The 54799-nt window shown below is 68.5% G+C and carries 58 protein-coding genes (1 of these 58 cut by a window edge); 28 read left to right on the top strand and 30 right to left on the bottom strand.

Annotated elements, in window-relative coordinates; genetic code table 11:
* Positions 1-21, top strand: partial view of an ATP-dependent DNA helicase RecG gene (recG, locus tag VF329_09290; protein ID HEX7081195.1) — the end only. Its footprint begins 2061 nt before the window's first position; 21 of the gene's 2082 nt are visible here — the last part of the coding sequence; its start codon lies off the left edge, out of view; it ends in the stop codon at positions 19-21.
* A 215-nt stretch (positions 22-236) separates the two neighbouring features.
* Positions 237-1085: a 4-hydroxybenzoate octaprenyltransferase gene (gene ubiA, locus VF329_09285; protein ID HEX7081194.1), complete on the top strand. Its 849-nt coding sequence runs from the start codon at positions 237-239 to the stop codon at positions 1083-1085.
* Here the strand turns inward: ubiA and VF329_09280 are convergent.
* Positions 1046-1843 (bottom strand): ComF family protein, encoded by a 798-nt coding sequence (locus VF329_09280; protein ID HEX7081193.1) that lies wholly within the window; start codon positions 1841-1843, stop codon positions 1046-1048. The two genes, ubiA and VF329_09280, sit on opposite strands and share 40 nt — an antisense overlap.
* 69 nt (positions 1844-1912) lie before the next feature.
* Here VF329_09280 and bioB point away from each other — a divergent pair, with 69 nt between their 5' ends.
* The 7 genes from bioB (at position 1913) to VF329_09245 (ending at position 8118) form a co-directional block, all read left to right on the top strand.
* Complete coding sequence (gene bioB, locus VF329_09275) at positions 1913-2923, top strand: biotin synthase BioB (protein HEX7081192.1); 1011 nt, start codon at positions 1913-1915, stop codon at positions 2921-2923.
* A gap of 96 nt (positions 2924-3019) precedes the next feature.
* Positions 3020-3910 carry a methyltransferase domain-containing protein gene (locus tag VF329_09270; GenBank protein HEX7081191.1) on the top strand — a complete coding sequence of 297 codons (891 nt, stop codon included), beginning with the start codon at positions 3020-3022 and terminating at the stop codon, positions 3908-3910.
* A gap of 153 nt (positions 3911-4063) precedes the next feature.
* Positions 4064-4879 carry a cytochrome c oxidase subunit II gene (gene coxB / locus VF329_09265; GenBank protein ID HEX7081190.1) on the top strand — a complete coding sequence of 272 codons (816 nt, stop codon included), beginning with the start codon at positions 4064-4066 and terminating at the stop codon, positions 4877-4879.
* Between the two features lie 58 nt (positions 4880-4937).
* Positions 4938-6521, top strand: a complete 1584-nt coding sequence (gene ctaD / locus VF329_09260) for a cytochrome c oxidase subunit I (GenBank protein HEX7081189.1) — start codon at positions 4938-4940, stop codon at positions 6519-6521.
* Entirely contained in the window at positions 6518-6688 is a 171-nt protein-coding gene (locus VF329_09255; GenBank protein ID HEX7081188.1) for a hypothetical protein, read from the top strand. Before ctaD ends, VF329_09255 begins: the two co-directional genes overlap by 4 nt.
* A 10-nt stretch (positions 6689-6698) precedes the next feature.
* Positions 6699-7214, top strand: coding sequence for a cytochrome c oxidase assembly protein (locus tag VF329_09250; protein HEX7081187.1), 516 nt, complete (start codon positions 6699-6701; stop codon positions 7212-7214).
* A gap of 28 nt (positions 7215-7242) precedes the next feature.
* Entirely contained in the window at positions 7243-8118 is an 876-nt protein-coding gene (locus VF329_09245; protein ID HEX7081186.1) for a cytochrome c oxidase subunit 3, read from the top strand.
* Between the two features lie 207 nt (positions 8119-8325).
* On the opposite strand, the gene VF329_09240 is transcribed toward VF329_09245, so the two are convergent.
* Complete coding sequence (locus tag VF329_09240; protein ID HEX7081185.1) at positions 8326-8550, bottom strand: twin transmembrane helix small protein; 225 nt, start codon at positions 8548-8550, stop codon at positions 8326-8328.
* 46 nt (positions 8551-8596) lie between these two features.
* On the opposite strand from VF329_09240, the gene VF329_09235 reads away from it, so the two are divergent.
* The 7 genes from VF329_09235 to VF329_09205 are packed head-to-tail and all read left to right on the top strand — an operon-like array spanning position 8597 to position 15675.
* Complete coding sequence (locus VF329_09235; GenBank protein HEX7081184.1) at positions 8597-9334, top strand: SURF1 family protein; 738 nt, start codon at positions 8597-8599, stop codon at positions 9332-9334.
* Complete coding sequence (locus VF329_09230; GenBank protein HEX7081183.1) at positions 9331-9909, top strand: hypothetical protein; 579 nt, start codon at positions 9331-9333, stop codon at positions 9907-9909. The genes VF329_09235 and VF329_09230 overlap by 4 nt, the downstream gene beginning before the upstream one ends.
* Complete coding sequence (locus VF329_09225; protein ID HEX7081182.1) at positions 9909-10883, top strand: COX15/CtaA family protein; 975 nt, start codon at positions 9909-9911, stop codon at positions 10881-10883. The genes VF329_09230 and VF329_09225 overlap by 1 nt, the downstream gene beginning before the upstream one ends.
* Positions 10855-11769: a heme o synthase gene (gene cyoE / locus VF329_09220; GenBank protein ID HEX7081181.1), complete on the top strand. Its 915-nt coding sequence runs from the start codon at positions 10855-10857 to the stop codon at positions 11767-11769. The genes VF329_09225 and cyoE overlap by 29 nt, the downstream gene beginning before the upstream one ends.
* A gap of 30 nt (positions 11770-11799) precedes the next feature.
* Complete coding sequence (gene uvrD, locus VF329_09215) at positions 11800-13953, top strand: DNA helicase II (GenBank protein ID HEX7081180.1); 2154 nt, start codon at positions 11800-11802, stop codon at positions 13951-13953.
* 13 nt (positions 13954-13966) lie between these two features.
* Positions 13967-15343 (top strand): Trk system potassium transporter TrkA, encoded by a 1377-nt coding sequence (trkA, locus tag VF329_09210; protein HEX7081179.1) that lies wholly within the window; start codon positions 13967-13969, stop codon positions 15341-15343.
* A 14-nt stretch (positions 15344-15357) separates the two neighbouring features.
* Complete coding sequence (locus tag VF329_09205) at positions 15358-15675, top strand: bacterial transcriptional activator domain-containing protein (protein ID HEX7081178.1); 318 nt, start codon at positions 15358-15360, stop codon at positions 15673-15675.
* Between the two features lie 25 nt (positions 15676-15700).
* Here the strand turns inward: VF329_09205 and VF329_09200 are convergent, their stop codons facing one another.
* From VF329_09200 to azu, 7 genes are all read right to left on the bottom strand, one after another.
* The gene (locus VF329_09200) at positions 15701-15973 is read right to left on the bottom strand and encodes a hypothetical protein (protein ID HEX7081177.1); all 273 of its coding nucleotides are present in this window, start codon (positions 15971-15973) and stop codon (positions 15701-15703) included.
* 55 nt (positions 15974-16028) lie between these two features.
* Positions 16029-16394 (bottom strand): cytochrome C oxidase subunit IV family protein, encoded by a 366-nt coding sequence (locus tag VF329_09195; GenBank protein ID HEX7081176.1) that lies wholly within the window; start codon positions 16392-16394, stop codon positions 16029-16031.
* 12 nt (positions 16395-16406) lie between these two features.
* Positions 16407-17102: a heme-copper oxidase subunit III family protein gene (locus VF329_09190; protein ID HEX7081175.1), complete on the bottom strand. Its 696-nt coding sequence runs from the start codon at positions 17100-17102 to the stop codon at positions 16407-16409.
* A gap of 136 nt (positions 17103-17238) precedes the next feature.
* Positions 17239-17931 (bottom strand): cytochrome c oxidase subunit 3, encoded by a 693-nt coding sequence (locus VF329_09185; GenBank protein HEX7081174.1) that lies wholly within the window; start codon positions 17929-17931, stop codon positions 17239-17241.
* Between the two features lie 24 nt (positions 17932-17955).
* Positions 17956-19698, bottom strand: coding sequence for a cbb3-type cytochrome c oxidase subunit I (locus VF329_09180; protein ID HEX7081173.1), 1743 nt, complete (start codon positions 19696-19698; stop codon positions 17956-17958).
* Between the two features lie 80 nt (positions 19699-19778).
* Entirely contained in the window at positions 19779-21131 is a 1353-nt protein-coding gene (locus VF329_09175) for a c-type cytochrome (protein ID HEX7081172.1), read from the bottom strand.
* A 164-nt stretch (positions 21132-21295) separates the two neighbouring features.
* The gene (azu, locus tag VF329_09170) at positions 21296-21742 is read right to left on the bottom strand and encodes an azurin (GenBank protein HEX7081171.1); all 447 of its coding nucleotides are present in this window, start codon (positions 21740-21742) and stop codon (positions 21296-21298) included.
* 1473 nt (positions 21743-23215) lie between these two features.
* Here azu and VF329_09165 point away from each other — a divergent pair.
* Genes VF329_09165 through tatC form a run of 5 tightly spaced genes read left to right on the top strand, consistent with a single transcriptional unit; the run spans position 23216 to position 25490 of the window.
* A complete protein-coding gene (locus VF329_09165) occupies positions 23216-23362 on the top strand; it encodes a hypothetical protein (GenBank protein HEX7081170.1) in 147 nt (48 codons plus the stop codon).
* Positions 23359-23823 (top strand): D-aminoacyl-tRNA deacylase, encoded by a 465-nt coding sequence (gene dtd, locus VF329_09160; GenBank protein ID HEX7081169.1) that lies wholly within the window; start codon positions 23359-23361, stop codon positions 23821-23823. Before VF329_09165 ends, dtd begins: the two co-directional genes overlap by 4 nt.
* Positions 23824-23867: 44 nt before the next feature.
* A complete protein-coding gene (gene tatA, locus VF329_09155) occupies positions 23868-24098 on the top strand; it encodes a twin-arginine translocase TatA/TatE family subunit (GenBank protein ID HEX7081168.1) in 231 nt (76 codons plus the stop codon).
* A 22-nt stretch (positions 24099-24120) separates the two neighbouring features.
* Positions 24121-24711 carry a Sec-independent protein translocase protein TatB gene (tatB, locus tag VF329_09150; protein ID HEX7081167.1) on the top strand — a complete coding sequence of 197 codons (591 nt, stop codon included), beginning with the start codon at positions 24121-24123 and terminating at the stop codon, positions 24709-24711.
* Positions 24712-24719: 8 nt separating this feature from the next.
* The gene (gene tatC, locus VF329_09145; protein HEX7081166.1) at positions 24720-25490 is read left to right on the top strand and encodes a twin-arginine translocase subunit TatC; all 771 of its coding nucleotides are present in this window, start codon (positions 24720-24722) and stop codon (positions 25488-25490) included.
* A gap of 205 nt (positions 25491-25695) precedes the next feature.
* Here tatC and VF329_09140 read toward each other — a convergent pair whose 3' ends face one another.
* Entirely contained in the window at positions 25696-25908 is a 213-nt protein-coding gene (locus tag VF329_09140; protein ID HEX7081165.1) for a DUF2905 domain-containing protein, read from the bottom strand.
* 24 nt (positions 25909-25932) lie between these two features.
* On the opposite strand from VF329_09140, the gene VF329_09135 reads away from it, so the two are divergent.
* Positions 25933-27075, top strand: coding sequence for a methionine aminotransferase (locus VF329_09135; protein HEX7081164.1), 1143 nt, complete (start codon positions 25933-25935; stop codon positions 27073-27075).
* A gap of 33 nt (positions 27076-27108) precedes the next feature.
* On the top strand, positions 27109-28017 hold the full coding sequence (locus tag VF329_09130) for a cation diffusion facilitator family transporter (GenBank protein HEX7081163.1): 909 nt from the start codon (positions 27109-27111) through the stop codon (positions 28015-28017).
* Positions 28018-28100: 83 nt separating this feature from the next.
* On the opposite strand, the gene VF329_09125 is transcribed toward VF329_09130, so the two are convergent.
* Both VF329_09125 and VF329_09120 read right to left on the bottom strand, forming a co-directional pair.
* Positions 28101-28844 carry a thiol:disulfide interchange protein DsbA/DsbL gene (locus tag VF329_09125; protein ID HEX7081162.1) on the bottom strand — a complete coding sequence of 248 codons (744 nt, stop codon included), beginning with the start codon at positions 28842-28844 and terminating at the stop codon, positions 28101-28103.
* A gap of 42 nt (positions 28845-28886) precedes the next feature.
* Complete coding sequence (locus VF329_09120; GenBank protein HEX7081161.1) at positions 28887-29597, bottom strand: c-type cytochrome; 711 nt, start codon at positions 29595-29597, stop codon at positions 28887-28889.
* A 75-nt stretch (positions 29598-29672) separates the two neighbouring features.
* On the opposite strand from VF329_09120, the gene yihA reads away from it, so the two are divergent.
* Positions 29673-30341 (top strand): ribosome biogenesis GTP-binding protein YihA/YsxC, encoded by a 669-nt coding sequence (gene yihA / locus VF329_09115; GenBank protein ID HEX7081160.1) that lies wholly within the window; start codon positions 29673-29675, stop codon positions 30339-30341.
* Between the two features lie 201 nt (positions 30342-30542).
* On the opposite strand, the gene polA is transcribed toward yihA, so the two are convergent.
* The 10 genes from polA to VF329_09065 form a co-directional block, all read right to left on the bottom strand.
* Positions 30543-33260: a DNA polymerase I gene (gene polA / locus VF329_09110; protein ID HEX7081159.1), complete on the bottom strand. Its 2718-nt coding sequence runs from the start codon at positions 33258-33260 to the stop codon at positions 30543-30545.
* On the bottom strand, positions 33250-33513 hold the full coding sequence (locus tag VF329_09105) for a lipoprotein (protein ID HEX7081158.1): 264 nt from the start codon (positions 33511-33513) through the stop codon (positions 33250-33252). Before VF329_09105 ends, polA begins: the two co-directional genes overlap by 11 nt.
* On the bottom strand, positions 33510-34703 hold the full coding sequence (gene argH / locus VF329_09100) for an argininosuccinate lyase (protein ID HEX7081157.1): 1194 nt from the start codon (positions 34701-34703) through the stop codon (positions 33510-33512). Before argH ends, VF329_09105 begins: the two co-directional genes overlap by 4 nt.
* Positions 34704-34767: 64 nt before the next feature.
* A complete protein-coding gene (gene argB, locus VF329_09095; protein HEX7081156.1) occupies positions 34768-35694 on the bottom strand; it encodes an acetylglutamate kinase in 927 nt (308 codons plus the stop codon).
* A 5-nt stretch (positions 35695-35699) separates the two neighbouring features.
* Positions 35700-36704 carry an N-acetylornithine carbamoyltransferase gene (locus VF329_09090; protein HEX7081155.1) on the bottom strand — a complete coding sequence of 335 codons (1005 nt, stop codon included), beginning with the start codon at positions 36702-36704 and terminating at the stop codon, positions 35700-35702.
* The gene (locus tag VF329_09085; protein ID HEX7081154.1) at positions 36691-37854 is read right to left on the bottom strand and encodes an aminotransferase class III-fold pyridoxal phosphate-dependent enzyme; all 1164 of its coding nucleotides are present in this window, start codon (positions 37852-37854) and stop codon (positions 36691-36693) included. Before VF329_09085 ends, VF329_09090 begins: the two co-directional genes overlap by 14 nt.
* Positions 37854-38912, bottom strand: coding sequence for an N-acetyl-gamma-glutamyl-phosphate reductase (argC, locus tag VF329_09080; protein ID HEX7081153.1), 1059 nt, complete (start codon positions 38910-38912; stop codon positions 37854-37856). The genes VF329_09085 and argC overlap by 1 nt, the downstream gene beginning before the upstream one ends.
* Positions 38909-39982, bottom strand: a complete 1074-nt coding sequence (locus VF329_09075) for a hypothetical protein (GenBank protein ID HEX7081152.1) — start codon at positions 39980-39982, stop codon at positions 38909-38911. Before VF329_09075 ends, argC begins: the two co-directional genes overlap by 4 nt.
* A 4-nt stretch (positions 39983-39986) precedes the next feature.
* Complete coding sequence (gene argG, locus VF329_09070) at positions 39987-41216, bottom strand: argininosuccinate synthase (protein ID HEX7081151.1); 1230 nt, start codon at positions 41214-41216, stop codon at positions 39987-39989.
* Positions 41213-41677 (bottom strand): arginine repressor, encoded by a 465-nt coding sequence (locus tag VF329_09065; GenBank protein ID HEX7081150.1) that lies wholly within the window; start codon positions 41675-41677, stop codon positions 41213-41215. Before VF329_09065 ends, argG begins: the two co-directional genes overlap by 4 nt.
* A 116-nt stretch (positions 41678-41793) precedes the next feature.
* On the opposite strand from VF329_09065, the gene VF329_09060 reads away from it, so the two are divergent.
* On the top strand, positions 41794-42453 hold the full coding sequence (locus VF329_09060) for a dienelactone hydrolase family protein (protein HEX7081149.1): 660 nt from the start codon (positions 41794-41796) through the stop codon (positions 42451-42453).
* A gap of 91 nt (positions 42454-42544) precedes the next feature.
* On the opposite strand, the gene VF329_09055 is transcribed toward VF329_09060, so the two are convergent.
* Together VF329_09055 and VF329_09050 are read right to left on the bottom strand one after the other, a co-directional pair.
* The gene (locus tag VF329_09055) at positions 42545-43300 is read right to left on the bottom strand and encodes an NRDE family protein (protein ID HEX7081148.1); all 756 of its coding nucleotides are present in this window, start codon (positions 43298-43300) and stop codon (positions 42545-42547) included.
* Between the two features lie 145 nt (positions 43301-43445).
* Positions 43446-44027 (bottom strand): hypothetical protein, encoded by a 582-nt coding sequence (locus VF329_09050; protein HEX7081147.1) that lies wholly within the window; start codon positions 44025-44027, stop codon positions 43446-43448.
* A gap of 108 nt (positions 44028-44135) precedes the next feature.
* Between VF329_09050 and VF329_09045 the strand changes: the two genes are divergently transcribed.
* From VF329_09045 to VF329_09035, 3 genes are all read left to right on the top strand, one after another.
* The gene (locus VF329_09045) at positions 44136-44696 is read left to right on the top strand and encodes a hypothetical protein (protein HEX7081146.1); all 561 of its coding nucleotides are present in this window, start codon (positions 44136-44138) and stop codon (positions 44694-44696) included.
* Between the two features lie 177 nt (positions 44697-44873).
* Complete coding sequence (locus tag VF329_09040) at positions 44874-45803, top strand: ABC transporter ATP-binding protein (GenBank protein ID HEX7081145.1); 930 nt, start codon at positions 44874-44876, stop codon at positions 45801-45803.
* A gap of 68 nt (positions 45804-45871) precedes the next feature.
* Complete coding sequence (locus tag VF329_09035) at positions 45872-46636, top strand: ABC transporter permease (protein HEX7081144.1); 765 nt, start codon at positions 45872-45874, stop codon at positions 46634-46636.
* Between the two features lie 149 nt (positions 46637-46785).
* Here the strand turns inward: VF329_09035 and VF329_09030 are convergent, their stop codons facing one another.
* The 6 genes from VF329_09030 to pspF all read right to left on the bottom strand — a co-directional run bounded on the left by VF329_09030 (position 46786) and on the right by pspF (position 54777).
* Entirely contained in the window at positions 46786-47517 is a 732-nt protein-coding gene (locus VF329_09030; GenBank protein ID HEX7081143.1) for a general secretion pathway protein GspB, read from the bottom strand.
* Positions 47518-47520: 3 nt separating this feature from the next.
* On the bottom strand, positions 47521-49242 hold the full coding sequence (locus VF329_09025) for an AAA family ATPase (protein ID HEX7081142.1): 1722 nt from the start codon (positions 49240-49242) through the stop codon (positions 47521-47523).
* 70 nt (positions 49243-49312) lie between these two features.
* Positions 49313-49834 (bottom strand): DUF4399 domain-containing protein, encoded by a 522-nt coding sequence (locus VF329_09020; GenBank protein HEX7081141.1) that lies wholly within the window; start codon positions 49832-49834, stop codon positions 49313-49315.
* Positions 49835-49997: 163 nt separating this feature from the next.
* On the bottom strand, positions 49998-52529 hold the full coding sequence (locus VF329_09015) for an acyl-CoA dehydrogenase (GenBank protein HEX7081140.1): 2532 nt from the start codon (positions 52527-52529) through the stop codon (positions 49998-50000).
* A 40-nt stretch (positions 52530-52569) separates the two neighbouring features.
* A complete protein-coding gene (locus VF329_09010) occupies positions 52570-53562 on the bottom strand; it encodes a malate dehydrogenase (GenBank protein ID HEX7081139.1) in 993 nt (330 codons plus the stop codon).
* 147 nt (positions 53563-53709) lie between these two features.
* Positions 53710-54777, bottom strand: a complete 1068-nt coding sequence (gene pspF, locus VF329_09005; protein ID HEX7081138.1) for a phage shock protein operon transcriptional activator — start codon at positions 54775-54777, stop codon at positions 53710-53712.
* Between the last annotated feature and the right edge of the window lie 22 nt (positions 54778-54799).

The raw sequence follows: 54799 nt of genomic DNA, 5'->3' as shown, positions 1-54799 counted from the left end.
CGCGAGTACGCGAAGGTCTGAGCGCCGGCGCCCTGCACGTGCGCCGCGCCGCCTTCGATCTGTGAGCCACGGAGCCCGCGCGCCGCGGACGGTCGACTAGAATGGCGCGGATGAACGTGGAGGTGGACTGGCGCGCGCTCGCGGCCTCGCTGTGGGCGCGGACTCAGGCCCGCTCGAGATGGCTGCTCTACCATCTCGAGCTGATCCTCGATCACTACTCGAAGTACGGGCGCCTGATGCGCCTGCACCGGCCGATCGGCATCTGGCTGCTCCTTTGGCCGACTCTGTGGGCGCTGTGGCTCGCCGGCGCCGGGCGACCGGACGAGAAGGTCTTCATCGTCCTCGTGCTCGGCACGATCGTCACGCGCTCGGCCGGCTGCATCATCAACGACCTCGCGGACCGCAAGATCGACCCGCACGTGCGGCGCACGGCGGACCGCCCGCTCGCGACCGGCGAGGTGGCGCCGGCCGAGGCGCTGATCCTGTTCGTCGGTCTGATGCTGGTCGCGCTCGGCCTCGTGCTGACGTTGAACCAGCTGACGCTCTGGCTCGCCGTCGCGGGCGCCGTGCTCGCAGTGCTCTATCCTTTTGCGAAGCGGGTGCTCGCGACGCCGCAGTTCGTCCTCGGCCTCGCGTTCGCCTGGGGCGTGCCGATGGCGTACGCGGCGCAGCTCGGCTCCGTCCCGCGCCTCGGATGGCTGCTGTTCGTCGCGTCGATCAGCTGGGTCGTGATCTACGACACGCAGTACGCGATGGTCGATCGCGAGGACGATCTCAGAATCGGCGTGAACTCGACCGCGATCCTCTTCGGCGACATGGACCGGGCGTTCATCGCCGGGCTGCAGGCGCTCTTCTTCGCGAGCATGCTGCTCGTCGGGCGCAGCGCGGAGCTCGGCCCGTGGTACTACGGCGGCCTCGGTCTCGCCGCGCTGCTCGCGCTTTATCAGCTCTATCTGATTCGCCACCGCGAGCCCGAAGGCTGCTTTCGCGCGTTCCTGAACAACGCGTGGCTCGGCGGCTGCGTGTTCCTCGGCATCCTCCTCGATTACGTGTTCGTCCGCGCCGGGACGCCGCCCGCGTCCTGACGCGCGGCGCCCGCAGCGTCCCGGGGGCCCCCGCGTCGGCCTCCGCCGGCGTGAGCGGTGCCCGGCACCGTGCGGGCGACCGCGATCGCCTCCACGCGAACGGCGCCCGCGGCCCGCAGCACGGCCGCGAGCGCGTTCACCGTGGACCCCGTAGTGATCACGTCGTCGACGACGGCGATTCGACGGCCCGGAAGCGGGCGCAGCGCGCGGAACGCGTGAGCGACGTTCGCGCGCCTCGCGCGGGCGCCGAGACGAGATTGCGCGGGCGCGGGCCGGACGCGCGACACGGCGGCGAGCTCGATCCTCAGGCCGAGCTCCGCCGCGAGCGCCTGTGCGATCTCGACGGCCTGGTTGTACCCGCGCCGGAGCAGCCGCTCGCGGTGCAGCGGCACCGGCACGAGCGTGTCGGCCGCGAGGCCGCCGTCGGCCAGCGCCGCGGCGACCGGTTCCGCGAGAAGCAGACCGAGCGCACGGCCGAGCATGCGGCCGTGGCCGAACTTCAGCGCCTGCAGGTAATGATCGAGCGGGAAACAGTACTCGAGCGGCGCGATCATCCGCTCGACGTGCCACGCCGCCGCCTCGCGCGGGCAGCGGCGCACCGGCGACGGCAAGCCGCAAATGCCGCACGGCCGCGAGATCGGCCGAAGCTCGGCGGCGCACCCGTGACAGAATCCGGCCTCGCTCGGCCCCCGGCAGGCCGGGCAGACCTCGGTGAAGGCGGCGCACAGAAACGCCGCGATTGCGGCGCGCTTCGTCAAGTTGACACCCCTCGGTGCGGTTCTGATACTGCCAGCCTCCCGCACGACGGCGAACGGAGCGAGCCGGGAATGTCCACCGTCGAACAGGAAATCCGCATCAACGGCATCGCGGTCGGCGTGCATCCGCGCACCGATTGGACTTGCGACGAGGTTCGCTCGCTGTTCGACGCGCCACTGATCGATCTCGTGCATGCGGCGCAAACCGTGCACCGCCGCCATTTCGACCCGAACGCCGTTCAGGTGTCGACGCTGCTGTCGATCAAGACGGGCGCCTGCCCCGAGGATTGCGCCTACTGCCCGCAAAGCGTCCGTTACGACACGGGAGTCCCCGTGCACGATCTGATGCCGCTCGCCGAGGTCCGGCGCGCGGCCGAGCGGGCGAAAGCCGCCGGCGCCACGCGCTTCTGCATGGGCGCCTCGTATCGCGGGCCGAAGGACGGGCATCTCGGTCCCATCATCGAGATGATACGTGAGGTGAAAGCGCTCGGCCTCGAGACGTGCGCAACGCTCGGCCTGCTTCGCGACGGCCAGGCCGAGCGCCTCGCCGAAGCCGGTCTCGATTACTACAACCACAACCTCGACACGTCCGAGGCCTTCTATCCGCAGATCATCACGACACGCACGTTCGGCGACCGGCTCGAGACGCTGCGGCGCGTGCGCGCGGCCGGCCTCAAGGTCTGCTGCGGCGGCATTCTCGGCCTCGGTGAAGCGCGGTCCGATCGGATCGAGATGCTGCAGACGCTCGCGACGCTCGCGCCGCACCCGGAGAGCGTCCCGATCAACCGGCTCGTGAAGGTGCCCGGCACGCCGCTCGAGGCCGCCGACGACGTCGACGCCTTCGAGTTCGTCCGCACCGTCGCCGTCGCGCGCCTCCTGATGCCGGCGTCCCACGTCCGGCTTTCCGCCGGCCGGACGGACTTCAGCGACGAGATGCAGGCGCTGTGCTTCCTTGCCGGCGCAAACTCGATTTTCTATGGAGAGAAGCTGCTCACGACGGAGAATCCGAGCGCCGCGGACGACGACGCGCTGTTCGCGCGGCTCGGCTTGCGGCGAGAGCGGCGCGCGGGCGAAGCGGTATAGCGCGCCGCGCGCCGCGCGCCCGCGCCGGCTCCGAGCCGGCCGTGTGCCGTCCCCGCGCCGCGCCTCGCGCCGCGGCGTCCGCCCGTCGGCGCGCGCATGAGCCCCGCCTCGCTCGAGGACGTGCTGCCCGATCCGCGGGCCGCACGGCGGGCGTTCGACCGGGCCGCCGAGACGTTCGACGCGGCCAGCGTCGTGCACGACGAGGCGCGCGATCGCCTCGTCGGGCGCCTCGAGCTGATGCGGCTCTCGCCGGCGGTGATCGTCGATCTCGGCTCCGGCCTCGGCGCGGGTGCTCGGCAGCTTCGGGCCCGCTTCCCGGACGCCCGCCTCCTCGCGGTCGACTGGAGCCTGCCGATGCTCGCGGCCGGACGGGCGCGCGGCACGCCCGCCGCGCCGATCGCCGGCGCGGCCGAGCGCCTGCCGCTGAAAAATGGCCAAGTGGACCTCATTTTCGCTAATATGCTGCTCCCCTGGAGCAGGCCCGAGCGGTTGTTCAGGGAAGCGGCGCGGACGCTGACGCAGGGCGGCCTGCTGTTGTTCTCGACTTTGGGACCCGACACGCTCGAGCAGCTGCGCCGCGCGTGGGCGGCCGTGGACGATCGCGTGCACGTGCACGCGTTCGTCGACATGCACGACCTCGGCGATCTCGCTGTTGCGTCCGGGCTCGCCGAGCCCGTCGTCGACGTGGATCGAATGGAGCTTCGATACAGGGACGTACACTCAGTGATCCGAGACTTGCGTTCTTGCGGCGCCGTGAACGTCGCCGCCGGCCGTCGGCGCGCGTTGACGGGCCGCGCGCGGTGGGCCGGCTTCGAGCGGGCGCTCGAGTCCGGCCGGCATGCGGGCCGCTTTCCCGTGACGGTGGAGCTGATCCTCGGCCATGCATGGGGCAGCGGCCGTGCGCCGCTCGCGCGCCGAGGACGCGCGCCCGGCGAGGTCGGCGTCGCGCCCGAGGACATCGGCATCATGCGAAGGCGGCCGCGATGACGGCGCGCCGTGATCGAACGCACACCGTCTGCGACGCAGTCCGCACGAATGCGACGCGGCCTATAGGTGGAAGCCGAAACCCAGCCGGAAAGAGCGCTTTGTTAAGATCTCTTTGCCCGCCCTCTATTCATTGTTGCTGTTGAAATCACCGTGATGAACATAAAGTCAGGCCCCGTTGCGGCCGCTCTCGCGGTGCTGGCCGTCCTCTTCGCCTCGCCCGTGTGGGCGGATTTCGAGGTCAACATGCCCCGCGGAGTGACGACGATCAGCCGCGAGGTTTACGGGCTGCACATGCTGATCCTCTGGGTGTGCGTGGTCATCGGCATCGCCGTCTACACGGCGATGATCGTCGCGATGATCCGCTATCGAAAGAGCCGCAACCCGACACCGGCTAAGTTCTCGCACAACACCACGGCGGAGGTTCTCTGGACGGCCATTCCGGCCGTGATTCTCGTGCTGATGGCGATCCCGGCGGCGGAGTCCCTCGTGCGCATCGAGGACACCAGGGACTCGGAGCTCACGATCAAGATCACCGGATATCAGTGGCGATGGCATTACGACTACATCGACGAGGATGTGTCGTTCTTCAGCGCGCTCGCCCGCGAAAGCAACGCCGCTCGCCGTCGCGGCTCCGGGATCGACCCGTACGGCGTCGACCACTATCTGCTCGACGTGGACAACCCGCTCGTCGTGCCCGTCGACACGAAGGTACGGCTGCTGATCACGGCGGCGGACGTCGTGCACGCGTGGTGGGTGCCGGATTTCGCGGTCAAGAAGGATGCGATACCGGGATTTGTGAACGAGTCGTGGTTCCAGGCCACCGAGGAGGGCACGTTCCGCGGGCAGTGCGCGGAGCTGTGCGGAATGGATCACGGGTACATGCCGATCGTCGTACAGGTCGTGAGCAAGGAAAAGTTCGACGAGTGGCTGTCGGAGCAGGCGCGTCCCGCCCTGTCGCAGGCGGACTGACAGAGCGCATGAGGGGCCCGCTGGGGGCAACGCCCGGAGGTTTAGGAGAGTTTTCGAAATGAGCACGACTGCGATCGACGTCCACGCCGGCCACCGCCCGAAAGGCGTGCTGCCGTGGATCCTGCGTTGGATCACCACGACCAACCACAAGGACATTGGCACCCTGTATCTGGTGTTCAGCCTGCTGATGTTCTTCGTCGGCGGCAGCATGGCGCTCGTGGTTCGGGCGGAGCTGTTCCAGCCCGGGCTTCAGTTCGTCGACCCCTATTTCTTCAATCAGATGACGACCGTGCACGCGCTGATCATGATTTTCGGCATGATCATGCCCGCGTTCGCCGGGTTCGCGAACTGGATGGTGCCGTTGATGATCGGCGCGCCGGACATGGCGCTGCCGCGCCTGAACAACTGGTCGTTCTGGCTGCTGCCGTTCGCCACGGCGATGCTGCTCCTCACGTTCTTCCTTCCGGGCGGCGCTCCGGCCGCCGGCTGGACGATGTATCCGCCGCTGTCCACGCAAGCCGGCGCCTCGTTCCCGTTCATGATCTTCGCCGTTCACCTGCTCGGCATCTCTTCGATCATGGCGTCGATCAACATCATCGTCACGATCATGAACTTGCGCGCCCCCGGCATGACTCTGATGAAGATGCCGATGTTCGTGTGGACGTGGCTGATCACGGCATACCTGATGCTGCTCGCGATGCCGGTGCTCGCGGGGGCCGTCACGATGCTCCTCACGGACCATTTCTTCGGCACGAGCTTTTTCCGGGCCGCGGGCGGCGGCGACCCGGTGATGTATCAGCACATCTTCTGGTTCTTCGGGCACCCGGAGGTCTACATCATCATCATGCCGGCCTTCGGGATCATCTCCCAGGTGATTCCGACCTTCTCGCGCAAGCCGCTGTTCGGTTACGCGGCGATGGTGTACGCCACCGCAAGCATCGCGTTCCTGTCGGCGATCGTGTGGTCGCACCACATGTTCACCGTCGGCATGCCGCTCGCCGGTCAGCTCTTCTTCATGCTGACGACGATGATCATCGCGATTCCGACCGGCGTGAAGATCTTCAATTGGACGGCGACGATGTGGAAAGGCTCGCTGACCTTCGAGACGCCGATGCTGTTCGCGATCGGATTTCTGTTTCTGTTCACGCTCGGCGGGTTCTCTGGCCTGATGGTCGCGATCGTGCCGGCCGACTTCCAGTACCACGACACGTATTTCGTGGTCGCCCACTTCCACTACGTGCTCGTGCCCGGCGCGCTGTTCGGCGCGTTCGCGGGCGCCTACTACTGGCTGCCGAAATGGACCGGCCACATGTATGACGAGCGCCTCGGGAAGCTGCACTTCTGGCTCACGGCGATCTTCGTGAACGTCACGTTCTTCCCGCAGCACTTCCTCGGCCTCGCCGGCATGCCGCGCCGCATCCCCGACTACGCGGTGCAGTTCGCGGACTTCAACGCGATCTCGAGCATCGGAGCGTTCGGGCTCGGCCTCGCGCAGCTGATCTTCGTGTGGGTGATCATCAAGTGCATCCGGGGCGGCGAGAAGGCGACGGACCGCGTCTGGGAAGGCGCGGAAGGGCTCGAATGGACGGTCCCCTCGCCGGCGCCTCACCACACGTTCCAGACGCCGCCGGTGGTGAAATGATCGCGCACACGGCAGGCCCGATGAACGGCGAGCGGCGCGATCCCGACGACGTCGAGGCGCGGCGCTCGAAGGCGCGCGCGAACGCCCGGCTGCTCGCGTTGCTCGCGCTCGCGTTCTACGTGGGTTTCATCCTTCTGGGCCTCGTGAAGGGCATCTTCCCCGCCTGAGGATCGAGACATGCGCCACCGTGAGTTGACGATCAAGCTCGCCCTGCTCGGCGTCGCGATGTTCGGGTTCGGCTTCGCGCTCGTGCCCCTCTACGACGTCTTCTGCGATATCACGGGCCTCGGCGGCCGCACGTCGAACGTCGCCCAGCAGGTCACCGAGAACGTCGACGTCGACCGGACGGTGAGAGTGGAATTCGTCGGCGCAACCGCGGCGGGCTCGCCGTGGGAGTTCCATCCCACCGTCAGCCACGTCGACGTCCACCCCGGGCGGATTTACGAGACGTCCTACTACGCGCGTAACCTCACCGGCACTCCGCTGACCGGGCAGGCCGTGCCGAGCGTGTCCCCGGGGACGGCCGCCAAGTACTTCAAGAAAGTGCAGTGCTTCTGCTTCACGAGCCAGGATTTCGACGCGAGGGAGGGACGCGACATGAAGGTCGTGTTCCTGATCGATCCGGAGCTGCCGGAGTACATCGACACCGTGACCCTCGGTTATACGTTCTTCACGCTCGACGGGCAGTCGTAAACCCTTTATCGAAGAGATCCGAATCGACATGAGCGCCGTGACTCATCCCGACTCCCACTACTACGTCCCGCATGGGACTCGTTGGCCGATCCTCGGCTCGATCGGCCTGTTCTCCCTCGCGTTCGGCTTCAGTCTCTGGCTCAACGGGCTCGGCGCCGGCACTTGGGTGGCCGTGTTCGGTGCCGCCGTGCTGACGGTCATGCTCGTCGGCTGGTTCGGCACCGTGATCGGCGAGAGCGAGAAGGGTCTTTACAACGACCAGGTCGACCGCTCGTTCCGCTGGGGGATGAGCTGGTTCATATTCTCCGAGGTCGTGTTCTTCGGCGCCTTTTTCGGCGCCCTGTTCTATGCGCGCCAGCTGGCGGTGCCGTGGCTCGCCGGCGAGGGCAACAACTTCTACACGAATCTGCTGCTTTGGGAAGGGTTCGAGAACGCGTGGCCGTCCGCGGGCCCGGCCGGGCCCGCGGAGTTCGAGACGATCCCGGCGTGGGGCGTCCCGGCGCTGAACACGGCGATCCTGCTGACGAGCGGTGTGACCTTGACCGTCGCGCACCACATGCTGCGCGCGAACAAGCGGCTCGGCACGGCCGTGTGGCTCGCGGCGACGTTCCTGCTCGGCTTCCTGTTCCTCGGCCTGCAGGCCAAGGAGTACGTGCACGCGTACACCGAGCTGAACCTCCAGCTCGACACCGCCGGCATCTACGGGTCGACGTTCTTCATGCTCACCGGCTTCCACGGCTTCCACGTGCTGGTCGGCTCGATCATGTTGACGATCATCTGGCTGCGCGTGCTGCGCGGGCATTTCACGCCGGATCGGCATTTCGCGTTCGAGGGAGTGGCCTGGTATTGGCACTTCGTCGACGTGGTCTGGCTCGGGCTGTTCATCTTCGTCTACTGGCTCTGACCGTCGAGCACGGCGCCCGGCCTGCCGGGTCGCCCGGCGCTCGGTCGTGCGGCAGCGCTTCGAGGTCCTTTGGCGGCCTCGGGCGCGCCCGTTGGCGCTTCGGGTTGCGGGCCTCGAACGGCTCGGGATCGGCGATTCGCGCTCGGCGAGCTTCCGCGCCGGCAATGCGCTCGTCGCGCCCGGCCTCGGCGTGTCGAATCGGGCCGCCTACGGGTGCGGAGGCGGGGCGGCGGGCTGCAGGCCATGGGGCTCGATGAGCCCCGTGTACCAGGCGATCATCAACAGGACGAACAGCAGCACGGAAAGGCCGACGCGGACCGTCAGCGCGTTGACGACGTTGCTCGATCGCCGCCCGGGGCGCACGAGAAAGACGAGCGCGACCGCGAGGCTCGTGAGGACAGCGACGAACATGGCGATGAGGATGAGGTCCAACAGGCGGCTCCCGGGCTAGGCGACTCCGGAGCGTACCATTCTAAACGTGACCCCGACCGATCGAAGCTCGCGTCGTCGCCCGGTGGTCGCGGTCGTGCTGCTCGCCGCCGTGGCGGCCGCGTGCGTCGCGCTCGGCTTTTGGCAGATCGAGCGCGCGGAGGCGAGCCGGTCCACCGCGGAGCGCTTCGCGGCCGCCGCGCGGCTGCCCGCGCTCGACGCGCCGCCGGATGTGCCGGTGGACGAGATCCGATACCGCCGCCTCGAGGTGCGCGGCCGCTACGTGCCCGAGCGGCAGTTTCTGGTCGACAATGTGGTGCGCGACGGGGTCGCGGGCTACTACGTGCTGACGCCGTTCTCGCCGGCCGGGGGCGGGCGCTGGCTGATCGTGAACCGCGGCTGGGTCGAGGCCGATCCCGACCGGAGCGTGCTGCCGGAGGTTCGGGTCCCGTCGGCCGAGCGGCAGGTCGAGGGCCTCGTCGACTCGCTTCCGGCGCCGGGCCTGCGGCTCGGGGATCCGGCGCCGCCGCCGGCGGGGGCTTCCGTGGCCGTCGTCAGCTACCCGACGATGGCCGATCTCGAGCAGGCGCTCGGACGGCCGCTGCTCGACTATCAGCTGCTGCTCGATCCGTCCGCGCCGGACGGCTTCGAGCGCGTATGGACGGTTCGCGTGATGAGCCCGGCCAGGCACATCGGCTACGCGGTGCAATGGTGGCTGTTCGCCGCGATCGCGGCCGGCGCCGCATGCGCCGTCGGGTGGCGCGGGCTGCGACGGAGACATCGATGAGACCACGTTTCAAAATCGAGCTGCTGCTCGTCGCGCTGCTCTGCTTCGGGCCGGTCGTGGCCGCGTACGTTCTCTACTACTACGGTGCGCCGCGGGCGCTGCCCCGTCTCGCGAACGAGGAGCGGCTGCTGCTCGATCCGGTGGTGCCGCTCCCGCCGCTCGCGGGCCGGGAGGCGAGCGGGGAAGCCGTCGAGAATCTGTGGGCACGGCCGCTGTGGTCGCTGATTTACGCGCGCACGTCGCCGTGCGACGAGCGGTGCGGCGCCGACCTCGTCCGGCTGCGCCAGGTCCATGCCGCGCTCGGGCGCGACCAGAGCCGCGTCCGGCTCGTCTACGTCGGCCCGGGGGCCGATCCGGGCGCGGCGAAGGCCGTTGCCGTCGGCAGCTTCGATGCCGGCGGGGGTGCGCGCCTCTTGGAGCTGCTTCAGGACATCGGGCAGCCGCCGGGCGAGCGAGGGCGGATCTACGTCGCGGATCCGCACGGCAATCTCGTGTTGAGTTATCCTCCGGACGCCCGGCAGAAAGGCCTTTACGATGACCTCGAGCGGCTCCTCGACGTGTCCAGGATAGGGTGATGCAGCGGCTGTTCCTGCGGCTCGCCCGGTTCGGCGCGGCTCTCGCGCTCGTGGTCGTCACGGTCGGCGCCTGGGTGCGGCTGACCGACGCGGGGCTCGGGTGCCCGGACTGGCCCGGATGCTACGGGCGCCTGGTGGTCGTCGGCGACGGGCTCGCCGTGGATCCCGACGTCGAGCAGCAATTCGGCCGTCCGCTAGAAGCCTCGAAGGCCTGGCGGGAAATGTTCCACCGCTACCTCGCGAGCACGCTGGGGCTCGTCTGCGTGGCGCTTGCCGTCATCGCGTGGCGGAACCGAAAGGACCCGGCGCAGCCGCGCGGTGTGCCGCTCGCGCTCGTCGGCCTCGTCGTCTTTCAAGGCCTGCTCGGCATGTGGACGGTGACGCTGCTGCTGAAGCCGATCGTCGTCGTCGGGCACCTGCTCGGCGGGCTCGCGACGCTGTCGCTGCTGTTCTGGCTCGCGCGCGGCCACCCCGCGCCGCTCCCCGCGACGGGGCGTTTGAAGGCTCTCGCGGCGGTCGCGGCCGGCGCCCTGATCCTGCAGATCGCGTTGGGCGGCTGGACGAGCGCGAACTACGCGGCACTCGCCTGCCCCGACTTCCCGACCTGCCAGACGCAATGGTGGCCGCAGCTTGCCGATTTCCGCGAGGCCTTCGTGCTCTGGCGCGGGATCGGCATCGATTACGAGGGCGGCGTCCTCGATCACCCGGCACGGGTCGCCGTGCACTTCACGCACCGGCTCGGGGCGATCGGCGCGGCCACGCTGCTGATCGCGCTCGGCGTCGCGCTCGTCCGCCGGCCGGAGGGCCGCGCCGCCGGCGCCGCGGTGCTCGGGGCGCTGGCCGTGCAACTCACGCTGGGCGCGAGTATCGTGCTGCTCGGCGTTCCGCTTTCGGTCGCGGTGGCTCACAACGGCGGGGCGGCCGTGCTGCTGTTGACGGTGGTCAATGCTCTCAAGAGGATTCACGAACGCTGAGGCGGCACCGAGGGCCGGCTGGCGCGATTATTACGCGCTGACGAAGCCGGGCGTGGTGCAGCTGCTCGTGTTCACGGCGATCGTCGGCATGTTTCTCGCCACGCCGGGCATGGTGCCGTGGGACGTGCTCGTCTTCGGGAGCCTCGGCATCGCGCTCGCCGCCGCCTCGGCCGCGGCCGTGAACCATGTGCTCGATCAGCGGATCGACGCGGCCATGGCGAGGACGCGGTTTCGCCCGCTGCCGTCCGGGCGCGTGACCGAGCGCGACGCGCTTGCGTTCGCGCTCGCGCTCGGCCTGGCCGGCATCGGCATGCTCGCGCTGCTCGTGAATGCATTGACGGCGGCGCTCACGTTCCTGTCGCTGATCGGTTATGCCGTCGTCTACACCGTCTATCTGAAGCGCGCCACGCCGCAGAACATCGTCATCGGCGGTGCCGCGGGCGCGGCTCCGCCGGTGCTCGGGTGGGCCGCGGTGACGAACGACGTCAGCGGGTACGCGCTTCTGCTGTTCCTGATCATCTTCACGTGGACGCCGCCGCACTTCTGGGCGCTCGCCATCGCTCGGCGTGCCGACTACGAGAAGGCCGAGATCCCGATGTTCCCGGTCGCGTACGGCGAGGAGCTCACGAAATCGTTCGTGATCTACTACACGATCCTGTTGATCGTCGTGTCGGTTCTGCCGTATCTCACCGGCATGAGCGGGAAGCTCTACCTGCTCGGCGCGCTCGCGCTCGGAGCGGGTTTCCTGGGCTATGCGTTGCGCTTGAAGTTCGCGCCGCAGCCGGGAACGGCGATGCGTACGTTCGGGTACTCGATCACCTACCTGATGGCGCTCTTCACGTTTCTCCTCGCCGATCACTACATTCCCGTGATCTGGCCCGAGTGAGGCCGACGGCAGGGAGCCCCGTCGTTCGCCATGGACATCACCGACATCCTCGATCCGCTGAACGAGGCGCAGCGCGAGGCCGTCACGGTCGGCAACGAGCCGACGCTCGTGCTCGCCGGGGCCGGCAGCGGCAAGACGCGCGTGCTCGTGCACCGCGTCGCGTGGCTCGTGCGGGTCGAAGGCTGTGCGCCGCAGCACATCCTCGCCGTCACCTTCACGAACAAGGCGGCGAGCGAGATGCGGCGCCGCATTGAGGCCCTGCTCGGCTACCCCACCCGCAACCTGTGGATCGGCACGTTTCACGGCCTTGCGCATCGGCTGCTCCGGATCCACGCCCGCGACGCCGGATTGCCGGAGACGTTTCAGATCATGGATTCCGACGATCAGCTGCGCATGATCCGCCGGATGATCAAGTCGATGGGCCTCGACGAGCACGAATGGTCGCCCCGCGACGTGCAGTGGTTCATCAACTCGCAGAAGGACGAAGGTGCACGGGCGGCCGATCTCCGCGACGAGGGCAACGCCGGCAGGCGCCGCATGATTTCGCTCTACGCCCGCTACGAGGCACTGTGCACGGAAGCCTCCGTCGTCGACTTCGGCGAGCTGCTGCTGCGCACGCTCGAGCTTCTGCGGGACCGGCCGGATCTGCTCGCGCAGTACCGGGCCCGCTTCGAGCATCTGCTCGTCGACGAGTTCCAGGACACGAACGCGATTCAGTATCGATGGCTGAAGCTGCTCGCGGGCGACACGGGAGTTCCGTTCGTCGTCGGCGACGACGATCAGTCGATTTACCGTTGGCGCGGCGCCCGCGTCGAGAACCTCTACCGTTTCCAGAAGGACTTCGCCGGCGCGCGCCTCGTCCGGCTCGAGCAGAACTACCGCTCGACGGCCACGATCCTGAACGCCGCAAACGCGGTCATCGCGAACAACGCCGGGCGCCTGGGCAAGAACTTGTGGACCGACGGCGGCTCCGGCGACCCGATCAAGCTCTACGCCGCGTTCAACGAGCGTGACGAGGCCGAATTCGTCGTGAGCCGCATTCAAGACGCGGTTGCCTCCGGCGAGAGGAGGCGGGATCTCGCCGTGCTCTACCGCTCGAACGCGCAGTCGCGGGTTTTCGAGGAGGCGCTCCTCGCAGCCGGAATCCCGTACCGCGTCTACGGCGGCATGCGCTTCTTCGAGCGGGCCGAGATCAAGGATGCGCTCGCCTATCTTCGGCTGATCGCGAACCGCGACGACGATGCTTCGTTCGAGCGGGTGGTGAACATGCCTCCGCGCGGCGTCGGCGCCCGCACGCTCGACACCGTCCGCGCCGAGGCGCGCGCGGCCGGCACGAGCTTGTGGCGCGCGGCCGCGTCCGTCATTGCCGAAGAGGTGCTGCCCAAGCGCTCGAGCCGCGCCCTTTGGGACTTCCTCCGCTTGATCGACGAGCTCGACCGCGACACCCGCGGCTCGACCTTGCACGAGCAGGTCGCGCACGTGGTCGAGACGAGCGGGCTGATCGCGCATTACGGGAAGGAGCCCCATGGCGGCGGCGAGGCGCGAGTGGAGAACCTCGAGGAGCTCGTGAACGCCGCGCGAGACGCGCTGGTCGGCGAGGACCCGGACGTGCCGCCGCTCCTCGAGTTCCTCGCCTATGCCGTGCTCGAGTCCGGCGACGTTCAGGCGGGCCCCTTCGAGGACAGCGTGCAGCTGATGACGATGCACTCCGCGAAGGGGCTCGAGTTCGAATGGCTCTTCATGTGCGGAATGGAGGACGGCCTTTTTCCGCATCAGCGCTCGTTGAACGATCCGGACGGGCTCGAGGAGGAGCGGCGGTTGTGCTACGTGGGGCTGACCCGGGCGAAGCGGCGCCTCTACCTGACCTATGCCGAGCAGCGGCGCCTGCACGGCATCGAGAGCTACTCCGTGCCTTCACGGTTCCTTCGCGAGATCCCGCCCGAGCTTCTCGAGGAGGTGCGGCCGACGATGGCCGTGTCGAGGCCGGTTTTCCAGCGCTCCGGTGCCCGCGACGGCGGTCCGGCCGGGATCCGTTTGGGGCAGCGCGTCCGCCACGGCAAATTCGGCGAAGGCGTCGTGCTGAACTCGGAAGGCAGCGGGGCGCACGCCCGCGTGCAGGTGAACTTCGAGCAGAGCGGCACGAAATGGCTCGTCGTCGCGTATGCGAATCTCGAGCTGATGTAGACTGCCCATCCCCATGAACATACTGATCCTCGGCGCCGGCCAAGTCGGCACCACCGCCGCTTACAGCCTCGCGCGCGAGGAGGCGAACGAGGTCACGATCGTCGACCGCAATCCCGAGGTGCTGCGCGAGCTCCAGGACCGGCTCGACGTTCGCACCGTCATCGGCAACGCGGCGTACCCGGAGGTGCTCGAGCGCGCCGGCGCGAAAGACGCGGACATGATCATCGCGCTCACCGACAGCGACGAGATCAACATGATCGCGTGTCAGATCGCGTACACGCTGTTTCGAACGCCGACGAAGATCGCGCGGATTCGGGCCGGCGAGTACATGCGCCATCCGGAGCTCTTCGCCACGGACTGCCTGCCCGTCGATGTTCGGATCAGCCCGGAGGCGCTCGTCACCGAGCACATCGAGCAGCTGATCCACTTCCCCGGCGCGCTTCAGGTGCTCGAGTTCGCGAACGGCCGCGTGCGGCTCGTGGCGGCGCGCGCGCACCGCGGCGGCGCCCTCGTCGGCCGGCCGCTCCGCGAGCTGCCGCAGCACGTGCCGAACGTCGAGAGCCGGGTGGTGGCGATCTATCGCGGCGGCCGCGGCATCATCCCCGACGGCGACACGGTCGTCGAAGAGGGCGACGAGGTCTTCTTCATCGCCGCCCGCAAGGACATCCGTACGCTGCTGAGCGAGATGCGCAAGCTCGACGAACCGGTACGGCGCGTCGTGATCGCGGGCGGCGGCAACATCGGCCTGCGCCTGGCGAAGGCGCTCGAGACGACCAACAACGTGAAGGTCATCGAGCGCGGATGGGATCGCGCCCGGGAGATCTCCGAGCAGCTGAACAAGGCCATCGTGCTGCACGGCGACGCGGCCGACGAGGAGCTTCTCCTCGAGGAGAACATCGACAGCGCGGACGTCTTCGTCTCCGTCACGAACGCCGAGGAAGCCAACATCCTTTCCGCGATGCTCGCGAAGCGGCTCGGCGCGCACAAGGTCATGGCGCTGATCAACAAGCCCGCCTACGCGGAGCTCGTCGAAGCGGGCACGATCGACATCGCGATCTCGCCGCAGCAGATCACGCTCGGCACGCTGCTCGCGCACGTGCGCCGCGGCGACGTCGTCAAGGTGCACTCGCTCCGCCGGGGCGCGGCAGAGGCGATCGAGGCCGTGGCGCACGGCAACCCGCGCGAGTCGAACGTCGTCGGGCGCGCGATCGGGGACATCAGGCTGCCGCGTGGCGCGACGATCAGCGCGGTGGTTCGCGGCGACCGGGTGATGATGGCGCATCGCGACACCGTCATCGAGGCCGACGACCACGTGATCCTGTTCATGGCCGACCGGCGTCAGATCGACGAGGTGGAACGTCTGTTCGAGGTCGGCGTATCGTTCGTCTGAGGACGGGAACGCCGATGGACATGACGTCGAATCTCGAAGCGCTGATCGCGAGCGGCAAGGATAGCGCGATGGTTCGCCTCGCTCTCGCGTCGCGCTACTGGGAGGCCGGGGACCTCGAGCGCGCATTGCCGCACGCCGAGGCCGCCGTCGAGAAGGACCCGGAGTACTCGGCGGCGTGGAAGCTGCTCGGCAAGATTCTCGGCGCGGCCGGCCGCGAGGGCGAGGCGATCGCGGCGTATCGCCGCGGGATCGAGGTCGCCGAGCGTCGCGGCGACCGTCAGGCTGCGAAGGAGATGCAGGTATTCTTGAAGCGGCTGACCCCGCGCGCCTGAGCGGCGGCGGCTCGGCCCGGCCGCATCAGTCGCGCCGGCTCTTCCGCTCGGCCCGCGTCCCGCGGATCCAGACGACGGCGCCGAACACGAACAGGGTTACGGCGACCGTCGCGAACGGCGTCGGGGGCAGCCAGACCGGGAACGGCTTCTGGCCCGTGAAGTACGGCGCCGTGAGACGCGAGACGATCCAGGCGAGCGGCAGCCCGAGGAGAATGCCGAACGCCATTCTCGGGTTGCGTTGCCACACCAGCCCCCACAGCACCAGCATGACGACCAGGGCGATCAGCCAAAGCAGCATCGTGTCTCTCCGGGCTCCACGTTGAACGGAACTGCGCGCGCCGTCGGGCGACGCGTCAATGGTGCTCCTCGGCCGGGGCTTCGATCGGCGGAGGCGCCGAGAAGAAGTCGATGCGGGTGAGCAGCGTGTAGTCGCCTTCCACGGCCATCAGGCCGATCAGCACGAGGAGCACGACCGGGGGACCGAGGATCGCGAAGATCAGCGCGAGCCTCTCCCAGGCCATGTGCATGAAGATCGCGACGATGAAGCCGGCCTTGATGATCATGAAGATGACGATCAGCGCCGTGCGAAACCAGCCGTGCTCGAGAAAATCCGCGAGGTAAGAGCCGGTGCTGAACACGAACAATAGCCCCCAGATCCACAGATAGATGCTGAGAGGGTGCTGTTGCCCGTGGGTTTCCTCCTTATGGGTCGTTGCCATCTGCCGTGCCCCTTACCAAAGATAGAACAATGCGAAAATGAAAACCCAGACGAGATCGACGAAGTGCCAGTAGAGGCCGGCGATCTCCACGATCTCGTAGTTGCCGCCGACGCGCTCGTAGTGGCCGCGCAGCACTCTCATCGCGACGATCACGAGATAGACGACCCCCGCCGAAACGTGCAGGCCGTGAAACCCGGTGATCATGAAGAACGAGGCGCCGAATTGCTCCGCGCCGAGCGGGTTGCCCCAGGGACGCACGCCCTCGTGCAGGATCGCGCTGGTCCATTCGAACGCCTGCATCGCGACGAAGGTCGCGCCGAATCCGGCCGTGATCAGCATCAGCGCGGTGGTCCTCACACGGTCGCGCCGATAGCCGTAGTTCACCGCGAGCGCCATCGTGCCGCTGCTCGTGATGAGCACGAAGGTCATGATCGCGATCAGCCCGAGGGGGTATTCGTTGCCGAATATCGCGAGTGGGAACACCTCGCTCGCGCTCGGCCATTGCACGGGCGTCGAGATGCGCACGTTCATGTAAGAGGTGAGGAAGCACGTAAAGATGAACGTGTCGCTGAGCAGGAAGATCCACATCATCGCCTTGCCCCAAGGCACCTGGAACGTCTGCTTGTCCGACGCCCAGTCCGAGACGATGCTCTGCCAGCCTTCCGCGGATTCGGTGTCCGCGACTGCGCTCACCCCTTCGTGCACCATGGCTAGTGTTTCCTCGCTGTGTGCCGTGATCGGTATCGAAATCGGCCGCTCGTGCAGCCCCGTCGGCGCGCAAAAGACGCCGGCCTTGCCGCTGCGAGGCGGCCGGAAGACGTGATCCGGTGTCCCGCGCCGAACGTCATGTCGAGAGGAGCAGCCAGAACAACGCAAGCCATACGACGAGCAGGAAGTGCCAGTACGTCGTGCAAAGCTCGACGCTCGTGCGGAGCTTCGCCGCAGTGACGACGTCGGACGGATCGACGTGCAGCCGCATTCGGTGCGCGGCTCGAGCGAGGACCGCGAGGCCGCCGAGCAAGTGCAGGCCGTGCACGGCCGTCAGCAGGATGAAGAAGGCGTAGGCCGGAGTCTCGGGCCCGTAGAGCTCGGTGGACGCGAGGATCTGCCAGGCCCAGAGCTGCCCGACCAGGAACACGAGAGTCAGCGCCCCGCCCGCGAGGAAGCTCCTGCGCGCGGCCGGAATGTTCGCGCGGCCGGCCGCGCCGCGTGCGCGCTGCATCGCGACGCTGGCGAGCACGAGCACGGCCGTGTTGAGCCACAGCACGCTCGGATCGTCCACCGCAACCCATTCCTGCATGCCGCCGCCGTGGCCGTGATCCTTGCGCATGATGTATGCGCCGATGAAGACGAGAAACAGGCTCGACACCATGCCGAGGAAGACCCACAGTCCGACCTTCGGCGCCGACGACGTGAGCCCTTCCTGGCTCCCCGAAAGAATCCCCTGCTCCATCCACGGCTTCGTCTTCAGGCGCTGCACGAGGAACCACCACACGGTGATTCCCGTGAGCATTGCGATGACGAGCGCGCTCAGCATGGCTTCGGGCCTCCGGTCGATGCCTCAGGTCGCGTGCGCCGTCCGCTCCCGCGGCGGCTCGTTCTGCGGAATGAAGTCACGGTTCGCGCCGGGCACGCTGTAATCGTACGCCCAGCGGTAGACCACCGGCAGCTTCGGCCCCCAGTTGCCGTGGCGCGGCGGCGTGTCCGGCGTCTGCCATTCGAGCGTCGTGGCCCGCCACGGGTTCGACTCCGCCTGCTTGCCCTTCCTCAGGCTGTAGACGACGTTGATGAGGAAGATCATCTGTGCCGTGGCGACGATGATCGCCGCGATCGTGATGCTCTCGTTCACGAGCACGCCCGACGGCGGCAGCACCTGCGTGTCGCCGTAGGCGTAGTAGCGGCGCGGCATGCCGAGAATGCCGAGATAGTGCATCGGCAGGTAGATGGCATACGTGCCGAGGAAGGTCATCCAGAAGTGGATCTTGCCGAGCATCTCGTTCGCCATCTTGCCCGTGATCTTCGGGAACCAGTGGTAGATGGCGCCGAACAGCACCATGACCGGCGACACGCCCATGACCATGTGGAAGTGCCCGATCACGAAATAGGTATCCGACAGCGGCAAGTCGACCGTGACGTTGCCGAGGAAGAGGCCCGTGAGGCCGCCGTGCACGAACGTGAAGATGAACCCGGTGGCCCAAAGCATCGGCAGGTTGAAGTGGATGTCGCCGCGCCAGAGCGTCAGCACCCAGTTGTACACCTTGATGGCCGTCGGCACCGCGATGATCAGCGTCGTCGTCGCGAAGAAGAATCCGAAGTAGGGATTCATGCCGCTCACGTACATGTGGTGGGCCCACACGACGAACGAGAGCGCGCCGATCGCGACGATGGCCCACACCATCATCCGATAGCCGAAGATGTTCTTCCTTGCGTGCGTGGACAGGAGATCGGAAACGATCCCGAACGCCGGCAGCGCGACGATGTAGACCTCGGGATGGCCGAAGAACCAGAAGAGGTGCTGGAAGAGGATCGGGCTGCCGCCCTCTCTGCCGGTCTCTTGACCCATCGAGAGCAGCGCCGGCATGAAGAAGCTCGTGCCGATCAGGCGGTCGAGCAGCATCATGATGGCCGCGACGAGGAGCGCCGGGAAGGCGAGCAGGCCGAGAATCGTGGCGACGAAAATGCCCCACACCGAGAGCGGCATCCGCATCAGCGTCATGCCGCGACAACGCGCCTGGAGCACGGTAGTGACGTAGTTGAGCCCGCCCATCGTGAACGCGACGATGAAGATCGCGAGCGAGGCGAGCATCAGAATGATGCCCCAGTCGACTCCCGGCGTGCCCTCCGAGATCGCCTGCGGCGGGTACAGCGTCCAACCGGCGCCGGTGGGGCCGCCCGGTGCGAAGAAGCTCGCGACGAGCACGATAACCGACAGCAGATACACCCAGAAGCTCAGCATGTTCATGTACGGGAACACCATGTCGCGCGCGCCGCACATCAACGGAATCAGGTAGTTGCCGAAGCCTCCGAGGAACAGCGCCGTCAGCAGGTAAATGACCATGATCATTCCGTGCATGGTCACGAACTGGTAATAGCTGTACGGCGTGATGAAGGAAAACGTGTCCGGAAAGCCGATCTGCAGCCGCATCAGCAGCGACAGTCCCAGAGCAATCAGGCCGGCGGCGATCGCGACGCTTCCGTATTGAATCGCGATGACCTTGTGGTCCTGGCTCCAGATGTACTTCGTGATGAACGTATCGGGGTCGTGGAGATGGTGGTCCCGATCGGCGATTGCGACATAGGCCATCTAATGCATCCTCCCCCATGCCGCGCCGTCTGCCGGCGGCGGCCGGTGTCTCGTCAGTTCGCGCGCTGCGCTGCTTCGGTTCACAACGTGTTGATGTAAGCGACCACGTCCTGGAGCGACTGCTGGTCGCGGAGCGTGTTGACCAGCAACGTCATCTGCAAGCCGTAGAGGTCGCTCGCATGCGACCCGCGAATGCCCTGCTGAAAATTCTCGAGCTGCCGCAGCAGGTACCAGTCGCTCATTCCCGCGAGCCGCGGTGCGTTCGTGCTCCAGTTTCCCTGTCCGTCCGCGCCATGGCAGCCGGCGCACGTCGCGTAGAGCTCGCGGCCGCGCTCGGGATCGCCGATGACTGTGTCAGCCGCCGCCGGGTCGGGCAACGACGCGACGTAAGCCGCGACGTCGGCGAGCATCTGGTCGCTCGCGAGCGTGCGCGCCATCGGCGCCATCTGCGCACCGTAGATGTCGCGCGGATCGGCGCCGCGGATGCCCTCCTGGAAATGCCGGATCTGGCGCGTCAGGTACCAGGGCTCGATGCCGGCGATCCGCGGCGCGTTCAGTTGCTGATTGCCTTCGCCTTGCGGCCCATGGCAAGCGCTGCAGACCGCGTACGTCGCGGTGCCCGCGGCGGGATCGCCGGTCGGGAGCGCGAGAACCTCCGCGTAGGTCGGCTGCTCGGCGAGCCAAGCGTCGAAATCGGCCGTCTCGTCGACGACGACCCGCCCGCGCATCGCGAAATGCGCGAGGCCGCAAAGCTCCTCGCACAACAGCTCGTAGCTGCCGGCGCGCGTGGGCGTGAACCACTGGTAGGTCACCATGCCGGGCACGAGGTCCATCTTCGTGCGGAACTGCGGCACCGTGAAGTTGTGCAGCACGTCCGCCGACCTCAGCAGCATGTGGATCGGCTGGTCGACCGGGAGGTGAAGCTCCGGCCGGGCCACGAGGATGTCGTCCTGCCCGGCCGGGTCCTCGGGGTCCATGCCGAACGGGTTGTCGACGTTCATGTGGCGCACGTCGGTGCGCCCGAGCACCCCGTCCCCGCCCGGAAATCGGAAGCTCCAGTGCCACTGCTTGCCTAGCGCCTCGACGACCAGAGCGCCGTCCGGAACCCGGACGAAGTCGGCCCAGACGAAGAGGCCCGGCGTGAGCATGGCCGCGACGCCGAGCGCCGTGAACGCCGTGAGGCCGCCCTCGAGCTTCTTGCTCTCGGGCTCGTAGTGAGCCTTGTGGTCGCGCCGGTGACGGTAGCGGATCAGACAGTAGGCGGTGAACAGGTTGACTGCGACGAAGACGATGCCGCAGACCCAGAACGTGACGTCGACGGTGAAGTCGACGGTGCTCCAGTTCGACGCAAGGGGGGTGAAGTACCAGGGACTCGCGAAATGGAAAATGAGGGATCCGACGACCAACAGGACGATTACGACGGCTAAAGCCATACCCCATGCACCTTGCGTCTTGTAGGCGAACGGCTGCGCGATCGCCCGAGTTGCACAAAAGGTGTGCCGGTCCCTCTATGTCTTCTGCTGCTCTACTCCACTTCCAACTTCCCTGTTCAGAACGCTCCTCGCGAACTTCCTGTCCTGACCCGACCCGAGTCGACCTACTCGATGATGAACTTGCCGTTCATCAGCACGAAGTGCCCCGGAAACGTGCAGAAGTACGTGTAGTCGCCCCCCGGCTCCAGCTGCGAGAGGTCGAACGTGACCGACACTTCCTCACCGCCGCCGACCACCGCGCTGGCGGCGATCACGCGTTCGTCGTTCGCCGGGACGAAGTTGGGCGGCCCGGCTGCCTGGCCGGCCTGGGCGACCGGCATGAAGTCTTCCGTCTTCGTCAAAACCCAGTTGTGACCCATCACGTTCGCGGCCAGCATCCCTACGTGCCGCAGCGTGACGGTCACCATCTTACAATCGGCGCTGACCCGCAGCTCCTTCTTGTTGTACATGATCTGATCGTTGCCCTCGATCGTCAGCTCGCACTCCTGCGCGACGGCAGGCGCGGCGGCGATCAATCCGAGCAACCCGAGAAAAGCAGCGGCACGTGTCATGCAGTTCCCTCTTTATCGGCGAGTCGCAGCGTTCCTTCCCACTCGACCGATGTTAACAGACCGACGACGACCGGTCATGGCGCGAAAGCTACGGCCGCGATCGAGGCCCCGGGCCGTCGCGGCGAAGATCATTGCGGCGAAGCCTAGCGGTGTCAACGCCGCCGTTGGCTTCCGCGGAAATCGTACGGCCCGGTTCGCGCGCCGCCGCATCGACTTCGCATCCGGGCACGTGCTCCCCGACCTCGGCACGCCCGCAACGCAGCGGAAGCGGAAGCGACGTCCGCTCGGTACCGGCCGCGCATTCGGGAGCTGCCGCGCTCGTCCCCTCGGTTGGATACCCTTTGCGGAGGGGAAGTCGGCAGAGCGGGAGCCTGCCGGGAGCCGCCGTCGACGAATCGGCCTACCGCGACGAGGATGATTCGGGGCAAGTAGGTACCTACTGAACCCCCTTGATAGGACAGCTAGGGACAGCTAGCGACCCTCAATCGAGAATCGCTCGCAAATGCACGAAAGTGGGAGCCGTTAACGCGGAACGCCTTGGGAGTGGGGTTCGACGGCGCTACTGATCCTAGGAATCGCCCTCGGAGTGGGGTCAACGGTCCGATTTCTCCGATTCTGTCGCCGCCCGTGCGAAAGGGCCAAGGTCGAAGTACATGTCCTGGCCATATCCTCTCCCCTGACACTTCTTCGCTACCCCAAGCCGACCGATCTTAACGGCTGGCATGCTGCTGTACTGCTTCGGATGCGGGACAAACCTCAAGAAGCGGCGCAATTCTGACCGTCTTGGAACATCCTCTTTTCGAATCGCGTCGTTCAGCAAGCTGAAAAAGGCGACCACTTCTCCGCCAACTTCGAGGACATAACTGACGCAGAGAAGCTGAAGGCCGTGTGCAATGGAGTCCTTAGGGAAGAACTCGTCTAAGTCATCATCCCCGCATGAAAATTTGGGGCGAACTTCCTCGGCTTGGAGCCGGCGCAGCTCGAAGGAGGCGCTACTTGTCACCTCTTATGCGGATTCGGGTGTAAGTATTAGCCGCACGCTGGTACTCAGCGGCAGAAACCTTCCGCTGTTCGTTCTCTTTGAGCTGCTTTTCAGAGCGCCGGGCGCTCTTGCCCCGTAGAATCGGGGTCGCTTTGATTTGGCGTGCCATCTGTCTATCCGCCCAGTCTTCTCGCTCGTGCTCATTGTCACCAGCAGATCTGGAACGGCGATAGTATGGGAACTTCTGCACGAAATGCAAAAATCTAAGTGCTGGAACTGTGATCCGGCGTAGCATCGCTTTCGCTGAGCAAAAACGAGGCCATACTTACTGCCACGTCTCTGTAATCAACCTCCCTTTCCCACATAGGGGGCGTCTCTCAAACTTCCGCCTTCATCAAGTACCTAGTCGCCTGAGTCAGTGCTTAAAACTTGGGCTTGGAGGCCACTTCGCTCCAAAAACGCGTTAAGTGGTGAGTAGAACGGAGAATCGGGTGAATTTCAGGATCAAAGTGGGATTTGGCGAGCCGATCCCGCCCGAAGGCGATTCCGGCCCGCTGGCGGACCCCCATTGGCTGGCCCTGCCGCCGGCCGCCCGGTACTCCCGGCGCGCGGCCGTTCGCCGGCCGGAGGCCCTGTGATCGGTCTGCTGCAGCGGGTCAGCCACGCGAGCGTGACCGTGGGCGGCGATGTCGTCGCGAGCATCGGCCGGGGGCTTCTCGTGCTCGTCGGCGTCGAGCGCGGAGACGGCGAGAACCAGGCGAAACGACTTGCGGCGCGGCTGGTCGAATACCGCGTGTTCCCGGACGCCGGCGGCCGCATGAACGTGAGCGTCGCGGCCGCCGGAGGGAGCATTCTGCTCGTGCCGCAGTTCACGCTCGCCGCGGACACGCGCAAGGGCACGCGGGCCGGGTTCTCGAAGGCGGCGGAGCCGGCGATCGGGGCGGCGCTGTTCGACCTGCTGGCCCGCGAGGTCGAGGCACGGGGCGTCCCCGTGGCCCGAGGGCGATTCGGCGCGGAGATGGACGTGGCGCTCACGAACGTCGGCCCCGTGACGTTTTGGCTGCAAGTCCCGCCGGACGGCCCCCGGCGAGGCGCCTGATCTTTGGCGTATCATTAGGCACTTTGCTTGCCCCGGAGGATGCGATGGGACTCGGCGGAATCAGCATCTGGCAGCTCCTGATCATCTTGCTGATCGTCGTGCTGATCTTCGGCACGAAGCGGCTGAAGACGATCGGCAGCGACCTCGGCGGCGCTCTGAAGAGCTTCCGCAAGGCGATGGAACAGGACGACGAGAAGGAAGACGCGAAGCGGCTCGAAGCGAACCAGCCGGACGCGGAGTTCGCGGAGCAGAAGGACAAGGCGTCTCACGGGTGAGCGCAGGGGTCGGTAGGCTCTGATGTTCGGCGTGGGCTCCGGAGAGCTCGTTCTCGTCTTCGTGATCGGGCTTCTGATCCTCGGGCCCGAGCGGCTGCCGCGCGTCGCCGCGCAGATCGGCCGTTGGGTCGCGAAAGCGCGCCGCACGGCGAACCACCTCCGCTATCAGATCGAGCGCGAGATCGCGCTCGAGGAGTTTCAGCGCCAGCAGAAGCGCCGGGAGGCCGAGCGCGCGAGCAAGCCTGCGGAGACGCAGGCCGCCGATTCCGGCGGGTCCGAAGCGCAGGGTGAGGCCGGAACTCCTCCGGAGGCCGAGGCCGGAGCCGCCGCTCCGGAGGCTGGGGCCGCTCCGGCGGGTGAGGCCGAAGCCGACGGGCCTGGCGAAGCGAAGACGCCGGGCGGAGACGCGAGCGTGGCCGCCTCGGCCGTCGCCTCCTCACCCGCGCCCGAAGCGCAGGCTGCGCCTCCGGCGCCGAGGCATGATCGCGCCCCGGTCGTCGATGCTCGCCCGCCCGCGCACGCGGAGCCCGCGCTCGCGGACGGCGACGAGCGCGGCGAGAATGTCGAGGCCGGCGCGGGCGAGACGGAACGCCGAAGGACGACGGCGCAGTGAGCCGTGTGATGAACGACACCGAGGACGAGAAGCTTGCCGAAGGCACGCTGATCTCTCATCTCGTGGAGCTGCGCTCCCGGATGATGAAGTCGCTCTTGGCCGTCGGCGTCGTTTTCCTCTGCCTCGTGCCGTTCTCCCAAAGAATCTTCACGGCGATCGCCGCTCCGCTGATGTCGAGGCTCCCGGAAGGGGCGACGATGATCGCGACCCAAGTCGCGAGCCCGTTCCTGACGCCTTTCAAGACCACGCTGTTCGTCGCGCTGTTCGTCGCGATGCCCGCCGTTCTGTACCAGGCGTGGGCTTTCATCGCTCCCGGGCTTTATCGCCGCGAGAAGCGTTTCGCGCTGCCGTTGCTCGTCTCGAGCATCGTGCTTTTCTACACCGGCATCGCGTTCGCGTATTACCTCGTCTTTCCGTTGATGTTCGGATTCTTCGTGGGATCCACGCCGGAAGGCGTCGCGGTGATGACCGACATCAACTCCTATCTGACCTTCGTCCTCACGCTGTTCCTCGCCTTCGGGCTATCGTTCGAGGTGCCGATCGGCACCGTGCTCCTGATCTGGAGCGGGCTCATCGACGTCCGCAAGCTGCGCGCGGCGCGGCCCTATGTGTTTCTCGGGGCGTTCGTCGTCGGAATGTTCCTCACGCCGCCGGACGTGATCTCGCAGACGCTCTTGGCCCTGCCGATGTACATGCTCTACGAGGGCGGCCTGATCATGGCGAGGTTCTTGCTGCCGGAGAAAATGAACGCGCCGCAGGAGGAAGCCGAGGAGGCGTGAGACGGCCGCCGGCGGAGCGCGCCGGCGACGCGGCTCCGCTTCGCCGCGCGAGCGTCGGCCGACGGCCAGCCCGGGCTTTTCGCGGGGCTCCCGCCGCCGTGGATTCAGGCCTCGGTGACCGGCGCCGGCCCTGACGCGGCCGGCCGCCGCCGGCCGTCGAGATCGGTGCTCCTGTACCGCGCCACGTCGCCGCGCCGAGGGCGGGTCATCTACGGAAGAACACGTTCAGCAACACGGTGAGCACGATGCTGACGATGATCATCGACGTGAGCGGAAAGAAGATACGCGTGTTGCCGCGCTCGATCCGGATGTCGCCGGGCAGGCGTCCGAACCAGCTGAGCGCGCCGGGCGCGAAATGCAGGAGCAGGCCGATCGCGAGGATCGCGAGGCCGACGCCGATCAAGAGCTTTGCGAGCATCACCGAGGCTCCGCGCGCATGAATCTGCTCGAGACGAAGCTGCCGAAGGTCGGGACCACGATCTTCACCGTCATGTCACAGCTCGCCGAGGAGCACCACGCCATTAACCTCTCACAGGGCTTCCCGGACTTTCAACCGCCCGCGCGGCTCGTCGAGCTCGTGCGCGCGCATCTCGAGGCGGGGCGCAATCAGTATGCGCCGATGGCGGGAGCCGCGCCGTTGCGGGAGGCGATCGCCGAGAAGCTTCGTCGCGTCTACGGCGCGCATGCCGATCCGGATGCCGAGATCACGGTCACGGCCGGCGGAACCGAAGCGCTGTTTTGCGCGGTGCACGCCGTCGTGCGCCCGGGCGACGACGTGATCGTCTTCGATCCGGCGTACGACTCGTACGAGCCGGCCGTCGAGCTCGCCGGAGGCCGGACGCTGCACGTCCCGCTCACGCCGGGCACGTTCGCGATCGATTGGGATCGGCTCCGCGGCGTCCTGAGCGATCGGACCCGCCTCGTGATCGTGAACTCGCCGCACAACCCGACCGGCGCGCTGCTCGCGCCGGACGACCTCGACGCGCTCGCAGCGGCGCTCCGCCCCTACGGCTGCTACGTGCTGAGCGACGAGGTGTACGAGCACATCGTGTTCGACGGCCGCCGTCACGCGACCGTCCTCGCGCATCCGGAGCTTCGGGAGCGCTCGTTCGCCGTGTTCTCGTTCGGCAAGACCTACCACGCGACGGGCTGGAAGGTCGGCTGTGCGGTCGCCCCTCGCGCACTGACCGCCGAGCTGAGGAAGGTCCATCAGTACGTGTGCTTTGCCGTCGTCACGCCGCTGCAGCATGCGCTCGCCGACTATCTCGATGAATGCCCGGAGCATTACCTGTCGCTTCCCGAGTTCTACGGCGCGAAGCGCGACCTGTTCCTCGAGCTCATGCAAGGCTCCCGCTTCGAGCTCGTCCCCGCCCGCGGCACGTACTTTCAGCTCGCGGACTACGGGCGGATCTCGGACGAGCCGGACAGGCAGTTCGCGCAAAGGCTTACCGTCGAGCACGGCGTCGCCGCGATTCCGATCTCGGTGTTCTACGCCGATCCGCCTTCGGCGACGATCGTTCGGTTCTGCTTCGCGAAGGAGGACGCAACGCTGCGCGCGGCGGCCGAGAGGCTCGCGCGCGTCTGAGGCAGTGACGTGCTTCGATCGGCCGCGCCACCGATGCAGGCGAGTGACCTCGAGCGCGAACGGGCGAGGCTGATGCGCCTCGCGGCGTTCGCGTCGGTGAGCGTCGCGGTCGTGCTGATCGCGTGGAAGCTTTGGGCCTGGTACGCGAGCGGCTCGATCGCCGTGCTGAGCTCGCTCGCGGACTCGACGCTCGACCTCGTCGCCTCGCTGATCACGCTGGTCGCCGTGCGCGTCGCGCTGACGCCCGCCGATCGCGAGCATCGTTTCGGCCACGGCAAGTCCGAAGGCGTCGCCGGGCTCGTCCAGGCGTTGATCGTGACGGCGTCCGCGCTCTTCGTCGCCGTGGAAGCCGTCGGCCGCCTGCTCCGGCCGGAACCACCGGCCGCCCCCGCGGCGGCGCTGACGTCGATCGCGGCGTCGCTGCTGCTGACCCTCGGGCTGTTCGCGTTCCAACGCCGCGTGATCGCGCGCACCGGATCGCTCGCGATCTCGGCCGATTCGATGCACTACCGGGCGGACATCCTGACGAACGCGGCCATCCTCGTCGGGCTTTTTGTCGCTTACCGCTTCTCGTGGTACGTCATCGATCCGCTGCTCGGTCTCCTCGTCGTCGGCGTAATCCTCTGGAGCGTGCGCACGATCGTGGTCGACGCGCTCGCCGTGCTGCTCGACCGCGAGCTGCCGGCGGCGTCACGCAGGGAGATCGAGCGGATCGCGCACGCTCACCCGGCGGTTCTCGGCGTTCACGACATCCGCACTCGCTCGTCCGGCTCGACCGAGTTCATTCAGATGCACCTCGAGCTCGACCCGGCGCTCACGCTGCTCGAAGCCCATGCGATCAGCGAGGAGATCGAGGCCGGCGTGCAAGAGGTCTTTCCGGGGGCGGAGGTGCTGATTCACGTGGACCCCCACGGCGTCTCCGAGCCTCGGGATCCGTTTTGAGCGCGGCATCGCTCGATGTGCCCGCAAGGCAGCGCCGCGTCCGGCGGCGTGCGCGGTGAGCCGGCGCCGTGCGGCGCGGTCCTTCAGTCGGCGCTCCGCTCCGCCTCGACGAGCTCGCCGATCAGCTCGATCAGCTGGTCGTGGCCGCCCGCCATCGTCGCGTTCGTCGTGTATTTCCCGTTGACGACGATCGACGGCACGCTGGTGATCTCGTAACGGCGGTTCAGCTCGTCCGCGCGCTGAAGCTTCGAGTTCACGTCGAAGGAGTCGAAGGCGTCACGGAATGCATCGGCATCGACGCCGAAGCGCGCGAAAAACTCCGCGAGCGCTTCCTCCGAATCGAGCGGATTGCCGTTCTCGTGAATCTCCGTGAAGAACGCCTCGTGCATCGCTTCGCCCTTGCCGAGCGCCTGGGCCGTATAGAACGCCCGCGCGTGCAGGCGCAGGAGAGGGTTCCAGACCGCGGGCACGCGCACGAAGCTGACGTACGCCGGCTTCTCTGCTTGCCACCGTGCGATGTAGGGCTCGAACGCATAGCAGTGCGGGCAGCCGTACCAGAAGATCTCGGCCACCTCGACGCGGTCGGGGCTCGAGCTCGTCGGCTGGGTCGGCGAGAGGCGCCTGTAGTGGGTGCCGAGCTGAAATCGCGCCGACGTCGGCTCCTGCGTGCTCTCCGCTCCGTCCTCGGCCTCGGGGGCGGCGGCCGGTGCGAGCGTCGCCTGGCCGCTCTCGAGGCCCGGGTCGGCGGCGCTGTCGGGGGCGTTGCCCTCGCAGGCGGCCAACGCGAGCGCCAGGAGGGCCGGGAACAGAGGCTTGATCACTCTCATCTCACGTCTCCCGTGCGGCCGACCGCGGGCGTGCTCGAAGCTTCAGCGTCGCAAGCCCTGCACGTAGCTCACGACGGCGCGCATCTCGTCCTCGAGCAGCTGGTCGGCGACGTTGCGCATCATCTGGTTGTAGTCGGCGTCGGACCGCCGCGCGCCTTCCGCGTAATCGTGGAGCGTCTTCAGCATGTACGCAGAGTGCTGCCCGCCGATCCGCGGAAACGCGGCGAGATAGTTGCCGTGGCCCGCCGGACCGTGGCACGCCGTGCACGCCGGGATGCCGCGCTCGGGAATGCCGCCCCGGTAAATGTCCTCACCGAGACCGACGAGCTCGGGGTCCGCACCCTTCGGCGTGAGCTTCTGCACCGAGAAATACGCGGCGAGGTCGCGCATGTCCTGCTCCGAGAGCATCGACGCGAAGCCGACCATCGCCGGATCCTGCCGCTCGCCGTTTCGATACGCCTGGAGCTGCCGGTAGATGTACGTGGGGTGCTGGCCCGCGAGGCTCGGCCACTCCGGCGCCACGCTGTTGCCGTCGACGCCGTGGCAAGCGGCGCAGGTCGTCGACTTCTCTCGCCCCGCTTCCACGGAGCCCCCGAAAATAAGGTCCTCGTCCTGAGCGCCCGCGCCCCCGTCGGCAGCGGGGCCTTGCGCGAGCGCCGCGCCGCCTCCGAGCATGCCCGCGGCCGCGAGCGCGGCGAGCGCGATCAGGGCCGGGAGCCGGCGGCGGGCGCGCGCCTCCGTTTCGTGAGTCATCTCGTGCATGCTGTTACGTACCGGTGAGGCGCGGATTGTACACTAGCCACCCTCGTTTCACCGGATTCCTCCCCGATGCCCGCCGCCCGCTTTCTGACGAGCGCGTCGGACGCTTCGGGCTTCCCGCCCGACGACGCCGGCGAGGTCGCGTTCGTCGGCCGCTCGAACTCGGGCAAGTCGAGCGCGATCAATGCGCTGACCGGCGTGCGGAAGCTGGCCCGTGTCAGCAAGACGCCGGGACGCACCCGGCTCGTCAACTTCTTCGAGTGGTCGCCGGGGCGCCGGATCGTCGACCTCCCGGGCTACGGGTACGCGAAGGTCGCGCCGGCCGTCCGCGAGGGATGGCGCGCGCTGCTCGAGTCCTATTTCCGGGGGCGGCGGGGGCTGCGGGGCGTCGTGATCACGGTCGACATCCGGCGGGGGCTCGGCGACCTCGATCGGACGATGATCGAGTGGGCGGCGTCGCTCGATCTGCCGGTGCTGCTGCTGCTGACGAAGGCCGACAAGCTGAGCCGCGGCGCCGCCCGTCGTCAGCAGCGGCTCGTGGCCGCGAGCGCGCCAGCGGCCGCGAGCCTCATCCTGTTCTCGGCGCTGACCGGGGAAGGCGTCGACGAGGCCCGCGCCCGGCTCGAGGCCTGGCTCGCGCCGGCCGGGGTCGGGGCGCCTGCGCCCGGCCACGCTGCCGATACGGGGCCTGCAGGCAAAAAAAGGCCCCGGGGGGGGAACCGCGGGGCCAAGTCTTAAAGAAAGCCCCGGGCATGGGATTCAGGGGACACACCCGGGGCTTAAGTGTTCCGGTTGGGGTAACCGGAACCAAGCCCGCTTAGGGAGGATAGCGGGGACGCCCTCATCAGGCGTCTGTGCTCTTAGTCAGGGGCTCTCCCGAAAAGTTCCGGCCGATTCTCCCGGCCGCGCCGTTTCCCGCGCGCCCCACGCTTCGCGACCTCAGTGCGCCTCGTCCCAGTTCGCGCCGATTCCGACGTCCACGTGGAGCGGCACGGAGAGCTCGGCGGCCGATTCCATCAGCCGCGCGACCTCGCGGGCGACGTCCGCCGCGCGGTCCTCCCGGACCTCGAGCACGAGCTCGTCGTGGACCTGCATGATCAGCCGCGCGTCCTCGCCGGCCGATTCGAGCCATTGCTGGATCTTCAGCATCGCCCGCTTGATGATGTCCGCGGCGGTGCCTTGCATCGGCGCGTTGATCGCGCTGCGCTCCGCGTACTGGCGCCGCTGGGCGTTGCGCTCGTTGATCTCCGGCAGGTAGAGCCGCCGGCCGAACACCGTGCTGACGAACCCGTCCCGCCGGGCCCGCGCCCGCGTCTCGTCCATGTAGCGCTTCACGCCGGGATAACGCTTGAAGTAGAGCTCGATGTACCGCCCGGCCTCGCCTCGCTCGACGCCGAGCTGCCGGGAGAGGCCGAACGCGGACATCCCGTAGATCAGCCCGAAGTTGATGGCTTTCGCCGACCGGCGCTGGTCGGGCGTCACGTCGGCCAGCGGCACGCCGAACACCTCCGCGGCGGTCGCCCGGTGGATGTCCTCCCGGGCCTCGAAGGCCGCGCGCAGCCCGTCGTCGCCGGACAGGTGCGCCATGATCCTGAGCTCGATCTGGGAGTAGTCGGCCGCGAGCAGCCGGTACCCCGGCGGCGCCACGAACGCCTGCCGAATCTTCCGCCCTTCGGGCGTTCGGATCGGGATGTTCTGCAGGTTCGGCTCGGAGGACGAAAGGCGCCCCGTGGCCGCGACCGCCTGGTGATAGCACGTATGGATGCGCCCGGTTCGGGGGTCGATCTCCCGGGGAAGCTTGTCCGTGTACGTCGATTTGAGCTTCGCGAGCGCTCGGTACTCGAGGATCAGGCGCGGGAGGTCGAAGGTCTGCGCGAGCTCCTGAAGCACGCTCTCGGCCGTCGATGGCTGGCCTCCGGGCGTCTTGCCGAGCACGGGCAGCGCGAGCCGGTCGTAGAGCACCTCCTGGAGCTGCTTCGGCGAGCCGAGGTTGAACGGGCCGCCCGCTTCCGCATGGGCTGCGGCCTCCGTTCGGGCCATCGCCTCGGCGAGCTCGCCGCTTTGCCGGCGCAGCATCGCCGCGTCGACCTTGACCCCGGCTTGCTCCATCAGCACGAGCACGCGCACCAGCGGCTGCTCTATCTCGACGTAGAGCCGCTCGAGCTCCTCGATCCGGCGGATCTCGGGCCAGAGCTTGCCGTGGACGCGGCCCGTCACGTCGGCGGCCTCCGCGGCGTAACGCGTCGCGGCGTCGAGCTCGACCTGATCGAAAGGAATCTCCTTCGCGCCCTTGCCGCACACGTCCTCGCGCTTCGCGGCTCGCACGCCGGCGTATTTCGCGGCGATCGCGGCAAGCTCGTGGCGGGTCGCGACGGAGTTCCACACGTACGACTCGAGCATCGTGTCGTACAGCGCTCCTTCGAGCCGGATGCCCGCGCGGCCGAAAACATGCGCCGCGAACTTCACATCGTGCACGACCTTCGGCGCGGCCGATTCGAGCCACGGGCGGAGGCGCGCGAGCACGCGCGCGCGGTCGAGCTGCGCCGGCGCGCCGGGATAGGTGTGCCCGAGCGGAATGTACGCGGCCTCGCCGGGGCGGACGGACATCGCGATGCCGACGAGCTCGGCGTGCATGTAATCGCCCCCGTTCGCCTCGACGTCGACGGCGGCGAGCTCCGCCGAGCGCACGCGTTCGAGCCACGTGTCGAGCTGCGCCTCCGTCAGCACGGTCTCGTAGCTTCGGGGCTCCTCCTCGGCTGCGCCGGGGATCGCGTCCTGGCCTTCGGCCGGCGTCAGGCGCCGCCGGATCAGGGAGAAGAGCTCGAGGCGCCCGTAAAGCGCGCGCAGCGCCTCCTCGCGCGGCGGCTTCACCGCGAGGTCGTCGATCGTGAACGGCAAGTCGCAGTCGCGCTGGATGGTCGCGAGACGGCGGTAGAGCGGAAGCTGCGGGACCGCTTCCCGGAGCCGCTCGCCGGCTTTCCCCGGGATCTCGTCCGCGTGCTCGATCAGCGCGTCCAAGGAGCCGTACTGGCCGAGCCACTTGGCCGCCGTCTTCGCGCCGACGCCGGGGACGCCCGGAATGTTGTCGGACGTGTCGCCGACCAGCGCGAGGAAATCCACGATGCGCTCGGGCGGCACGCCGAACTTCTCTTCGACCCGTGCCTTGTCGACGGGCACGGACGCGTCCCGCCCCGGGCGCGGCATCGTATCGACGAGCGTCGTGCGCGCGTCGACGAGCTGCGCCATGTCCTTGTCCGACGTCGAGATCAGCGTGTGGAGTCCGGCCTCGGCGGCTTGCTTCGCGAGCGTGCCGATCACGTCGTCGGCCTCGACGCCGGGCACCTGGAGAACCGGGATGCCGAGCGTCTCGATCGCTTCGAGCAGCGGCCCGATCTGCGCGCCGAGCGGATCCGGCATCGGCGGGCGGTTGGCCTTGTACTCCTCGTAGAGATCGTCGCGGAACGTCTTCCCCGGCGCGTCGAAGACGACTGCCATGCGCTCGGGCCGGTGCTCGTCGATCAGCTTGTAGATCATGTTCAGCACGCCGAGGATGGCCCCGGTGGGCTGACCGTCCTTCGTCGACAGATCCGGCAGCGCGTGGAACGCGCGGTACAGATACGAGGAGCCGTCGACGAGAACGAGCGGGCTATCGGGCATCGTCGTCGCCGCGCGCCCCGCGGTCGTCGGAATCGTTCTCGGATTGCTGGTCGCCGTCTTCGCCCGCGCCGCTCGAAGGCGCCCCGGCCGCGGGCGGATCGGGCAGCAGCAGCGGGCCCTTCTGTCCGCATCCGGCCAGCAATCCTGCCGCAAGGAGCGCGAAAAATGGCGCGAAAAATGGTGTCAGACACCTTTTTCGCGAGAAAAGGTGTCTGACACCTTTTTCGACACCTTTTTCGGGCACGACCTTCACGGCTTCTTCCTCGCGAGCTCGGCTGCGACGCGCCGGTAGGCTTCCCGGAACGGCAGGCCCTGCTCGAGCACGAGGCGGTTCGCGCGCGCTGCGGCGTCGAGGTCGTCGGGGAGGCGGATGTTCTCCGGAACGAAACGGACACCGGCGAGCGCGTGCGCCGCGATCGTCAGCGCGTCGTGCGCGAGGTCGATCGTGCGGAACAGCGGCGCCTTGAGCCGCTGAAGGTCGCGATGGTATCCGGACGTGAGCTTCGCCGTGATGCCGAGAGCCTCGGCGAGCGCGCCGGCGGCCGTGGCCGGCGCGGCGCGGAGCAGCTCGAGCACGTCGGGATTGCGCTTCTGCGGCATGATCGACGAGCCCGTCGTCATCTCGGCGGGCAGGGCGACGTAGGCGAACTCGGCCGTGTAGAAGAGAAGGAGGTCGGAAGCGAGCCGCGCGACGTCGCCGAGCATCAGCGTGAGCTCGAAGATCACGCTCGCCTCGGCCTTCCCCCGCGACAGCTGCACGGCCGTGACCGGCTCGTGATTGCGCGCGAAGCCGAGCGCCTGCCGCGTCGCGTCGCGGTCGAGCGGCAGGTTCGGCACGCCGTACCCGGCGGCGGAGCCGAGCGGGTTCAAGTCGATGCGCGCGACCGTTCGAAGCAGACCGTCGCGATCGTCCGCGAGCTCGGCAGCGAAGCCCCCCGCCCACAGCGCGACCGAGCTCGGCATCGCCGGCTGCATGTGCGTGTAGCCCGGAAGCCGGACGTCTCCCTGACGCGCGGCGATCGCCTCGAGTGCGCGGACGCACTCTGCCGCGTCGTCGGCGAGCGCGTGCACCGCGTCCTTCAAATAGAGGCGGAGCGCGGCGAGGACCTGATCGTTGCGCGACCGGCCGAGGTGCACACGGCCGCCGGCTTCGCCGATCCGCTCGATCAGTCGTGCCTCGAGCGCGCCGTGCACGTCCTCGTCGGCGAGCGATACCGACCACTCGCCGGCCGCATGCGCTTCACCGAGCGCGGCGAGGCCGGCGCGGATCGCGGCGCCGTCCTCCGCCGTGAGCAGGCCCTGCTGCTCGAGCATTTGCGCATGTGCGATCGACGCGCGCACGTCGTACGCGACGAGACGCTCGTCGAGCCGGTGGTCCTCGCCGGCCGTGAACCGCAGCACCCGCTCGTCGAGTGGCAGCCCCTTGTCCCAAAGACGCGCCACGGCGGCTCAACTCCTCCGGGCCGCGGCCGCCGCCGACTGCTTCGTTCGCTCGGCCATGGCCGTCCTACGCCTGCTGCTCGGCCGGGCTCAGGTGCTCGATGTCGTCGACGACCATCGTGCCGGTGCCTTCGTTCGTGAACACCTCGAGCAGCAGGCTGTCCGGCAGCGCATACGAGATCACGTGCACGCGCCGCACGCCGCCGGCGAGGGCCTTCTCGATCGCGGCGACCTTCGGCAGCATCCCGTCCTTCAGCTTGCCTTCGTCGCGCAGCCGCGCGAGCCCCGCGCGATCGACGTAGGAGATCAGCGAGCCGGGATCGTCGAGCGACTCGAGGATGCCGGGGACGCCGGTGGCGAGCACGAGCTTCTCCGCCTGGAGCGCGCACGCGATCGCCGCGGCCACGGTGTCCGCATTGATGTTGAGCAGCGTCCCCGAGTCGTCCGCGGACAGCGGGCTCACGATCGGCACGAGGTCGTCGTCGAGCAGCTTCGAGATCACGGCCGGCTCGACCCGCTCGATGTCGCCGACGAAGCCGTAGTCGATCGTCGACCCGTTGCGCTCCACGGGCGGACGCCGGCGCGCGCGGATGAGCCCGCCGTCCACGCCGCTGATGCCGACGGCCGGCACGCCGAGCTCCCGGCACGCCGCGAGGAGGCGCGTGTTGATCTCGCCGTTCAGGACCATCGTGGCGACGTCGAGCGTCGCCGCGTCGGTCACGCGCCGACCGTCGACGATCGCGGTCTCGAGCCCGAGGCGCTCGGAGAGCCGGGTCGCCTGCGGCCCGCCCCCGTGCACGACGACGACGCGAATGCCGACCTGATGCAGGATGCCGATCTGCTCCATCAGCGCGCGCGTGGATTCGGGCGACGTGAACGCGTCGCCGCCGGCCTTCAGCACGAAGACCTTCCGCTTGTACATCCGGATGTACGGCACCGCGTGCCGCAGCGCGGTGACGGCGATCGTCCGCTCCGTTCCGCTCAGTCTCGGCATTTCGTTCATCCCTTCAGCATCGTGTGGAGCACGGCCATCTGCACGAGCATGCGGTTGTGCGCCTCGCGGACCACGATGCTCCGCGGACCGTCGAGGATGCGGTCGGCGACGACGACGCCGCGCCGCACCGGCAGACAGTGCATGAAGCGGCAATCGGGCTGCGCGTTCTCGAACCACGGCTCGTCGACGCACCAGTCGACCCGCTCCTCGCGCAGCGCCTTGTCGCCGAGCCGGTCCGTGTAGCAGCGCGTGGACGACCACGACTTCGCGTAGATCACGTGCGCGCCTTCCATCGCCTCGCGCCGATCCTCGGTCTCGATCACGCGCCCGCCCGACGCTTCCGCCGCGGCCCGCGCCTTGCTCATGATCGCGTCCGGCAGCTCGAATCCGGGCGGCCGCAGCACGACGACCTCCATTCCCCGTGCGGCCGCCATGTGGACCGTGGCGGCGGGCACGGCGAGCGGCAGCGGCTTCGGATGATAGGCCCACGAAAGGACGAAGCGGCCGCCTTCGGCGGGCACGTCCAGATCGTCCATCGTCTTCCAGTCCGCGAGGCTCTGGCACGGGTGGTTGATCGCCGACTCCATGTTGATCATCGGCTTGTCGCCGGCGAGCGCCGCGAGCTCGCCGAACTCGCGGTCGGCCAGGTCGTCGGCGAGATTCAAGCGTTTCGCGAACGCGCGGATGCCGATCGCGTCGCCGTACGACGCGATCACCGGCACGGCCTCGCGGACGTGCTCGGCCGCGACGCCGTCCATGACGATGCCCTGCCGCGACTCGAGGCCGTGGATCGACATTTCGGGCGAGATCACGAACGCGCCGCCGCCGAGACGGACCATCGCGGCTTGAAACGACGCGAGCGTCCGCAGCGACGGGCTGAGGAACAACAGCGACAGGACCTTGCCTTCGAGCGCCCGCGGCTCCGGGCGCTTCTCGAGCCGGTCCGCGAGGTCGAGCAGGCTGCGGATTTCGTCGGTCGAGAAGTCGGCCAGGTCGTTAAAGCGCTTCATCGGTCAGCTCTCCCAAGGCTCGCGCCAACAGCGTCACGTGCTCACGCTCGAGGACGAGCGGCGGCAGGAGCCGCAGCACGTGCGGGTCGGTGCTCGTCCCGGTCAAAACGCCCCGTGCAAGGAGCGCGTCGCGCACCTTCGCGGCCGGCGGCGCGGTCTTCAGCCCGAGGAGGAAGCCCGCGCCTTGAATTCCGCGCACCGGGCCCACGATGCAGGTCTCGCGGATCAGGGCGGAGAGCGCGCGCACATTGTCGAGCAGGCGCTCCTGCTCGATCGCGTCGATCACGGCGATGATCGCAGCGCACGCGAGCGGCCCGCCGCCGAACGTCGTCCCGAGCTGCCCCGGCCGGAGCTCCGCGGCGATCGAAGGGGTCATGATCAGCGCGCCGCACGGAAAGCCCCCGGCGATCCCTTTCGCGGTCGTCAGGAGATCGGGCTGCACGCGATGCAGGTCCGCGCCGAACGGCGTGCCGAGCCGGCCCATCCCGGACTGGACCTCGTCGAGAATGAGCAGCGCGTCGTGCCGGTCGCAAGCCTGACGGGCGGCGCGCAGGAAGTCCGTGGCGAGATCGAATGCGCCGGCGAGGCCTTGCACGGGCTCCGCGATCACGGCCGCGGTGCGGTCGTCGACCGCGGCGTGCAGCGCGGCGACGTCGTTGCGCGGGACGAAAACGACGTCGAACGGCGTGCGCGGAAACGCGTACCAGGACTTCGAGCCCCAGGTCGCGGCGCCGGCCGCGGCCGTGCGGCCGTGAAACGAGTGCTCCACGGCGACGATCTTCGTCCGGCCCGTGATCTTGATCGCGACGCGCAGGGCGTTCTCGTTCGCCTCCGCGCCGCTGTTCACGAAGAACACGCGATCGAGGCCGCGCGGCGCGAATGCGGCGAGCCGCTCGGCCGCCTCGTCGCGCACGGCGAGCGGCAGCACGTTGCTCTGGAAGTGCAAAGCCGCCGCCTGGCGCGCGATCGCCTCCGTCAGGCGCGGATGGCCATAGCCGAGCGCGGCGACCGCATGCCCGCCGTAGAAATCCACGACGCGCCGCCCGGACTCGTCCTCGAGCCACGCACCGCGCCCGGAGACCGGCGTGAACGGCAGCGTCGGATAGACCTCGTCGAGATGCGCGCCGCGCCGGCGCCCGGTCGTCGCCATCACACCCACCCGGCCGTGGGCGCCGTGAGCCCGAGCGGCTCCGGCAACCCGAGCAGTCGATTCACCCATTGTATGCTGCCTCCTGCAGCTCCCTTGATCAGATTGTCGACGGCCGAATGCACGACGAGGGCGTCGCCGTCGACGCTCACGCTGAGCGCCGCGTAGTTGCTCGCGACGATGTCCTTCATCCTCGGCGGCTCGCGCAGCACGCGGACGAAATGCGCTTCCCGGTAGTACTCGTCGAGCGCGTCGTGCGCGTCGCCCGCCGTGGCGCCCGATTTCAGCTGCGCGAAGATCGTCGCGTAGATGCCGCGCGAGAAAGGCCCGGAATGGGGCACGAACCGCAAGCCGATCGCACGCCGCGTCGCGCGCTCGGCCAGCGCGCGGACCTCGGGCGCGTGGCGGTGCTTCAGGGCCTGGTACGCGAACAGATTGTTGTGGCGCATCGGATGATGCGTGGTATCGCGCGGCGTGCGCCCCGCGCCGGTGCTTCCGGTGATCGCGCTGACGAAGAAGTCCGGCGTCACGACGTCGGCCGCGACGAGCGGCACGATGCCGAGCAGCATCGACGTGGCGAAGCAGCCGGGGTGCGCCGCGTGCGGCGTATCGATCGCCGCGAGGTGCTCGGGCAGCGCGCAGCTGAACTCCGCAAGCCGGGCCGGCGCCGCATGCGGATGGCCGTAAATCCGCGCGTACGCTTCCGGATCCTCGAAGCGGAAGTCCGCAGACGCATCCACGGCCGTGATCCCGACGCCGGCGGCCTCCGCCGCGTCGAGCAGCTGCGCGACGACCTCGGCGGAGGCGCCGTGCGGTGCGGCCGAGAGGAGCACCCAGTGCTCCGCCTCGCGCAGACGCTCCACCGCCGCGTCGAGCGAGACGAAACACTGATCCGGATACGCGCCCGCGAGATGCCCGAACGCGGACGCGATCGGCTCTCCGGCCTGGCTCGTCGAGACCGCAGCGGCGAGCTCGAGCTGCGGGTGCTGCGCGAGGAGCCTCAGCATCTCGCCGGCGACGTAGCCCGAGCCGCCGAGAAGGATGACGGGCCAGGTCCTCATGGCGCGGCCTTCGCGAGCCGGGCGCCGAGGCCGATCCCGGACAGGAGCAGGTCGCCGAGATCCGCGCCGTTCGACATCGCGTTGATCGCGGGGACGTTGGTGCGGGCGGCGATGATGTCGATGCCGACTTGGTTGTCGGTGGCCGGGCCGGTGACGACCGTCGGCTCGATCCCGAACTCCTCGCGCAGCAGCTTCACGCCGCCCCATGCGGCGACCGGATCGTTCGCGCAGAGAACGACTGCGCTCAGGACCTTGCGGATCTCGGGGTCGTGCAGGATGGCCTCGACGCCGTACGCGCCGAGCAGGCCGTCGCCGAGCTCGAAGACGATGACGTCGGGCCGCTTCTGCACGAGCATCGCGAGCAGGCTGCGCGCGATGGCCGGCGCGTTCGCCGACGTCGTCGCGACGACGCCGAGGTCCGTGAAGATCGCCGTGTTCCGGGCGCCGGCGTCCTCCATCGCGAGGATGTCGCGGCGCAGCGCGACGCCGGTGGCCTTGAACGCGTCCACGACGAGCCCGTTGTGGCGGAAGCGGCTGACGATCGCGCACGCCGCCGCCGTCTTGCCGGAGTTCATGCAGGTGCCCGCGAGCGCGACGACCGGAATGCCGTCGATCGCGAGCTTCGCGTCGCTGCTCGGCTTCAACTCGCTCACCCGCGCCGGCACGCCGACGCGCTGGCCGAGATAGGGGAAGTCGAGGACGACGCCGAGCACGCGGCAGTCGAACGGCTGACCGTGCGTCGGATTGATCGAGTCGCAGATGCCGAGCACGCCGCCGAGGTTCAAGAGCTGCACGACGTCGCCCGGCACGAGCTTCTCGGGCAGGTGCCCCGAGTAGCCGAAGAGCGCCTTCCGATGCCCGAGGGCGCCGACGATCACGTCGCCGCGCTTCACTTGCGCCATGCGCCCGCTCGTGAGCTCGAGCGTGTTGTAGCTCGATTTGCTGCTCAGCACCTCGACGGCGATCAGCACGCCCTCCTCGCACGGAATTCGGGAATCGATCCGGATCTCGCGCGCGAGGTCGCTCGCGAGCGCCACGGACGCGATCTTGTCGACGACTACGGAACGCATGGGCTCATCCTCCGGCGCGTGTGTGCAGAATGCCCGGCAGCGCGAGGACGCGCGAGAAGCCGACGGCATCGGCCGGCGTCCACTCCCCGGCCGACTCGCCGTACTTGCCGCGGCTCGCCGCCATCAGCGAATGCGGGGAGACGGCGCCGGCGACGAAGAGGCTCCCCGGGCGCAGCACGCAACGGACCGTGCCGGTCACGCGGGCTTGCGACGACGCGAGCAGCGCCTCGATGTCGCGCGCCGCCGGATCGAGCTGCTTGCCCTCGTGCACGAGGTCGCCGTACGTCTGCGCGAGCGGATCCTTCACGCGCATCTGCAGGCCGGTCAGCGTGAGCTTCTCGAGCTCGCGGTGGGCGGTGATCAGGATGTCGGCGGCCGGCGCCTCGAACGCGACCCGGCCCTTCGTGCCGAGAATCGTATCGCCCACGTGGATGCCGCGCCCGATCGCATACGCCGCGCCGACGGACTCGAGGCGCTCGATCAGCGCGACCGGCGCGAGCCGCTCGCCGTCGACGCCGACCGGCACGCCCCGCTCGAACTCGATCTCGATCTCGCGCGGCTCGCGCGGACGCTCGAACGCGCCGCTGCTCAGGACCCAGGCGGACTCGGGGATCGACTCGCGCGATTCGAGCGTCTCCGTGCCGCCGATCGTCACGCCCCACAAGCCGCGATTGATCGAGTACGCGGAGCCCCTCGACGGGACCGGCAGCCCGCGCTTCTCGAGATACGCGACCTGGTCGGCGCGGACCCACGCGTGATCGCGCACCGGCGCGAGCACCTCGAGCTCGGGCGCGAGCGTTTTCAGGATGATCTCGAAACGCACCTGGTCGTTGCCGGCGGCCGTGCACCCGTGCGCAACGGTGCCCGCGCCCATCCGCTTCGCGAGCTCGGCCAGGTGACGGGCCTGCACGCCGCGCTCGGCGCCGACGCAAAGCGGGTACAGATGGCCGCGCCGGACGTTCCCGAAGATCAGGTACTTCAGCACGCGATCGAAGAATTCCGCGCGAGCGTCGACGAGCACGTGACGGGCGGCACCGAGCGCGAGCGCACGTTCCTCCAGCGCCTTCGCCGCGCCGGCGTCGAGGCCGCCCGTGTCGACCGTCGCCGTGACGACCGGGCGGCCGTAGGTCTCCTTGAGCCACGGGATGCAGAACGACGTATCGAGGCCGCCCGAGAAGGCGAGCACGATCGCATCGTCGGCAGCCGCCGGCTGCCGGCTCGGGGCGTCCGTCATTTCGGTCCTTTCTTCAGATGCTGGCGCAGCCGCGCGCGAAGCCGCCGCTGCTGGGTGGAGTTCGTCGTCGCGACGAAGATCGTGTCGTCGCCCGACAGCGTGCCGACGATCTCGGGCCAGTCGATGCCGTCGAGCGTGACCGCGACGCGTTGCGCGGCGCCGACCGCGGTGCGGATCACGAGCAGGTTCGGGCCGGCCGTGCGAATGTCGCGGACGAGGTCCGCGACGCTCTGCAGCAGCTCGCCGTTGCCGTCCGTCGCCCTTTCGGGCAGGCTGTAGCCGTTCTTCAGCTTGGCCGCGCCGAGATCCCGCAGGTCGCGGCTGACGCTCGATTGCGTCGCAACGAAACCTTCCGCCCGCAGCAACGAGACCAGCTCCGACTGGCGGCTGATTTGGTGCTGCTCGAGCAGCCGCGCAATGGCGCGGCGGCGCTCGTGCTGTTGAGCGGGGGCAGTGGGCATCGGTGGGGCTGAGGTCTGAATAAAATTGCGCATATAATACAGGATATGTGCAAGCGCGCAAGAGACGCGCGCAGCTTTTTTCGACGGTTCCGGCGACCAGGCCGGAGGTGCAGGTGATGCTGGATTTCATCGAGCGCGGGGACGGCGCTGCCGAGCCTCGCCTGGCCGTCCTGTGGCTGCACGGGCTCGGAGCCGACGGCTACGACTTCGAGCCCATCGTCGCCGAGCTCGGGCTGCCGGGCGTCCGCTACGTGTTCCCGCACGCGCCGGTCCGGCCCGTCACGATCAACGGCGGCCTGCCGATGCGGGCGTGGTTCGACATCTTCGACTTTCGACCCGATGCGCCGCAGGACGAGGCCGGAATCCGCGAGAGCGCAGCCGCCGTTCGCGGCCTCGTCGATCGGGAGATCGCCCGCGGCGTGCCGAGCCGGCGCATCGTTCTCGCCGGATTCTCCCAAGGCGGCGCAATCGCGCTTCATAGCGGGCTGCGCGAAGCGCGCCCGCTCGGCGGCATCATGGCGCTCTCCGCTTTCCTGCCGCTCGCCACGTCTCTCGGGGCGGAGAAGCAGGCGGCGAACGCGACGACGCCGATCCTGATGGCGCACGGCGAAGCGGATCCCGTCGTGCCGGTCGAGATCGCGCTTCTCGGCAGGCGGGCCCTCGAAGCGGAAGGCTTCTCGGTGGATTGGCGCACCTATCCGATCGCGCACGCCGTGTGCGCGGACGAGGTCCGCGACATTCGCCGCTGGCTCGAGGCCGCGGCCGAGCGCGCCTGAGCAGCCGCGGCCGAGAGCGCCTTGCGCGGCGCGCCCGGGCGGGCCCGAGGCGGAACGCCCGGGCGACGCCTGACGCGTCGCGACCGCGCGATCAGCGCGCGGCGCGGTGCCGGCTCGGCGTCACGGCGAACTCGACCTCGACCTCGCCCGTCGGCTCGCCGGCCGCATCGAAGCTCCGCTCTCGGAACCGCGCGCGGCCGGAAGCGTCCACGAGGAGCACGGTCGAGCTGCGTGTGCCCCAGGCGGGATTCAGCTGAAACAGCGACACCTGCGCATCGTCGTAGCCATCGACGGGAGCGCTGCGCTCGGCGAGCATCGCGAACAGCGCCTCGCTCGGGTCGCGCTCGTCGAGGAGCTCCGCGAGCCGCGTTCGGGCGCGGGCGATCTTCGGCCACTCGGTGCCCGGCTTCCCGTTGCCGAGCACGTGCAAGCCGGGATCGAGCGCGCGCGGGGCCGCGCGGTTACTGGTGTAGTGGAACGAGGCTGCGTCGAGCAGCAGCATGTTGAACGGCCCGAAGCGCGCGCCGTCCTGGAATGCGGCGCGCGCGAACGCCGAAGCGGGCAGGGCGCCCGTGAGGAAGTCGGTGACGAGAAGGCCGCGCGATCGCCGGGTCGCGGTGACGCTCGGCTCGGGCTCGCGAAGATTGGTGACGGCCGCGAAGCGGCCTGCGCGGTCGATCGCGAGCCACGTGCCGCCCGCGGTGAGATCCCGGCCGCCGAGCACGTCCGGCGCGTCCGGCCACCAGGCGGCGGGCGCCGTCGGGCGTGCGTGGCTTTCGTCGCGGTTCGCCGCGACGATCAGCGGGTACCTCGCGGCGGCTCGATAGGCGACTGCGATCAGGCACATGGCGGCGGAGCCCCGGGGGCTGCGAGCGGCCGGCTCGGCCTGCGGTAAAGCGGGCGCGCGAGCGGGCGCGTTCGGGTCGGTCCGTTCGACATGGGCCCATTGTGCTCGACCGCACGCCGTTTGACGACGTTGCGGCCGCTGCAGGCTACGCGAGCGCTTCGTGCTCGAGCGCGCCCCGCCCCATTTGATGCGCCAGCGTCGCGCACGACGGGCACGTCGACGGCGGAAGGGCCAGCAGATCGAACACGTAGCCGACCGAGCAGACGTCACACCGTGCGATGCCGAGCTCGTCGCCGCGGCGAATGCTGATCAGCAGATTCCATCCCCATTCGAACGAGAGGTTCGCTCGCGGCACGAGCGCGCAATACGTCTCGTAGCACTCGCAGAACCGATGCCCGAGGTCGATGTTGCCTTTCAGCTTCGGCATCGTGCCCGGGTCCGTGGACAGCAATCCGTTCGCGAGCAGGAGGTTCGTGAACACTCCCGATTCGAGGGCGCGCAAAGGCGTCTTGACGAGCGGCGCGACCTGCGTCGGGGAGCGCCCTCGCCTGCGCCGGACCGGCGCGTCGCCGTACTTGAAGTAAGACGTGTAGAGCTTGCGTATACGATCGTCGCTCAAGCCCGTCCAGTAGCGAATCGTACCCGTGCGTGCTTCGTGACCGATCATCCGCAGCGCGAGCTCGAACTTCGCCTTCTCTCCTCGGTATCGGTGGTCGGTCGCGCGCATATTTGCTTATCCCCCCTAATCATCGAGATACGGGAGCTTAGGGTAGCGATGCCACTAATGGTATTTTAGGACCATATATGGTAATTATCGCGGAAAAAAGGCCCTGAGATGTCCTCGAGCGCCTTCCCGGAGTCGATCGAGCAAATTCACGAGCTGAACCGGCTGTTTCTGAGGTCTTTGCAGGGCCGGGACGTTGCCGACCTTCGGGGATGCGGCTTTCCGGGAGCAGCCGTCGCGTCGCTGCGCGCCGCTCCCCCGGGCATGCTCGATGCGGTCGCCGAGTTTCCGCGCGCGCTCTTCGAGCTCACGCTGGACGAAAGCGGCCGAGACGCTCCTCAGCCCGACATGTCCCGTCAGATCCTCGACCTCACGATCGTGTTCTGCGCGTGGAACATGGCACGCGAAAGCCTCTATCACGCACGCCTCCTCTTCGGCCTCACCCCGCAAGTCGCCCACGAGCTGAGGACGACGCCGTTGTCGCAGCTGCCCAGGCTGGCGCTGACTCGCGCCCGCATCTCGTGCACTTTCGCCGAGGTGGAGTGGCTCTGGAAGGAGCTGCTGACCGAGACCCGGCCGGAAGCGCGCCGTCAGCTGATCCTGATCGCGCTGCAGCCGCCGATCGACGCCGCGGGGGTCGCCGACGCGGCGCAGCCGAAGGCGGCAGGCTGAGGTCCCACCGGCAGGCTCCGGGTTCGCTTCGACCTCCCGGTCCGCTTCGACGCACGCCCCGCTTCGACGCAGCGCCGGCCGGCGTGCCCCGTACCGTCGCTGGTCCGCCGCCGCAGCGGCGCCCCGAGGCTGGATTAGAATAGCCGGCTCGTCGTCCGCTCGAGCACGCTCCGGCACATGAACGCGTTGGTCATCGAACAGCTGCGCAAGGTCTACCCGAACGGGATCGAGGCGCTGAAGGGCATCGACCTCACGGTCCGCGAAGGCGATTTCTTCGCGCTCCTCGGCCCGAACGGCGCCGGAAAAACGACCCTGATCGGCATCCTCACGTCGCTCGTGACGAAGACGAGCGGGCGCATCTCGATTTTCGGCCACGACTTCGACCGCCAGCGCGAGGCGGCGAAGTCGTTGATCGGCGTCGTGCCGCAGGAGGTCAATCTCAACCTGTTCGAGCGCAATCTGAACACGCTCGTGAACCAGGCGGGCTACTACGGCGTGCCGTCCCGGATCGCGCGGGCGCGGGCCGAGAAATACCTGAAGGCGCTGCACCTGTGGGACCGCCGCAACGACATCGCGCGTAATCTGTCGGGCGGCATGAAGCGCCGCCTGATGATCGCGCGCGCGCTGATCCACGAGCCGAAGCTGCTGATCCTCGACGAGCCGACCGCCGGAGTCGACATCGAGATTCGCCGCTCGATGTGGGATCTGATGCGCGACATCAATGCGAGCGGCGTCACGATCATCCTCACCACGCATTACCTCGAGGAGGCCGAGAGCCTCTGCCGCAACATCGCGATCATCGACGAAGGGCGCATCATCGAGAACGACACGATGTCGAACGTCATCTCCAAGCTGCAGCGGGAGGCGTTCGTCCTGACGCTCGACGAGCCTATTCACGAGGCACCGGCGCTGAACGGTTACCCCGTGAGGCTGCGCAACGAGCACGAGATCGAGGTCGAGGTCGCGAAGGAGCAGGGATTGAACAGGATGTTCGAGGAGCTCAGCGCTCGCTCGCTGCACGTCGTCAGCATGCGCACGAAGACGAATCGGCTCGAGGAGCTGTTCATCCGTCTCGTGGAAGGCAAGCGCGAGGAGGGGCGGCAATGACGCAGCCGGAAAGAGCCGTGGCGGGCGGGTTCGCGCCCTCCGACGGCGCGCTGCCGCGCAGCCTTCTGATGATCAACCTCGTCGGGCTCCTCACGATCGTCAAGAAGGAGGTGCGCAGGGTACTGCGGATCTGGCTGCAGACGATCATCCCGCCGGCGATCACGATGACGCTCTACTTCATCATCTTCGGCAGCCTCATCGGCCGGCGAATCGGCGAGATGGACGGCGTGCCGTACACGACCTTCATTGCGCCCGGCCTCGTCATGATGTCGGTCATCACGAACTCGTTCGGCAACGTCGTGTCTTCGTTCTTCTCCGGCAAGCTGCAGCTGCACCTCGAGGAGATGCTCGTGTCGCCGTTGTCGTACGTGACGATCGTGATCGGGTACGTCGTCGGCGGCGTCGTGCGCGGGCTCCTCGTCGGCGCGCTCGTGATGGTCGTCGCGCTCTTCTTCACGGACCTCTACGTCGTGCACCCCCTCGTGACGATCGCCACCGTCGTGCTCACGGCGGCGACGTTCTCGCTGGGCGGGCTGATCAACGCGATCTTCGCGAAGACTTTCGACGACATCTCGATCATTCCGACGTTCGTCCTCGCGCCGTTGACGTATCTCGGCGGCGTGTTCTTCTCGATCGCGCTGCTGTCGCCGTTCTGGCAGAGCGTCGCGCTCGCGAACCCGATCCTCTACATGGTGAACGCGTTCCGCTACGGGATGCTGGGAACGTCGGATGTCCCGCTCGGAGCCGCATTCGCGATCATCATCGGCGCGCTCGCGGCCCTCTTCGCCGTCGCGCTGGTGCTGTTGCACCGCGGCACCGGCATCCGCCACTAGTCGTGTCCCGCAAGCACCTATACATGATGCTTGCCGGGAACGCCGTGAATACGTCCCTGTAGGCTCGCTCCGCGACATCCCTGTCGCGGAGCGTCCCGTCAAGCATCATGTATAGGTACTTGCGGGACGCCTCATCCGGAGCCGGCTGGCTACTGCTGCATGAGACGAAGCTGGCGGCCGCCGGCGAGCAGGACGACGCCCCGAGCGTCGATGCCGACGATGCGCGGGCCTTCGGCAAGCGTGTCGCCTTCCCGGTACCGTTTGCCGTTGATGAAGACGAAGCGCTTGGCCGGGTCATCGCTGTAGCCGTGCAGCTCGAGGCGGAGCGCCGGGAGCCCGAGTTGTTCGGCCATTGCGTAATAGCTCGGCGCGAACGGATCGATCGCGGGCCGCGCGTCGCCGGCTTCGGCCGGCGCGGCGGTCGTCTCCGGGCTTCGCGCGGCAGCCGTCTCCGGGCTTTGCGCGGACGCGACCGCCTCGCGCAGGCTCGAGAGCCCCGAGCCCTCACGCATGGTGCGGCTCTCGGCCGGCGCGGTTCCCCCTGCCGGTGAAATTTCGCTCGCCGCCCGGAGGCCGGCGCTCGTCGGCGGCAGGGGCTCGTCGGCCGCCTTCCGCTGCGGCGGCGGAAGCGGCGCGCGGACCGTCGCGGGCTCCGAAGCCGCGCCGCCCCCGACCGTTCGGCCGTCGGCGGCGGGCTCGATGCCCTGCCACCATGCGACCGCGAGAAAGAGCACCGCGGCGGCGAGCCCGGCGATCGTGCCGATCGCCCAGCGGGGCAGAGGACGCGCCGGTACCGCGTCCGGAATTCGGGTAATGCTCGGGCGCGCGTCCTGCTGGCGCTCGCTCTCCGATTTTCTCAACGCATCGAGAATGAAGGACACGGCTCAATGCTTCCGTTGCAGCGTCGGCGCGGCCGGCAAGCCGAGGTCCGCCGTGAGCGCGAGCTGCGTCATCGCGCCGACGATGCCGTCCACGGTCAGCATCTTCCTGCGCTGGTAATCCCGTACCTTGGCTTCCAGCGGCGCGTCGTAGAGCGGCGACGGCTCCCCGGCCAGCTCTTCCCCCCGAATGCGCGCGAGGCTCACTCTGAGCCACTGCACGCCCTCGCCCTGCATGCCCGGGGAAAGCGCGTGCGCGTCGGATATTGCAGGGCGCCAAAGCAGCAAGTGGTCGCCGAACCAGTAGTGCGTCAGCTCCGACAAGTCGACGCGAGCCACGTGCCCGGCGGCCGCCAGCTCGGCTTCGCTGTATTCGAGACCGGCCAGCACGACGTCGTGCGCCTCTCCTTCCGCGTCGACGAGCGTCAGGATCGCGGGCCGATTCAACGTGCGCAGGCGCCCGATCGAGCCGCGCGACTGGAACAGGCACTTGAGCCCTTGCTCTTCCGCCTGGCCGCACGGATTGCCGCGGGCCGGATCGTAGCGCGCACCCCAGAGCGCGAAGAGTTGCGCGAACGCGCTGTCGGTGTCGGTAGGAAACTCGGCGGTGCCGAGCAGCTGAGCGAGGCGGGGACGCGCGGCGCTCGCCGGCTCGGCGTCCGGCGGCTCCGGCCGCCGGACCTCGCCCACGGCCGTCCGCGCGACGACCGTGCCCAGCGGCGAGGCGCCCGGGCCCTGCGGCGTGGTTGCCGGGCCTGGCGGCGTGGCGGTTGCCGCGGATTCGCTCGTCCCATCGGATGCCGCGGGCGCCGATACGGCTGCCGGCGGATTGCGGGCCTCGAGCCAAAGGTCGATGCCGCCGAAGGCGACGGCAGCGATCCCGGCCGCGAGCACGGGCCAGGGCCAGAGCGCCGGCGCGAGCCGCCGGCCGAACACCTCGGCCGCGGCGCGTCGCACGAGCGGGCCGTCGACGCGAGGGCTGTCCCGCGTATAGGCGGCGAGGAGCGCGCGGTCCGCAACGACGTTGATGAGCCGCGGTATGCCGCCGGAGCTGCGGTAGAGCTGACGTATCGCGCTCGGCGTGAAGACAGGGCTCTGGCACCCGGCAACCCGCATGCGGTGACGGACGTACGCGTCGGTTTCCACGCGGCTCAACGGCTCGAGGTGGTAGCGCCCCGTCACGCGCTGAGCGACCTGGCGCATCTCCGGACGCCCGAGCAAATCGCGCAGCTCCGGCTGGCCGATCAGGATGATCTGCAGGAGCTTCTGCGTCGCCGTCTCGAGGTTCGTCAACAGGCGCACCTGCTCGAGGAGTTCGGGTCCGAGCGTCTGCGCCTCGTCGACGATCAGCACGATGCGCCGGCCCTCGGCGTGAGCCTTCAGCAGGTGGCCGTTCAACGCGCCGATCAGCGCACGCTGCGAGCTTTCCTCCGGCAGCGGCGTGCCGAGCTCCTCGCAGATGCTTTCGAGGAATTCCTTCGCCGAGAGCTGGGGGTTCAGGATCAGCGCGATCTCCGCCTTCTCCGGCAGCTGCTCGAGCAGGCTTCGGATCAGCGTGGTCTTGCCGGTGCCGACCTCGCCGGTCAGCTGGATGAAGCCGCCGCTCTCGGAGATGCCGTAGATCAGATGCGCCAACGCGTCCGCGTGCCGGCGGCTCAGGTAGAGATACCGGGGATCCGGAGTGATCGAGAAAGGCTTCTCGTTGAGTCCGAAGAATTCCGTGTACACGTTGCCGATCTCGGAGATCGGGGCCCGCCGGCGGCTTCGATCGGCCTGCCGCCGGGGCGGGCCCTGCGGCTTATTGCACCTGGATCGTCACGGGCTCCGAAAGCAGCGGCGGATCGTGGGGCACGTGCGCCTCGTCGCCGAGGAGCAGCTGCAGCGTGTGCTGCCCCGGCGTGAGCATGAGCTCCGTCTCGGTCTGCCCCATGCCGAAGTGGACGTGATGCTCGTCGGCCGGGATCGGCGCGTCGAACGGCGGCGGCTCGGTATCGATCAGCAAATGATGGTGCCCGGCGTCCGGACGCGCGATGCCGGCCGGCGCGACGCCCGCTCCCTTGAGCCCGAACACGACCCGCACGGGATTCGACACGACGGCGCCGTCCTCCGGCGAAATGATGTAGACGCTCGCGCCGGGCGGAGCCGGCTTGCGTTGGACTGCGGGCGCGGGCGCGGGTGCTTCGGCGGGCTCCGCCGCCGGGGGGGCCGCATCCGCGGACGGGGCAGCCCCGCCGCCCGGCTCGGGTGCGGCGCCGCCGTCAGAGCCGCCGCAAGCGGCGAGCGCGGCCATCAGCAGGATCGGGACGATACGGTGGACCATCTCACTGCTCCCGTCTGGACTGGGTGAACGATTCGCGAGGGGCAGTATCCGCGCCGCTCTCCGGCGCCGCAACCTTAGCCGGCCGCCGGCGGAGCGTATCGCCGATTGCTTATACGGACGGCGAAGCGGACCGTCAGGAAAAACCGACGGCGGAGCGGGGTCGTCAGGAGGCGTCGTCCGCCGCAGCGGCCGCGGTCTCCGTTTCTTCCGTCTCGATGTCGGCGCCGGGTAACGCCTCGCCGCGACCGCGCCGGAAACCGCGGCCCGCGGTCCGCCCGAGCGCGTCCGCGTCGAAATCGTCGACGGCCGTGAGCGCCATCACCTCGCGGTCGAAGGCTCGAACCCGCTCGGCTTCGTCCGGCGTCAGGATGCCCGCCCGTTCCGCCTCGTCGATCTGACCGGGAACGTCGTCGCTGCGGATGAGCCCCTTGCGCCGCGCGTCGAACACCTTCCGCTCGAGCGGCTTGACCCGCTCCGCCGCCTCGAGAGCCTGCTGGAGCAGGCCGAGCGGGTTACCCGGCTCCGGTGTGACGTACGCGCAGTCGGCCAGCCGGTCGCGCGCTTCGGACGGCCTCATCAGCAGCTCCGCGATGCGCAAGCCGAGCTGATCGGACGGCGCGGAGTACGTGCGGCCCAGCGGAAACACGGCGATGCGCAGCGCGGCGGCGACGAGACGGTTCGGGAAGTTGCGCAGCAGCCCGTGCAGCTGCTCCTGGCAACGGTAGAGCAGCGTGCGGCAAGCCCATTCGACGAGCGGCAGATCCTCGGCCGGTTGTCCCTGATCCTCGTGGTGCTTCAGGACCATCGACGCGAGGTACAGGTAGCTCAGCATGTCGCCGAGCCGGGCGGACAGCGTCTCCCGGCGTTTCAGCTCTCCGCCGAGGGTCATCATCGCGGCATCCGCCGCCAGCGCGAACGACGCGCTGTAGCGGTTGACGTGCTGGTAGTAGCGGCGTGTCGGTCCCGAGACGGGGGCCTCGGTGAAGCGCGCGAAGGTGAGCCCCATGACGAACGAGCGCGCCGCGTTCGACAGCATGTAGCCGAGGTGGCCGAACAGCAGCCGGTCGAACTCGACGAGGCCGCGCTCGCGGTCCTCGTCCCGCGCCGCTTCGATCTCGGCACGGACGAACGGATGGCAGCGGACGGCGCCCTGGCCGAAGATGATCAGGTTGCGCGTCAGGATGTTCGCGCCTTCGACGGTGATCGCGATCGGCACCGACTCGTAGTTGCGGGCGAGATAGTTCTTCGGGCCGAGCATGATCGCCTTGCCGCCCTGCACGTCCATCGCGTCGTTCGCGACCTGCCGCCCCATCTCCGTGTTGTGGTATTTCAGGATCGCGGAGGCGACGGCAGGCTTCTCGCCCGCGTTCAGCGCCGCGCACGTGACCCTCGACGCGGCCTTCATCACGTACGTGAGGCCGGCCATTCGCGCCAGCGCCTCGGCGACGCCGTGGAACTTGCCGATCGGCAAATTGAACTGCCGTCTGATGCGTGCGTAAGCGCCCGAAGCGTAGACGGCGGCCATCGCGCCGCCGAGCGCGTTGCTCGGCAGCACGATCCCGCGGCCCGCGGCGAGCTGCTGCACGAGCATGCGCCAGCCGTGGCCGGCCATCTTCGGGCCGCCGATGATGTAGTCGACCGGCACGAACACGTCCTTGCCGCGCGTCGGGCCGTTCTGGAACGGGATGTTGATCGGGAAATGGCGCCGGCCGATCTCGACACCGGGGAGCCGAGTCGGAATGAGCGCAGCCGTGATGCCGTATTCGTCCTGATCCCCGAGCAAGTGATCCGGATCGTAGAGCTTGAACGCGAGCCCGAGGACGGTGGCGATCGGTGCGAGCGTGATGTAGCGCTTGTCCCAGTTGAGCCGGATGCCGAGGACCTCCTCCCCTTCGAACGTGCCGCGGCAGACGACGCCGGTGTCCACGATCGCGGTCGCGTCGGAGCCGACGCGCGGCGACGTGAGCGCGAAGCACGGGATCTCCTCGCCGCTCGCGAGCCGCGGCAGCCAGTACCGCTTCTGCTCGTCGGTCCCGTAATGCAGCAGCAGCTCCGCCGGGCCGAGGGAGTTCGGGACGCCGATCGTCGATGCCGCGGTGGCACTGCGCGAGGAGATCTTCGCGAGCACCATCGAGACCGCCAGCGGAGAGAAGCCGAGGCCTCCGTACTCCTTCGGGATGATCATCGCGAAGAACCGCTCGGCGAGCAGGAAGTCCCAGATCTCGGCCGGCATGTCCGCGAGCTCGTGCGTGATCTCCCAGTCGTCGAGCATTCGGCAGAGCCGTTCGGCCGGCCCGTCGAGAAACGCCTGCTCCTCGGCGGTCAGCTGCGGCGGCGGAAGGCTCCGCAGCTTGCGCCAATCCGGCCGGCCTTCGAAGAGCTCGCCTTCCCACCAGACGCTGCCGGCCTCGAGCGCGTCCTGCTCGGTCTTCGACATCGACGGCAGCATGCGGCGATAGAAATCGAGGAGCGGGCGGCTGATGCGCTCGCGCCTGAAGCCGTCGGAGTTCAGCAGCGCGAGCGCGGCGAAGACGAGCCACAGGAAGGCCTTCCACAGGAAGGCGCCGTCACCGAAGAGCGTATAGACGACGAGCAGCGCGCCGAGGACGAGCGTGGCCGTCGACAGCCGGACGCGCCGGTAGGCGAGCGTGACCGCCGCGGCGGCGAGCAGGATCAGCCAGAACAGCGCTTCCACGATCCGATACCGCTGCCGGCGGCGGCCGGTGCGCGCGGCTTCACAGCAGCTCGCTCACGCCGCTGCGCTCCTCGCGGAGCTCCGCGTTCGTAGCGGCGAGCTTCTCGCGCGCGAAGTCGTCGATCTCGAGGCCTTGCACGATCTCGTAAGCGCCTCCTCTGCACCTCACCGGATAGGAAAACACGACGCCCTCGGAAATGCCGTAGCTGCCGTCCGAAGCCACGGCCATGCTCACCCAGTCGTCCCCGGTGCCGAGCGCCCAGTCGCGCACGTGGTCGATCGCGGCGGACGCGGCGGACGCGGCGGACGAAGCGCCGCGCGCCTTGATGATCGCGGCGCCCCGCTGCTGGACGGTCGGAATGAATTCTTGCCGGTACCATTCCTGCGGCACGCGGGACAGGGCGGGCGTTCCGGCGACCGTCGCGTGCCGGAGATCCGGGAACTGGGTGGCGGAATGATTGCCCCAGATGATCACGCCGCGGATGTCGCTCACACGGGTCGACGTCTTCGCGGCGAGCTGTGCCTTCGCCCGGTTGTGATCGAGGCGGGTCATCGCGGTGAAGTTGCGCGGATCGAGATCCTTCGCGTTCTCGCGAGCGATCAGCGCGTTCGTGTTCGCCGGATTGCCGACGACGAGCACCTTCACGCCCCGGCTCGCGACTTCGTTCAGGGCCTTGCCCTGGGCGGAGAAGATCTTCGCGTTCTCGAGCAGGAGATCCTTGCGCTCCATGCCGGGGCCGCGCGGCTTCGCGCCGACGAGCAGCGCGAAGTCGGCGTCGCGAAACGCGGTCCGCGCGTCGTCGGTGACGACGACGCCGTGCAGCGTGTCGAACGCGCAATCGTCGAGCTCCATTGCGACCCCCCGAAGCGCGTCGAGCGCTGGCGGGATCTCGAGGAGCTGAAGGATCACCGGCTGATCGGCGCCGAGCATCTGCCCGGACGCGATCCGGAACGCGAGCTGGTAGCCGATCTGGCCGGCGGCGCCGGTGATCGCGATGCGGACGGGCTTCCTGCTGGCGGGCGCGGTGTTCATCGTCTGCAAGTCCTTGCCTTGAATCGGATCTCCGGCGGTGGAGCAACGCCGGCCGCAAATAGTAGCACGGGCGAGCGGCCGGGCCGGCTCAACGCGGGGGCTGGGCGTAACGGAGGCTCGCGCTTCCGCACGGTGGTCGCTTGCCGCTTACCCTTCGACCGCGTTCTCGCGCCCGACGTGCAGGCCGTGCTTCTTCAGCAGACCGCGCAGCTGATGGTAGCTCAGGCCGAGGAGCTTGGCCGCGACGGTCTGCTTGTACTTCGACTGCTCGAGCGCCTGCTCGAGCGTCTCGCGCTCGAAGGCTGCGACGGCGGCGCGGAAATCGAGAGGCCACGAGCCGTTGCCGCCCGTAGCGCGCGGCGGACCGGCCTCCGCCGGCGGCGCCGTCTCCGTCGCGGAGCGCAGCGGCAAGACGTCGCGCAGCGGCCCGAAAGGCGACGCAAACGGATCGAAGATGATCTCGGAGATCGGGGCGTCCGGGTCCTCGGCGCGATAGACGCTGCGCTCCACCGTGTTCTTCAGCTCGCGCACGTTCCCGGGCCAGTCGTACGCTGCGAGCGCCGCGCTCGCCTGCGACGTGAAGCCCGGGAAGTACTCGCGCCGCAGCTCGCTCGTGACGTTGACGGCGAAGTGATAGGCGAGCTTCGGGATGTCGTCCGGCCGGGCCCGAAGAGGCGGCACGTGGATCACGTCGAATGCGAGCCGATCCATCAGATCTGCGCGGAACCGGCCTTCGGCCGCGAGCCGCGGCAGATCCGCATTCGTCGAGCCGACGACGCGGACATCTGCCTTCAGCGTCTTCGAGCCGCCGACGCGTTGGAACTCGCCGTACTCGATCACGCGCAGGATCTTTTCCTGCATGCGCAGCGGGATCGTGCCGATCTCGTCGAGGACGAGCGTGCCGCCGTCGGCCTGCTCGAAGCGGCCCGCGTGCGCGCGCGTGGCGCCCGTGAACGCGCCCGCTTCGTGGCCGAAGAGCTCCGACTCGAGCAGCGACTCGGTGAGCGCCGCGCAGTTGACCTTCACGAGCGGGCGATCCCAGCGGTCGGAGAGGTAGTGCAGCCGCGACGCGATCAGCTCCTTGCCGGTCCCGCGTTCGCCGACGACGAGCACCGGCTTCGGCAACGGCGCCGCGCGGGAGACGTGCTCGAGCATGGCCAGGAACAGCGGCGATTCGCCGATCAGAGAGACGGTTTCGGGGCGCGTGGGAGCCATGGCGCGATTAGACCAAGAGTTC

The organism is Gammaproteobacteria bacterium (assembly GCA_036381015.1).
Lineage (GTDB): Bacteria > Pseudomonadota > Gammaproteobacteria > Steroidobacterales > Rariloculaceae > ZC4RG20.
This window is presented reverse-complemented; position numbering and strand designations above follow the sequence as displayed.

What these genes read in the sequence shown, in the direction of transcription:
- VF329_09120 (HEX7081161.1), bottom strand. Translation starts at nt 29,597, where the DNA reads ATGACTCACGAAACGGAGGCGCGCGCCCGCCGCCGGCTCCCGGCCCTG.
- VF329_09270 (HEX7081191.1), top strand. Translation starts at nt 3,020, where the DNA reads ATGAGCCCCGCCTCGCTCGAGGACGTGCTGCCCGATCCGCGGGCCGCA.
- uvrD (HEX7081180.1), top strand. Translation starts at nt 11,800, where the DNA reads ATGGACATCACCGACATCCTCGATCCGCTGAACGAGGCGCAGCGCGAG.
- VF329_09085 (HEX7081154.1), bottom strand. Translation starts at nt 37,854, where the DNA reads ATGGCGACGACCGGGCGCCGGCGCGGCGCGCATCTCGACGAGGTCTAT.
- VF329_09075 (HEX7081152.1), bottom strand. Translation starts at nt 39,982, where the DNA reads ATGCGTTCCGTAGTCGTCGACAAGATCGCGTCCGTGGCGCTCGCGAGC.
- VF329_09040 (HEX7081145.1), top strand. Translation starts at nt 44,874, where the DNA reads ATGAACGCGTTGGTCATCGAACAGCTGCGCAAGGTCTACCCGAACGGG.
- VF329_09250 (HEX7081187.1), top strand. Translation starts at nt 6,699, where the DNA reads ATGCGCCACCGTGAGTTGACGATCAAGCTCGCCCTGCTCGGCGTCGCG.
- VF329_09130 (HEX7081163.1), top strand. Translation starts at nt 27,109, where the DNA reads ATGCAGGCGAGTGACCTCGAGCGCGAACGGGCGAGGCTGATGCGCCTC.
- VF329_09035 (HEX7081144.1), top strand. Translation starts at nt 45,872, where the DNA reads ATGATCAACCTCGTCGGGCTCCTCACGATCGTCAAGAAGGAGGTGCGC.
- trkA (HEX7081179.1), top strand. Translation starts at nt 13,967, where the DNA reads ATGAACATACTGATCCTCGGCGCCGGCCAAGTCGGCACCACCGCCGCT.
- yihA (HEX7081160.1), top strand. Translation starts at nt 29,673, where the DNA reads ATGCCCGCCGCCCGCTTTCTGACGAGCGCGTCGGACGCTTCGGGCTTC.
- tatA (HEX7081168.1), top strand. Translation starts at nt 23,868, where the DNA reads ATGGGACTCGGCGGAATCAGCATCTGGCAGCTCCTGATCATCTTGCTG.
- VF329_09065 (HEX7081150.1), bottom strand. Translation starts at nt 41,677, where the DNA reads ATGCCCACTGCCCCCGCTCAACAGCACGAGCGCCGCCGCGCCATTGCG.
- VF329_09020 (HEX7081141.1), bottom strand. Translation starts at nt 49,834, where the DNA reads ATGGTCCACCGTATCGTCCCGATCCTGCTGATGGCCGCGCTCGCCGCT.
- VF329_09050 (HEX7081147.1), bottom strand. Translation starts at nt 44,027, where the DNA reads ATGCGCGCGACCGACCACCGATACCGAGGAGAGAAGGCGAAGTTCGAG.
- VF329_09190 (HEX7081175.1), bottom strand. Translation starts at nt 17,102, where the DNA reads ATGGTGCACGAAGGGGTGAGCGCAGTCGCGGACACCGAATCCGCGGAA.
- VF329_09125 (HEX7081162.1), bottom strand. Translation starts at nt 28,844, where the DNA reads ATGAGAGTGATCAAGCCTCTGTTCCCGGCCCTCCTGGCGCTCGCGTTG.
- argG (HEX7081151.1), bottom strand. Translation starts at nt 41,216, where the DNA reads ATGACGGACGCCCCGAGCCGGCAGCCGGCGGCTGCCGACGATGCGATC.
- VF329_09045 (HEX7081146.1), top strand. Translation starts at nt 44,136, where the DNA reads ATGTCCTCGAGCGCCTTCCCGGAGTCGATCGAGCAAATTCACGAGCTG.
- azu (HEX7081171.1), bottom strand. Translation starts at nt 21,742, where the DNA reads ATGACACGTGCCGCTGCTTTTCTCGGGTTGCTCGGATTGATCGCCGCC.
- tatB (HEX7081167.1), top strand. Translation starts at nt 24,121, where the DNA reads ATGTTCGGCGTGGGCTCCGGAGAGCTCGTTCTCGTCTTCGTGATCGGG.
- VF329_09180 (HEX7081173.1), bottom strand. Translation starts at nt 19,698, where the DNA reads ATGGCCTATGTCGCAATCGCCGATCGGGACCACCATCTCCACGACCCC.
- VF329_09195 (HEX7081176.1), bottom strand. Translation starts at nt 16,394, where the DNA reads ATGGCAACGACCCATAAGGAGGAAACCCACGGGCAACAGCACCCTCTC.
- tatC (HEX7081166.1), top strand. Translation starts at nt 24,720, where the DNA reads ATGAACGACACCGAGGACGAGAAGCTTGCCGAAGGCACGCTGATCTCT.
- VF329_09055 (HEX7081148.1), bottom strand. Translation starts at nt 43,300, where the DNA reads ATGTGCCTGATCGCAGTCGCCTATCGAGCCGCCGCGAGGTACCCGCTG.
- VF329_09200 (HEX7081177.1), bottom strand. Translation starts at nt 15,973, where the DNA reads ATGCTGCTTTGGCTGATCGCCCTGGTCGTCATGCTGGTGCTGTGGGGG.
- argC (HEX7081153.1), bottom strand. Translation starts at nt 38,912, where the DNA reads ATGAGGACCTGGCCCGTCATCCTTCTCGGCGGCTCGGGCTACGTCGCC.
- VF329_09140 (HEX7081165.1), bottom strand. Translation starts at nt 25,908, where the DNA reads ATGCTCGCAAAGCTCTTGATCGGCGTCGGCCTCGCGATCCTCGCGATC.
- pspF (HEX7081138.1), bottom strand. Translation starts at nt 54,777, where the DNA reads ATGGCTCCCACGCGCCCCGAAACCGTCTCTCTGATCGGCGAATCGCCG.
- ubiA (HEX7081194.1), top strand. Translation starts at nt 237, where the DNA reads ATGCGCCTGCACCGGCCGATCGGCATCTGGCTGCTCCTTTGGCCGACT.
- VF329_09175 (HEX7081172.1), bottom strand. Translation starts at nt 21,131, where the DNA reads ATGGCTTTAGCCGTCGTAATCGTCCTGTTGGTCGTCGGATCCCTCATT.
- VF329_09185 (HEX7081174.1), bottom strand. Translation starts at nt 17,931, where the DNA reads ATGCTGAGCGCGCTCGTCATCGCAATGCTCACGGGAATCACCGTGTGG.
- ctaD (HEX7081189.1), top strand. Translation starts at nt 4,938, where the DNA reads ATGAGCACGACTGCGATCGACGTCCACGCCGGCCACCGCCCGAAAGGC.
- coxB (HEX7081190.1), top strand. Translation starts at nt 4,064, where the DNA reads ATGAACATAAAGTCAGGCCCCGTTGCGGCCGCTCTCGCGGTGCTGGCC.
- cyoE (HEX7081181.1), top strand. Translation starts at nt 10,855, where the DNA reads ATGCTCTCAAGAGGATTCACGAACGCTGAGGCGGCACCGAGGGCCGGC.
- VF329_09245 (HEX7081186.1), top strand. Translation starts at nt 7,243, where the DNA reads ATGAGCGCCGTGACTCATCCCGACTCCCACTACTACGTCCCGCATGGG.
- VF329_09060 (HEX7081149.1), top strand. Translation starts at nt 41,794, where the DNA reads ATGCTGGATTTCATCGAGCGCGGGGACGGCGCTGCCGAGCCTCGCCTG.
- VF329_09230 (HEX7081183.1), top strand. Translation starts at nt 9,331, where the DNA reads ATGAGACCACGTTTCAAAATCGAGCTGCTGCTCGTCGCGCTGCTCTGC.
- polA (HEX7081159.1), bottom strand. Translation starts at nt 33,260, where the DNA reads ATGCCCGATAGCCCGCTCGTTCTCGTCGACGGCTCCTCGTATCTGTAC.
- VF329_09225 (HEX7081182.1), top strand. Translation starts at nt 9,909, where the DNA reads ATGCAGCGGCTGTTCCTGCGGCTCGCCCGGTTCGGCGCGGCTCTCGCG.
- VF329_09205 (HEX7081178.1), top strand. Translation starts at nt 15,358, where the DNA reads ATGGACATGACGTCGAATCTCGAAGCGCTGATCGCGAGCGGCAAGGAT.
- bioB (HEX7081192.1), top strand. Translation starts at nt 1,913, where the DNA reads ATGTCCACCGTCGAACAGGAAATCCGCATCAACGGCATCGCGGTCGGC.
- argB (HEX7081156.1), bottom strand. Translation starts at nt 35,694, where the DNA reads ATGCCGAGACTGAGCGGAACGGAGCGGACGATCGCCGTCACCGCGCTG.
- VF329_09255 (HEX7081188.1), top strand. Translation starts at nt 6,518, where the DNA reads ATGATCGCGCACACGGCAGGCCCGATGAACGGCGAGCGGCGCGATCCC.
- VF329_09090 (HEX7081155.1), bottom strand. Translation starts at nt 36,704, where the DNA reads ATGAAGCGCTTTAACGACCTGGCCGACTTCTCGACCGACGAAATCCGC.
- VF329_09010 (HEX7081139.1), bottom strand. Translation starts at nt 53,562, where the DNA reads ATGAACACCGCGCCCGCCAGCAGGAAGCCCGTCCGCATCGCGATCACC.